The following is a 56,023-nucleotide window of genomic DNA, read 5'->3' as shown; positions in this document are numbered from 1 at the left end:
CTTGTTCATCGCGATCGGCCACGACCCGCGCACCGAGCTGTTCAGGGGCCAGCTTGAGCTGGACGAGGAGGGCTACCTCAAGGTCGACGCCCCCTCCACCCGCACCAACCTGACCGGTGTCTTCGGCGCCGGTGACGTGGTGGACCACACCTACCGCCAGGCAATCACCGCGGCCGGCACCGGCTGCGCCGCCGCCCTCGACGCCGAGCGCTTCCTCGCTGCCCTCGCCGACACCGAGCAGACCGCCGAGCCGGACAAAACCGCGGTCGAGGGCTGAGACCCCTGTCGCGCTTACCCGAACCTGCTCCCACCGCGAGGGCATTGACAGGACGAAATCAGCTCAACAAAAATTGACTCAATGAACGCTGAGTGGTCTGCATCGGTGGTGGCGCGAGCACAGCGGCACGCGGCACTGGGAGAACCCGCGCGCCTTGCAATCATCGACCGGCTGATGCTGGGCGACGCCTCACCCGGCGAACTCGGCGAAGCACTGGGCCTGCCCAGCAATCTCCTGGCCCACCACCTCAAGCTGCTCGACCAGGTCGGCCTGATCGAGCGATCCCGCTCCGAAGGAGACCGACGGCGCACCTACCTGCGCCTGCGCGTGCAAAACCTGGCCGGCCTCATGCCAACGGCCCTGCGCACAGCACCGCGCGTGGTGTTCGTCTGCACGCACAACTCCGCCCGCTCCCACCTCGCCGCGGCCCTGTGGAAGAGGCACAGCACGGTGCCGACCGCCTCGGCGGGAACCGACCCCGCGCGACGCGTCCACCCTCGCGCCGTCGCCACCGCACACAAACACGGCCTCTCCCTGACCCCCGCCCGCACCTCCCATATCGACGAGACGCTGCGCCCCGACGACTTGGTGGTCGCGGTCTGCGACAACGCTCACGAACAACTCGGCCCCCGCATCCCCGACCGCCTGCACTGGTCGGTCCCCGACCCCACCCGCACCGGCACCGACGACGCCTTCGCCGACGCCCTGAGCGATCTCGCCGACCGGATCGACCGGCTGGCTCCCGCCGTCCGCCCTCCTGGAGGCAGCGATGACTGAGACCGCGTCCTTCCCGCACCGCAACCTGAGCATCGACCAGCAGCTCGCCCTGCGCACCGCCGCCACCAACCTGCGCCGCGAGTTCGACGGCACCTTCGGCCAGGAGACCATCGAACGCTTCCTGACCTCCAGCTACGACCAGTTCGCCGCCCGCAGCACCATCCCCAACTACCTCCCGCTGCTCGCCGAACGATTCGCCCGCCAGCGCCTGCACGCCCTGGCCAAGGTCGAAGGCCACATCACCGACGGCAAGCCCGTCGTGCTCTTCCTCTGCGTCCACAACGCCGGACGCAGCCAGATGGCCATGGGCTTCTTCCAGCACCTGGCCGGCGAGGGCGCCGTCGCCTGGTCGGGCGGCTCCGAACCCGGACACGAGATCAACCCGGCCGCCATCGCCGCGATGAGCGAGCGCGGCATCGACATCTCCCGCGAATTCGCCAAGCCCTGGACCGACGAGATCGTCCGCGCCGCCGACGTCGTCGTCACCATGGGCTGCGGCGACGCCTGCCCCGTCTTCCCCGGCAAGCGCTACCTCGACTGGACCCTCGACGACCCCGCAGGCAGGACCGTCGACGACGTCCGGCCCATCCGCGAGGAAATCGAGCGCCGCGTCCGCCAACTCCTCGACGACCTCGGCGTCCCGGCACAGCACTGACCGTGCAGGGTGTATGACGCGCGTTCACAGGGGCGAAGACCATGGCCTGGTGCGGGCTGACTGCACCCCCTCATATATCGTCTGCCGATATCGAGGGCCGTAATACGGCCGCCGCGCCGCGAGGAGTGAACTGATGAGCGAGTCGTCGACCGCCGCCGGGATGCCGGACGAGCTGCACCGGCGGTTGGGGGTCTCGGACGCCGTAGTGATCGGCCTCGGGGCGATGATCGGTGCCGGGATTTTCGCCGCCCTCGCTCCAGCCGCGCACGCGGCCGGCTCCGGACTGCTGATCGGCTTGGCGCTGGCCGCGGTGGTCGCGTACTGCAATGCCACCTCCTCCGCCCGGCTCGCGGCCCGCTACCCGGCCTCCGGCGGCACCTATGTGTACGGCCGCGAACGGCTCGGCGACTTCTGGGGGTACCTCGCCGGGTGGAGCTTCGTGGTCGGCAAGACCGCCTCCTGCGCCGCGATGGCGCTCACGGTCGGCTTGTACGTCTGGCCCGGCCAGGCGCATGCGGTCGCGGTCGCCGCGGTGGTGGCACTGACCGCGGTGAACTACGCCGGGGTGCAGAAGTCCGCGCTGCTGACTCGGGTGATCGTGGCCGTGGTCCTGGCCGTGCTCGCCGCCGTGGTGGTCGCCGCCCTGACCTCCGACGCAGCGGACGCAGCCCGGCTGGATGTCGGTTCCGACGCCACCTTCGTCGGAGTGTTGCAGGCGGCGGGCCTGCTGTTCTTCGCGTTCGCCGGGTACGCGCGGATCGCCACCCTCGGCGAGGAGGTCCGTGACCCCGCGCGCACCATCCCCCGGGCCATCCCGCTGGCGCTCGGCATCACCTTGGTCGTCTACGCCGCGGTCGCCGTCGCCGTCCTGACGGTGCTCGGCCCGGAGCAGCTGGCGCAGGCCACGGCACCGCTGTCGGACGCGGTCCGGGCCGCCGGTGTCGACTGGCTCGCGCCGGTTGTCCGGGTCGGGGCGGCGGTGGCCGCGCTGGGCTCCCTGCTCGCGCTGATCCTCGGTGTCTCCCGCACCACCCTTGCAATGGCCCGCGACCGGCACCTGCCGCACGCCTTCGCGGCCGTGCACCCGACGTTCAAGGTGCCTCACCGCGCCGAGCTGCTCGTGGGCGCCGTGGTGGCGGTGCTCGCCGGGACGGCGGATCTGCGCGGCGCGATCGGCTTCTCCTCCTTCGGTGTCCTCGCGTACTACGCCGTCGCCAACGCTTCCGCCTGGACCCTCACCAAGGACGAGGGCCGCCCGCACCCCCTGATCCCCGTGGTGGGGCTGGTCGGCTGCCTTGTCCTGGCGTTCGCCCTGCCACTGCCCTCGGTCATCTCCGGCGCCGCGGTCCTGGCTGTCGGCGCCGCCGCCTACGGCGTACGGCGCGCTCTGGCCGCGCGCACGCCGTGACACAGCCCAGTCAGCGGCAGGGTCAGGCGTCGTCGCCGAGGACCTCGCGGGCCAGTTCTCTGAGGGCCTTGCGGTCCTCGGCGAGTGCCTTCTTCCCGGCCGCGGTGGCCTTGTAGACGCGGCGGGTGCGGCCGTCGACAATCTGCTGTTCGGAGACCAGCAGCCCGTCTGCCTCCAGCCGGTGCAGCGTGGGATACAGGGTGCCGGGACTGATGTCGTAGCCGTGTTCGGCCAGTTCTTTGGTCATCCACGCGCCATGGATCTCTCCCTCGGCCGCGTGGTGCAGGATGTGCAACCGCACCGCCCCCCGCTGGAACTCCCGCACCGCAGTCCACCTCCCCGCCGACAGTTGCGAATCCGATATCGGTTTCGCAAGTGTACGGGTCGAGCGGCGCCCTCAGCCGGTGCGGCGGGAGCGGGACAGAGCCAGCCCGCCGAGGGCCGTGCCGATCAGTCCGACCAGCAGGGCCACGTAGGCTCCGCCCAGCCCGTTGCCGGTGCCGAGCCCACCGTCCGCGGTGGCAGCGACCAGCGCACCGAGAGCCATGCTCATCAGCCCGGCCGCCATGGCCACCATGGCCCCGAGTGACCCGTTGGCAGTGCCGAGACGGCCGGCGGGGCGAGCCAGCGCCAGCCAGGCGATGACCACCCCGGCCAGCCCCACCAGCGCGCCAGTGGTGGAACCGAGCCGTCCGAGGCTGAAGTCGTAGAAACCGGCGGCGGCAAGCAGGGGACGAACGGACATATGGCGCTCCTTCTCTTCTTTCGTCTTCTCACGACGTCTTCATGCGTCTTCTCACGACCTGTCGTTGCCCGATCATGTCGGCCGGACCCACCGCCGGTCGTCCAGCGGGCGCAGGCAATGCGCGCTGCCGCCGATGCCGCACCCGGCTGCCGCACGCGTGGCAGGCGCCGCGAACGTACTGCCTGTGCGGTAGTCGGCCGCTCGTCCGCGAGCGGGACTCGCCCGCTGCGGTGCCCGGCCAGGGTGCGCGCATGCGCAAGGAACGGTGGGGTGTTCGGGCCGGTGTCATGGACTGGATGATCGCCGTTGGCGTGGCGGCGACGCTTGTGGTCACCGGGCTCTCCGGGCAGCACTCCGCCACGGACCTCGACCTGCTGGGCTACGCGTTGCTGGCGGCCGGCGGCCTGGTGCTGGCGGCGCGCCGCCGGGCGCCGGTTCCCGTCCTGGTCGTCACCGGGCTGTGCGCGGTGGGGTACCAGGCGGCCGGTTTCGACGTGCCTGCCGTCGCCTACCTGTTCGCGGTGTACGCCGCCGTGCGGGCGGGACACCGCACCGTCACGGTGGCGGCGAGCGTCACCATGCTGGCCGTTCTCCCCCTCGCGGCCCTGGCCTCGGGCCTGCACGAGGTGGGCGAGGCGTTCGCACAGGCCCGGGGCGCCCTCGAACTGGCCTGGCTGATCGCGGCCGGCGCCGCGGGTGAGGCGCTGCGGCAGGCCGAGCGGCGGGCGGACGAGGCCGAGCGGACCCGGGAGGAGACCGCGCGCCGCCGCGCCGACGAGGAGCGGCTGCGCATCGCGCGGGAGTTGCACGATTCGCTCACCCACCAGATCTCGGTGATCAAGGTGCAGGCGGAGGTCGCCGTGCACGTGGCACGCAGGCGTGGCGAGGAGGTGTCGGAGGCGCTCCTGGCGATCCAGGAGGCCGGACGTGAGGCGGCCAGGGAGCTGCGGGCGACGCTGGAGGCGCTGCGCGACGACGACACGACCCCGCCGCGCGGGCTCGACGACGTTCCGGAACTGGTGGAACGGGCCCGGGCCATGGGCCTGGACGCGACGCTCACGATCGAGGGACGACAGCATGACGTACCGGCCGCGGTGGACCGGACCGTCTACCGGATCGTGCAGGAGTCGCTCACCAACATCGCCCGTCACGCGGACGCTGCCACGGCGTCGGTCCGGATCGACTGCCGTCCTGACGCCCTCGCGATACGCGTCGACGACGACGGCAAGGCCACACCGGAACGCGCCCCGGCTCCCGGCGTCGGGCTGCTCGGGATGCGCGAACGGGTCACCGCCCTCGGCGGCCGGCTGCGCGCCGAACCGCGCGGCGAAGGCGGCTTCACCGTCCAGGCCGAACTCCCCGTGGAGCAGACCTCATGATCCGTGTCCTGCTGGTCGACGACCAACCGCTCATCCGCAGCGGATTCCGCGCACTTCTCGACCTCGAAGACGACATCGAGGTGGTGGCCGAGGCAGCCGACGGTAAGGCGGGCCTGGAGCTGGCCAGGAAACATCTGCCCGACGTCGCGCTCATCGACATCCAGATGCCGGGCGTCGACGGCATCGAGGCGACCCGGCGCATCGCCGCGGACCCGGCCCTGACCGGGGTCCACGTCGTCATCCTGACCAACTACGGCCTGGACGAATACGTCTTCGACGCGCTGCGCGCGGGCGCCGCCGGATTCCTCGTCAAGGACATCGTGCCGGACGACTTTCTGCACGCCGTACGTGTCGCCGCGCGCGGCGACGCCCTGCTCGCCCCCTCGATCACCCGCAAGCTCATCCACCGGTACGTCACCCAGCCGCTGCCCAGCCGCACGGGCCCGGGGCTCGACCAACTGACCAACCGCGAACGCGAGGCCGTCACCCTGGCCGCGCAGGGCCTGTCCAACGACGAGATCGCCGACCAGATGGTGATCAGCCCGACGACCGCGAAGACCCACATCAACCGGGCCATGACCAAGCTCCACGCCCGTGACCGCGCTCAATTGGTCGTCATGGCCTACGAATCAGGCTTGGTCGCTCCGCGCAGCACCTGACGTCTCCTGCTGACGTTGGCGAATCACTGGCGGCATACCCCTAGGGGGTATAGGGTATGTGGGTGTGGGGCTCAGGCACGGGCCACACTGGATGAGATCGGATGGGGAGACACGTCATGGATCACTCCGCTCACCACACCGACGCCGCTCACCACCACGCCGCTCATGAGGGCCACCCCGCTCCCGGCGAGCGCGCCACCCACGCAGGGCATGCGGCCGGGGCCTCCTGGTCGACGGCGGCGAAGGCGACGCTGCACTGCCTGACCGGGTGTGCCATCGGCGAGATCCTCGGCATGGTGATCGGCACCGCGCTGCTGTGGGGCAATGTGCCCACCATGGTCCTGGCGATCGCGCTGGCGTTCCTCTTCGGCTACTCGTTCACCCTGTTCGCGGTCCTGCGGGCCGGACTGGACCTCAAGTCCGCCATCAAGATCGCGCTCGCCGCCGACACCGTCTCCATCGCCGTGATGGAGTTCGTCGACAACGCCATCATCGCCCTGACCCCAGGCGCGATGGACGCCCACCTGTCCGACGGGCTGTTCTGGTCGGCGCTGCTGGGCGGCTTCGCCGTGGCGTTCCTGATCACCACGCCGGTCAACAAGTGGATGATCGGCCGCGGCAAGGGCCACGCCGTCGTCCACGCCTACCACTGACCAACGGGTCGCACAGGCCCACGCGGTCGGGCACCTCTGGCGGACCAGGGGTGCCCGACCGCGTTTGTGTCGCCCGACCACGGCCAACCCGGCAGGGGCCGGAAGGGGAAGAGGCGCGGCCGCCCCGGCCCGCCACCCCTCCGGCACCGAACCGAAGGAGGCGACCGGTGATGACCACGGTCAAGGACATGCTCGCCACCTACCCGGCCGATCTGGGCCAGGTCGACCGCGACAAGCTCACCCGCTGCATCGAGGAATGCATCGCCTGCGCCCAGGCGTGTACGGCCTGTGCGGACGCCTGCCTGTCCGAGGGCATGGTCGGCGAGCTCACCAAGTGCATCCGCACCGACATGGACTGCGCCGACATCTGCAACGCCACCGCGTCCGTGCTGTCCCGGCACACCGGCTACGACGCCAACATCACCCGGGCGATCCTCACCGCGTGCGCCACCGCCTGCAAAGCCTGCGCCGACGAATGCTCCGCGCACGCCGATGCGCACGAGCACTGCCGCCTGTGCGCCGAAGCCTGCCGCTCCTGCGAGCAGGCGTGCAACGACCTCATCCAGGCCCTCGGCTGACCTGCCGGGCTACGGCGCCGGCCAACGATGTGCCCCTGCTCAGGGACGTGCTACTGGGCAGCTTGGACGACTCCTTGGATGGCCCGCCTGATGCGGTCTGCGGCGTGGTCGGGGTCGGGTTGGCCGGTGTCGAGCCAGGTGATGACGGCTTCGAGGGTGAGGGCTGGTACCAGTTGCGCCGCCCAGGTCCGCCAGGGGCTGTCGGGGATGGCATCGGCGAGGTGGCGGCCGGCGATCTCCATCGAGGCGGACCGGATGCCGTCGATGACGTCACGGAACTCGGGTTCGCGGGCGGCATGACGGAACAGCAGCCGGAATCCGTCGGGGTCCGCCGCGGCAGCCCTCAGCAGTGCGGCGACGCTGTGCTCGTCGTAGTCGTCGGTACCGACGCCCGCGGCGAGTCTCGTGCAGGCGCGGTCGAGCACGGCCCGGTAGAGGTCGCTCTTCGAGGCGAAGTGCCGGTAGAGGATCACGTGGGTCACGCCGGCTTCCGCGGCCACGTCGTCCAGGCCGGTGGCGGTGAAGCCGGTGCGGGCGAAGGCGCGGGTGGCCGCGTCGAGGATCTGCTCACGCCGCTCGGCTCGGGGCATCCGCCGGGCACGCTCGGGCTGACGTGCCGACGTCTCACGAGCGGGCTGTCGGCCGGCTGCGGTCACACCAAACCTCCTCTTGTTTAGGTCAGCCTATACAAGTGCTTGTTTATGTGGTCTTATACAAAGGAGACTAAACATTACGGGAGGTCGCGATGGCCGTGGTGGCTCAGCTGCCGTTCGAACAGACAGATCCGTTGCAACCCGCGCCCCGCCTGCGCGAGTTGCAGTCCCAGGGCACGGTGCACCGGGTCCTCACGGCGGTGGGAGATGAGGCGTGGCTGGTCACCGGCCACGCACAGGTGCGGCAACTACTGAACGACGATCGCCTCGGCCGGGCCCATCCGGCCCCGGAGACGGCGGCGCGCACCGGGGAGTCGGCGCTGTTCGGCGGGCCGCTGGGCAACTTCGCCACCGAGGCGGCCGACCACGCACGCATGCGGTCGCTGCTGCAGCCGCACTTCTCGCCCAAGCACCTTCGGAGCCTGCGCCCGCGCGTCGAGACCCTGACGGCCCGGCTGCTGGACGAGCTGACCGCGCAGGGGCCACCGGCGGACCTGCACGCCGCGGTGGCGGTGCCGCTGCCGATCCTGGTGATCTGCGAGCTGCTCGGTGTGCCGTACGAGGACCGCGAGCAGTTCCGCGCCTGGACCGCCGACGCCGCCAACATTCGCGACCGCGCCCGTTCCGAGCGGGGATTGGCCGAGCTGTTCGGCTACGGGCAGAAGCTGGTGGCGCGCAAGCGGGCCGCGCCCGGTGACGATGTGATCTCCCGGCTGTGCGCGACCGAGGGCGTCACGGACGACGAAGCCGCCGGACTGTCGATGGTGTTGCTGTTCGCCGGTCACGAGACCACGGTGGTCCAGATCGACCTGGGCGCACTGCTGTTGCTGACTCACCGCGACCAGTGGCAGGCCCTGGTGGATGACCCCGGGCTGGTCCCGAACGCGGTCGAGGAGACGCTGCGCGCGCCGGGCAAGGGCGGCGGCGGAATCCCCCGCTACGCACGAACCGACCTGGAGATCGACGGAGTCACCATCCGCGCCGGCGAGCTGGTACTGCTGGACAACGGCGCCGCCAACCACGACGCGGCCGTCTTCGCCGACCCCGACCGGGTGGACGTCACCCGCTCTGCCACGGCCCATCTCACCTTCGGGCACGGCGCCCGCTACTGCCTCGGCGCACCCTTGGCCCGCATCGAACTACAGGCGGTGCTCACCCAACTGGTCGTACGCCTGCCCACGCTGCGCCTTGCCGTCGGCGTCGAGGAGCTGACCATGCGGCGCGACATGCTCACCGGCGGCCTGGCCGCCCTTCCGGTGCGGTGGTGACCGGGATGCGACACGGCACCCGTGTGCACGACCGACCACTGGCAGCCCCTGCTCGCCCCGTTCATGAGCCGAGACGGCTGGAACAGTGAGCGCCCTTACTGAGCCGTACCGTCGCTCGCGCATAGCGTTCCGGAGATGGAGATGGGGAACCCACCCCGCGCACGAGGAGGAGCCCAGCAATGCTGCGCGCAGTATGGAACGGCGCGGTGATCGCGGAAGCCCCGCGCACCGTGGTCGTCGAGGGCAACCACTACTTCCCGCCGGAGGCACTGCACCGCGAGTACTTCACCGAGACCCGCAGCCGGTCGCTGTGCTTCTGGAAGGGGCTCGCCCGCTACTACACCGTCACGGTCGACGGGCGGACCAACCGGAACGCGGCCTGGTACTACCCGCACCCGAGCCCGCTCGCCCGCCGGATCAAGAACCACGTCGCGTTCTGGCAGGGCGTGACGGTCGAGGGCGAGCCCGAGGGTACGTCGTGAGCGGCCGCCGCCTGGTCCGGACTGTGGCGTGGACGGCGACCGCGGCTGCCATGGCCGTCGGCGGATACGCCGGGCTGGTCAGCGGGGCACTCCCCGTCGACCTGGGCGTGGGCCGACGCGTCAGACCCCTAGGACCGCAGACCCTGGACATCGCGGCGCCCCGGGACGTCCTCTTCGACGTGATCGCCCAGCCGTACATGGGACGCGCCACCCGGGCCATGCGCGAGAAGGTGCGGGTTCTGGAGCGCGGCAGTGACATGGTGCTGGCCGCCCACTTCACGCCGGTGGGTGGCCGGTGGAAGGCGGTCACGGTCGAGACCGTACGGTTCAGCCGCCCCGACCGCGTCGACTTCCGCCTCGTGCGCGGTCCGGTCCCGTACGTCGTCGAGTCCTTCACCCTGACCGAACTCCCCACGGGTACCCGCCTGTTGTACGAAGGGGAGATGGGCACCGACCTGTGGCGGGCCGGAGCCTGGTGGGGCGAGAAGGTGGCCGCCCGTTGGGAGGGGACCGTCGCCGCATCGCTCGCCACGGTCAAGGAGGAGGCGGAGCGCAGGGCCAGGCGCTGACCGGCGGCGGACGTCAGGCTGCCGCCGGGCCACCGAGCGAGGCGAGGGCCGCGGTCACTGTTCTGCTCAGGTCGCGTGCGTCCGCGCCGGCGCGGGAGCGGAGATTGACGCCGTACGCGAGCAGCGCCAGCACGTCGGCGGCGGCTCTGGGATCGCAGCCCGGGACGAGCTGCCCCTGAGCCCGCGCGGTGACGAGCGCCGCGTGCATCGCGTCCCGCAGCTCCTCGTGATGCCGGTCCAGGACGGCGCGCACCTCGGGATCACTGTTGTCCGCTCCGGCGTGCGCGTTGGAGACCATGCAGCCCCAGCCCGCGTACTCCCCCGAGCAGCGCGCATCGATCAGCCCGGCGAAGAACTCTGCGATGGCGGGGAGTCCCCGCTCGTCCTCCGCGAGGCGCCGGAACACCGGCCGAGACCTCTGCTCCACATAGCGGCGCAGCGCGGCGAGGTAGAGCTCCTGCTTGCCGCCGAACGTGGCGTACAGGCTGGATCGGTTGAGCCCGGTCGCGGTGACGACGTCCTGGATGCCGGTCGAGGCCACGCCCTGCCGCCAGAACAGGCGGACCACCGTCTCCAGTGCCGCGTCCGGGTCGAAGTGCTTGATGTCCGGCATGCCTCACCCACCGACTTGAAACGAGGGTTCCAGGATACGTCCACCCCAGCTATCTTGGAACGGTCGTTCCCAGTTGCATCATGACCAGGAGGCCATCCCCATGCCCCTCAACGCCGAGCTCCGCGCCTTCTACGAAGCCCGTCAGCAGCAGATCCCCGCAGAGATCCGGGAGATCATGCGCCGGGCGGGACAGGAACTGGCCGACTCCGGCCAGGCGGACCGCGCGCTGACCGTCGGCGCGCGGGCCCCGCACTTCACCCTCCCCACGGCCACCGGACAGACCCTGGCCCTGGACGACCTGCTCGCCGACGGCCCGGTCGTCCTCACCTTCTACCGCGGCGCCTGGTGCCCGTACTGCAACATCGCCCTGCGCGCCCTCCAGCAGCACCACGACGCCATCACCGCACGCGGCGCCCGCCTGGTGGCCGTCTCCCCTCAGATCCCCGACGAGTCCCTCTCCCTCACCGAGAAGCACGACCTCGCCTTCGACGTCCTCAGCGACATCGGCTCCGACACCGCCAAGCAGTACGGCCTGGCCTTCGACCTCCCCGACGACCTCGCCGCCGTCTACGACAAGCTCGGCTTCGACCTCCAGCGCGTCAACGACGGCCACCCGCGCACCCTCCCGCTGCCCGCCACCTACGTCATCGACCGCGAGGGCCTGATCCGCTGGGCCTTCGTCGACACCGACTACACCACCCGCGCCGAACCGGCCGACATCCTCGCCGCCCTCGACTCCCTGAACTGATCCACCAGCGCGGCGGCCGGCAGCGCGGCGGGTGCCTGTTCGGTGAGCGCGCTTACAGTTTCCGGACGCGTTCCGGCCGTAGCGTGCGGGCATGGTGTTGCGGATCGTGCTGGGCGGGCTGTTCGTCGCGATGGCTGCCGGGCAGCTTGTCTCCTTCCGGCAGATGCCCGGCATTCTGGCCGCGTACGGGCTGATCTCCGGGGCGGGCGCGATCGCGCTCGCCGTGGCACTGATCGCGGGCGAGTTGGTGTGCGGGGTGTGGTTTCTGGCCCGCCCGCGATCCCGCGCGAGGGTGCCGGTGTGGGTGTTCACCGGCGTTGCGGTGGTGTGGGCCCTGCTGGCGGCGCAGGCGTACGCACGCGGGCTCACCGTGGCCAACTGCGGCTGCTTCGGCCGCTATCTGCCCCAGCGGCTGAGCTGGTTCGTGCTCGTCCAGGACGCACTTCTGCTGCTCTACGCCGGTCTGCTGCTGCGCGGCAGCGCGGCTGCGCCTGTCGGCGCGGGTAGTACTCGCACCCGGGACGGGCTGCGCGCCCTGCGCTGCCGCGCAGGTGTCCAGGCCGAACCGCCGACCCCGTCTCGACGGAGTGAGGAGTACCGATGACGCAGGCATCCGCGCCACGGCGCAAGGTGGACCGCGACGAGGTGTTCGTGGAGTTCACCAAGTCGATCTGCCCGCTGTGCAAGACGCCCGTCGACGCCCAGGTCAACATCCGTGACAACAAGGTGTACTTGCGTAAACGCTGCCGGGATCATGGCCAGTTCGAAGCACTCGTGTACGGGGACGCGGAGGAATACCTGACCTCGGCCCGCTTCAACAAGCCGGGCACGATCCCGCTGACCTTCCAGACCGAGGTGAAGGACGGCTGCCCCAGCGACTGCGGACTGTGCCCCGAGCACAAGCAACACGCCTGCCTCGGCATCATCGAGGTCAACACCGGCTGCAACCTGGACTGCCCGATCTGCTTCGCCGACTCCGGGCACCAGGCGGATGGGTACTCGATCACGCACGAGCAGTGCGAGCTGATGCTCGACGCCTTCGTCGCCTCGGAGGGGGAGGCCGAGGTGGTGATGTTCTCCGGCGGGGAACCCACCATCCACAAACACATCCTGGACTTCATCGATCTCGCCCAGGCCCGCCCCATCAAGAACGTCAATCTGAACACCAACGGCATCCGCCTGGCCACCGACCGCACCTTCGTCGCCGAGCTCGGCAAACGCAACCAGGTGCCGGGTCGGTCGGTGAACATCTACCTCCAGTTCGACGGCTTCGAGGAACGCACCCACCTGGAGATCCGCGGCCGGGACCTGCGTACGTTCAAGCAGCGGGCCCTGGACAACTGCGCCGAGGCCGGGCTGACCGTCACCCTCGTCGCGGCCGTCGAACGCGGACTGAACGAACACGAGCTGGGGGCGATCATCGAGTACGGCATCGACCACCCCGCCGTGCGCTCCGTGGCCTTCCAGCCGGTCACCCACTCAGGTCGCCACGTGGAGTTCGACCCGCTGAACCGGCTCACCAACCCCGACGTCATCCGGCTCATCAACACCCAGCGCCCTCAGTGGTTCCAGAAGGGCGACTTCTTCCCCGTACCCTGCTGCTTCCCGACCTGCCGCTCCATCACCTACCTCCTCGTGGACGGGGACCCCGGCAACCGCACCGTCGTGCCGATCCCGCGGCTGCTGAACGTGGAGGACTACCTCGACTACGTCACCAACCGGGTCATGCCCGAGGCCGGAATCCGCGAGCCTCTCGAAAAGCTGTGGTCGGCCTCCGCGTTCATGGGCACCGCCACGACCGAGGAGCAGCTGCGGGCGACAGCCGAGGCGCTGGACTGCGCGGACGCCTGTGGTATCGACCTGCCGCAGGCCGTGAAGGACCTGAACGACAAGGCGTTCATGATCGTGGTGCAGGACTTCCAGGACCCCTACACCCTCAACGTCAAGCAGCTGATGAAGTGCTGCGTCGAGGAGATCACCCCCGACGGCCGGCTCATCCCGTTCTGCGCCTACAACTCCGTCGGCTACCGCGAACAGGTCCGCGAGCAGATGTCCGGCGTGCCCATCGCCCCGGTCGTACCCAACGCCCTGCCGCTCGCCGACCGCCTCACCACGACACCGTACGGATCGAAGACCGTCCATGCCGAAGAGGGGGAGTCCTCGTCGTGAACCAGCACCCCACGGGGGAGCGGATGAAGGCGTGCTGCGCCGCCGCGTACTCCTCCGACGTCGTCTCCCTGCTGCTCGGCGACTCCTATCACCCCGGCGGCACCGCCCTGACCCGCCGCCTCGCCGACGCTCTCGCCCTCACCCCGGCCGCGCGGGTCCTCGACGTCGCCTGCGGACGCGGAACGACCGCGCTGCTGCTCGCCGACGCGTACGGCGCCGAGGTGGACGGGCTCGACTACTCCCCCGGCAACATCGCCCTGGCCCAAGGCGCGGCCCAGGCAGCGGGGCTCCCCGGCAGGGCCCGCTTCACCACCGGGGATGCCGAGCGCCTGCCCTACCCCGACGCCGTCTTCGACGCCGTGGTGTGCGAGTGCGCGCTGTGCACCTTCCCGGACAAGGCGCGGGCCGCAGCGGAGTTCGCCCGCGTCCTGCGGCCCGGCGGCCGACTCGGCATCACGGACGTCACCATCGACCCATCCCGGCTCCCGCCCGAACTCACCGGGCTCGGCGCCCGCATCGCCTGCATCGCCGACGCCCGGCCGCTTCCGGAGTACGGCGAGATCCTGGCCTCCGCGGGCCTGCGCACCGTACACACCGAGCGCCACGACCAGGCGATGCTGCGGATGATCGACCAGATCGAAGCACGGCTGAATCTGCTGCGCATGACTGCCCGGGACAAGCTCACCGCCGCCGGCGTCGACATCGACGCCGCCCCTGCCGCGTTCAGCGCGGCTCGCACGGCCGTGGCGGACGGCGTCCTCGGCTACGCCCTGCTGATCGCGGAGCGAACGGCCGGGTAGGCCGGGATGCGCGCGGCGGCGGCGCGTTCGTGACCCGCCTGCCCGCAACGGCCGGTGACCTACCCGCGCGTACGTAAGCGCGCTCACATACCCGCAACCGCCCGCCTCCTAGCGTCAGCCCCACTAGGGAAGTCGACGTCAGGAAGAGGCGATCACCATGACCACCACGTTGCGGGTCTCCCCCAGCACAGCCGTCATCCCGGTGCACGCGGTGTGGGGCGCCGCGGCCGGTCTGGTCGGCGGCGTGGGCTTCGGCATCTGGATGTCGGTATCGCGGCCGATGGCGGACACCGCGATGATCATTATGGTCGCCGGGCTGCTCGGTTCGACGAACGCCGTCGTCGGCTGGCTGGTCCACCTGTCCATCGCGGTGTTCGCCGGCATCGGCTTCGGCGTGCTGCTCGGGCAGTTCGCCCAGCGCCTCGCACCCGCCGCGGTCCTCGGCCTGGCCTACGGCGCGGTCTGGTGGACCGTCGGCGCCCTGTGGATCATGCCCGCCAACATGGGCATGCCGGTCTTCGAGTGGAACGCCGTCACCGCCTCCAGCCTCGGCGGCCACCTCGTCTTCGGCCTGCTGGCCGGCCTCACCTTCTCGCTGTTCGCCCGGACGGCGGGCAGGCACAACGGCCGAACCGCTGCATGACACCGATACCGCCATCGTCAACGCCTGGTCCCGGCTCGCCGCTCCGGGGTACCGAGCCTGTTCTGGGTGCCCCGGACGACTACTGTCTGGCCCACAGCGCGGGCGCGCTGGCCAGCCCGGCGTGGGGCGCCGCACCCCCGCCATGGGCACCGGGACGACGCGAGGAACCACACCGCATGAACCACACCGGCGACGAAGCCGAGAAGACCTGGTGCATCTCCGAGGTCGACATCTTCCGCGACCTGAGCGACGCGGAGATGAACGCCATCGCCGCCGCGGCCCCGATGAAGACCTACAGCGCCGGTGAACTGCTCTACTCGCCCTCCCAGCCCTCCGAGGTGCTGTTCATCCTCAAGCGGGGCCGGGTGCGGATCTTCCGGGTCTCCGCCGACGGCCGCGCCCTGACGTGCGCGATCATCAGCCCGGGCACCATCTTCGGCGAGATGGTGTTGCTGGGTCAGCGGATGTACGACAACTTCGCCGAGGCCCTCGACGACGTCACCGTCTGCGTGATGAGCCGCGCCGACGTCCACCGCTTCCTGCTCTCCGATGCCCGTATCTCCGCGCGCATCACCGAGATCCTCGGTCGGCGCCTGACCGACCTCGAACAGCGACTGTCCGACAGCGTCTTCAAGTCCGTACCCCAGCGCATCGCCACCACCCTGCTGACCCTCGCGGCCGAGACCCGGCCCCGCGTGCTCGGGGCCCGCAGCCCGCAGATCGCGCTCACCCACCAGCAGATCGCCGCCCTGGCCGGCACGTCCCGCGAAACGTGCACCAAGGTGCTGCGCGACTTCGCCGAACAGCACCTGATCCGCCTGGCCCGGGGCCGCATCACCGTCCTCGACCCACAGCGGCTCGCCGACCATGCGGGCTGACGTCACCGAACCGTAAGACCACCGCCCTACGCCCGGTGCGCCCAGCGGCCCTACAGTCACAGCCGATCCCGACCCACAGGAGTCCAGCCATGCGCGCCCGCACTCTCCTCCCAGCCGTCCTCGCCGCCGCCCTGCTCACCGCAACCGGGTGCGGCTCCGACAGCGGCAACGACTCCGGCGGCGATGCCCAGGCCGCACCGTCGAAGACGGCGCCTGCCTCCTCGGGCGAGGGAGAGGACGGGGGCGACAGCGGGACTCAGGTCCCCGAGTCCCTGAACTTCACCGGCACCACGGTGGACGGCGAGCCGTTCGACGCGAAGACCCTCGCGGGCAAGCCCACCGTGCTGTGGTTCTGGGCCCCGTGGTGCCCGAAGTGCCGCGCCCAGGCCACAGAGACAGCCAAGGTCGCCGCCGACTACGCGGGCAAGGCCCACGTCCTCGGCGTCGCCGGCCTCGACAACAACGCCGCCATGAAGGACTTCGTCTCCGAGACCGGCACCGGCTCCTTCTCCCACCTCTCCGACGAAGCGGGCGAGGTCTGGAAGCGGTTCGAGGTCACCGAGCAGAGCCGCTACGTCATCCTCGACAAGGACGGCAAGACCGTCTACGAGGGCGTACTGCCCGGTGGCCAGGGACTGGCCGAGAAGGTCGCCGGGCTCACCGGCTGAACCCACCATGGCCGACCTGCCCCTGGCCCTCGCGCTGAGCGCGGGCATGCTCGCCGCCGTCAACCCGTGCGGCTTCGCCCTGCTCCCCGCCTACCTGTCCCTGCTCGTCCTCGGCGACGACTCCCCCAGCCGTGCGGTCGCGGTCGGCCGGGCACTGACCGCCACCGCGGCGATGACGGTCGGGTTCGCCGCGCTCTTCGGCGTGTTCGGCCTGGCCGTCCAACCCGTCGCAGGGCAGGTGCAGGAGCAACTGCCCTGGTTCACCATCGCCTTCGGGCTCCTCATGGCGGTGGCCGGTACCTGGCTGCTCGCCGGGCGTCAACTTCCCACACTGGCCCCGAAACTGCGCCGTGCGCCGACCGTGACCCGCTCGCTGCCCTCGATGGCGCTCTTCGGAATGGCGTACGCAACCGCCTCCCTGGGCTGCACCATCGCCCCGTTCCTGGCCATCGTCGTCTCCGCCTTCCGCAGCGGCTCCACCGGCGAGGGCATCGCCCTCTTCGCCGCGTACGCCGCCGGGATGGGCCTGATCGTCGGCGCCGCCTCGCTGACCGTCGCCCTCACCCGCACCACCGCCGTCACCCGGCTGCGCCGCCTCGGCGCGATCGCACCCCGGCTCGGCGGCGCACTACTCCTGTGTGTGGGCGCATACGTCGCGTACTACGGCTGGTACGAGATACGCGTCCAGCGCGACCCCACCACTCAGGACCCGGTCATCGACGCGGCCGGAGCCGTCCAGCGCGGCATCGCCGAGACGCTGGACGCCACCGGCCCCACGACGATCGCTCTCGTCTTCGCCGCCCTGCTCATCACCGCCGTGGCACTCATCCGCTTGCGGCGTGCCCGAGAGGTCGGACGGTCATGGTCGCGCCGGCGAAGCGGCTGAGCCGCTTGACGGGACCCGAACGTCGAGCCTACGCGCGGTGTGACAACCGCCCGGTTTCGCGCCGTACCGCAGTGGTCGTGAAGGCCGCCGCAGCGCCCGCGGTGAGTGCCAGCAGCACGTATCCCCATGTGTAGTCGTCAGTAACGCCGTAGACGACACCCATGACCAGGGGCGGAAAGAAGCCGCCCAGACCTCCGGCAGCGCCGACGACACCGGTCACCGAGCCGACCCGATCGGGGGGCACCAGGCGGGCGACGAGCGCGAACACGGCACCGGATCCCGCGGCCCAGGGCGGCCGCCATGCCGAGGAAGGCGAGCGTTCCGAGCGGGATCAGCGGCAGCTCGAAGGCGGCGAGGAGAGCGAGAGCCGCGATGACGGCGTAGGTGACGACGAGCACGGGCACGGGATGCAGCCGGTCGGAGAGCCATCCGCCGACCGGGCGCATGGCGACAGCGAGGACGACGAAGCCCGCAGTGCGCAGGGCGGCGTCGGACCGTCCGAGGTCGTGGGCGGTGGTGAGGTAGGTGGGCAGGTAGACGCTGAAGGCGACGAATCCGCCGAAGGCCACGGCGTAGAGGAAGGACAGCTGCACGGTGGCGTGCATGCGAAGGGTCGCCGTGGTGCGCGCGAGCAGTGAGCCGGGCGGTACGGCGCGGTCGGGCTTGTCGCGCAGGAGGAGACGTGCCGCCACGGCGTAGACGACGAGGAGGGCTGCGACCAGGTCGAACGGGAACGCATACCCCACGGCGTCGGCCAGTTGGACGGTGGTGAAGGACGACAGGGCGGTGCCGCCGGTACCGATGCCGAAGATCCCCAGCGCAAGTCCGCGCCGCTCGGGCGGATACCAGGCGTTGACGAACGGCACGCCGATCGCGAAGGTCGTGCCGCCCAGGCCGAGGAAGAAGCCACCCGTCAGCACTTCGGCGAGGGAGTCGGCGAAGTGGCCGAGGTAGAGGACCGGCAGAACGGTGAGGGCGGCGACAAGGGGGAACATACGACGCGCCCCGACGCGGTCGGTGAGGGCGCCCACGGGGATCCGGCCGAGCGAGCCGACAATCACGGGTACCGCCACCGCGAGGGACTGCTGGAACGCGGTGAGGTCCAAGTCCTCGCGGAGCGTCGAGCCGAGCGGAGCCAGCAGCGCCCATGCCCAGAAGCAGAGCGTGAATCCGACGGTGGCCAGGGCAAGCATCCGCGGCGGCTGCGCGGCTGCCGCCGTTCCGCGGGTCCGCGGCGTCGAGGTGCGGTTCAATGCGCGCTTGCGGTGAGAGGTTCCCGCACCGGCATGGTCCGCACGCCGGTCTTCGCCGCCGGCACCGGCATCGTGATGGTCAGGACGCCGTGCTGGTACTCAGCCGTGGCCGCGTCGCTCTTGGCCGAGGCCGGCAGCGGAGTGGAGTGACCGTAGTGGTATTCCGCGCGGCCCTGCTGGGCAGTCTCGTCGCTGCGCTTGGCACGGAGGGTCAGGCACCCTTCCGCGACGGTGATCTCAATATCCTCGGCGTCGATTCCCGGAAGCTCGGCCCGCAGCACGTACCTTCCGTCCGCCAGGCTTTCTTCGACGTGGATACCGTGCCTCGCCGGAATGTCGTCCAGCACGGGGAATCCCGCCTCCGCCCAGTCGGACAGGTCGGACAGTGCGGACCGCCCGGGAAGTCGCTCGGTCATAGTGCTCATGACTAGCTCCTCTTTTCCCCATTTCCCCCGTTTCCAGAGTCCCCGCCCGTACTCGGAGACGCGTGGGCCGACCGGTCCCCGTGCACGGTCCTGTCGGCCCTGTCAGCCAGACCTCCGGCTGTCCCTTTCCGTGTCCGCGTCCCGGTTCACTGGGCCCGCCCGTGGTCGGCGGCGTAGGCCGCGAAAACGTCCGTAGGTGCCGCGCCCGTGTGGAGGAAGCGCTGGTCAAGGATGGCGGCGAGATCCCTCAGCGCACCGGCGAGCAGGTCACCCGCCAGTCGTACCTCCGGCCGCCCCGCAGACTGTCCGCGTTCGGCGAGCGCGGCAGCGTAGCCGATCATGGCTGCCAACGACGAGTGGTCCTCCCCGTCATGGAAGTAGTACGCCTCCGCGTACTGGGTGAAGTCGAGGCGGACGCGTACGACCTCGGTGGCCAGGCTGTCCAGCAGCACCGCCCCCGCGGTGCAGTCGAGCTGCTGCTGCGTCGGATCCGAGTCGCGCAGCAGTGCCAGCCGGATGGCGAGGACCCTCCTGCGAGTCAGCGCCGGATAGATTTCCAGCACCCAGGAGACCGTGGCCGTCAGGAGGGCGAAACCCATGACGGCCTCCAACGGCGAGACCAGGCGAAGCCAGCCCTCGCCAGGCGCGATGTCCCCCAGCCCCAGGGTGGCCACCGTGACGAGCGACAGGTACACGGAGTCGACCAGTGCGGGTTCCTGCGCCGCCTCGGAGCCGGGCGAAAAGGTGAACGACCCTGGCATGTGGGGCCAGTAGACGATCGCCCAGCCAAGGACGATGAAGGAGGCCCACATGCACACGACGGTGACCATGGCGAGCGGTCCGACCAGCCCGACCACACGCCTGCGGGCACGGAAGCGCCGGGCCAGTCTCCACAGCGCCGTCATGACGAGGCGGCTGAGCCCGCCGTGGCGGGTGGGGTGCCAGAGTGTGTGAAACAGGTCCCGCAGGGTGACCATGACGAGTCCCGCGCCCATCAGCGAGACCAACCACTCCATGCGCGTCTCCCACGGCCTTGTTCCCCGAAGCGGAACCTCCGCTCTCGGAGCGTAGGCCGACGCCCACACCAGCGCAGGGCGGAATCGCCGTGCTCCCGGGCCACGTCGCATCGGATCGAGCAAACGCCCCACTTTGCTGCCATTTGCCCATAATGGGTAAAGTTAGCCTAGCCTAAGCAGCGCCTCGGGAGACGAGCGGGGAGTGGGCCATGCGTTCGAGCCGTTCGAGAATCGTCGCCACGGTAGCCGTGGCCGGTCTGCTGCCTCTCGGCCTTGCGGCCTGTGGCGGCACGAACCAGGAAGCGCAGCCCGTCGGACAGAATTCCGACAAGAGGGTCACCGTGTACAGCGGACGGAGCGAGTCCCTGGTCAAGCCGGTGCTGGACGATTTCGAGAAGGCCAGCGGCATCACCGTCGAGGTGCGCTACGGGGATACGGCCGCGATGGCGGCGCAGTTGCAGGAAGAGGGCGGCCGAACACCCGCGGACGTCTTCCTCGCGCAGGATGCCGGGACTCTGGGGGCGGTGGCCGGGCAGGATCTCTTCGCCACGCTGCCGGACGAGGTGCTGGACAAGGTAGCGCCCGCCTATCAGGACGAGGACGGGCAGTGGGTAGGAGTGACCGGCCGTTCGCGCACGATGGTCTACAACGCCGATCAGGTGGCCGAGGGTGACCTGCCGGAGTCGGTGTTCGAGCTCACCGAGCCCGAGTGGAAGGGGAAGGTGGGCATCGCGCCGACCAACGGCTCCTTCCAGGCATTCATCACCGCGATGCGGGTGGAGCACGGCGACGAGCGGACCCAGGACTTCCTGAACGGGCTGAAGGCCAACGACGCACAGATCAGGCAGGGCAACGCGCCCATCGTCGCCGACGTCGACAGGGGCAGTCTCGCCACGGGGCTGGTCAACCACTACTACGTGTACGAACTCGCCAAGGAGAAGGGCACCACCGTCGACGCCCTCAAGGCGAAGAACCACTTCTTCCCGAACGGCGACATCGGCGCCCTGGTCAACGTCTCCGGCGTCGGCATCGTGGAGGGGGCCGGTGACGATCCCGACGCCCGAGCGTTCGTCGACCACCTGCTCGGCAGGCAGGCGCAGACCCACTTCGCCCAGGAGACGTACGAGTATCCGCTGGCTGCCGGAGTGGCCGGCGCGTCCGGGCTGCCGAAGCTGTCCTCGCTGAACACCCCGGACATCGACCTCAACGACCTGGACGACCTGCGGACCACGGTGGAGATGATCAGGGAATCGGGGCTGGCTTGACCATGGCGTCGGCGGCCGTCGTACGCCGCCGGGTGCGGCGGCTGGTGCCACGCCCGGTGCTGGCGACTGCCGCGGTGGCCGGGGTCTGCGTGGCGCTGATCCCGCTGGCCTATCTGGCGGTACGGGTCGGTGACGCCGGCTGGGCCCGTATCAGCGAGGAACTGTTCACGGTGCGGACCGGGGAACTCGCGGCCCGGAGCCTGGCGCTGGCCGGGGCCGTGACGGTGGCGTGCACGGTGCTCGGTGTCGCCACGGCGTTCCTCGTCACGCGCACCGACCTGCCGGCACGTCGGCTGTTCGGGGTCCTCGCCGCGCTGCCGCTGGCGGTGCCCAGCTATGCGGCGGCCTTCGCCTGGGTCTCCACGGTGGCGGGGTTCGAAGGATTCTGGGCGGCCGCGCTGGTCCTGACGCTGGTGTCGTACCCGTACGTCTTCCTCCCCGTCGCCGCCGCGCTGGCGAGCGCCGACCCGGCACAGGAGGAGGTGGCCCGGTCGCTGGGGAGCGGCCCGTGGCGCACCCTCCTCACGGTGACGCTGCGTCAGGTCCGGCCTGCCGTGGGAGCGGGGGCGCTGCTGGTGGCGCTCTATGTGTTGTCCGACTTCGGTGCGGTCTCCGTCCTGCGGGCGGACGTCCTCACCCGGGCCATCTTCACCTCCATCAGCCTCGGTTTCGACCCCACCGGCGCACTCGTACTCGCCACCGTGCTGGTGGTGCTCACCGTCCTCATCGTCTCTGGCGAGCAGCTGACTCGGCGTCAGGCCGCCCGGTACGCGCGCCTCGGCGGTGTCGGCCGCCCACCGGTACGGCGGCGCCTGGGACGCCTGCGGTGGATTGCCGTATCCGCTCTCATCGGCACCGGGGCGCTGGCGCTCGGCGTCCCGGCGGCGAGTCTCGCGCGATGGTTCGGCGAGGGCGTCTCCCGGCCCGGGTCACTGACCGGCCTGGCCACGGCGGCCGGGAACTCGCTCACCGTCTCCGCCGCCGGTGCCGGGCTGACCATGCTGCTCGCCCTGCCGCTGGGACTGCTGGGCGCCCGCGCACCCGGCCCCGTCGCCGTCGCCCTGGACCGCCTGGCCTACCTCTCACACGCGCTGCCCGGCCTGGTCATCGGCCTCTCGCTGGTGTTCTTCGGAATCAACGTGGCCTACCCGCTCTACCAGAGCGTGTGGCTGCTCGCGCTGGCCTACGCGGCGCTGTTCCTCCCACTCGCCGTCGCCGCGGTCGGCGCCGCCGCGCTGCAGACCCCGCCGGCGCTGGAGGAGGTGGCCCGCTCGCTCGGACGTCGCAGAACATACGTACTGCGCACAGTCACCGTGCCACTGGCCGCACCCGGCATCGCCGCCGGTGCGGCCCTGGTCTTCCTCACCTGCATGAAAGAGCTGCCCGCCACCCTGCTGCTGCGCCCGACCGGCATGGACACACTCGCCACCGAGCTGTGGAGCCGGACATCAGTCTCCGCCTACGCGGCCGCCGCGCCGTACGCCGCGCTGCTGGTGCTGCTGGCCGCGGTACCGACCTGGTGGCTGTCGGCCCGTACCGGCGTCCTCAGTCAGGGAGTCCAGGGAGGAGGAGCCTGACATGGCCGAGCTGCGCGTCACCGCGGTGCACAAGTCCTTCGGGTCGGTGCGGGCGCTGCGCGGCGTGGACCTCACGGTCCGCTCCGGAACGCTGACGGCGGTCCTCGGGCCCTCCGGCAGCGGCAAGACCACGCTGCTGCGCTGCATCGCCGGATTCGAAACCGTGGATGCCGGGGAGATCCGCCTCGACGGCCACCGGATCGCCGCCCCCGGCCGCACCGTGCCGCCGGAACGGCGGCGGATCGCGGTCGTCCCGCAGGAAGGCGCGCTCTTCCCGCACCTACCGGTGCGCGGCAACATCGCCTACGGACTCGACAGGCGCACCCGATGGACCGGGCGGATCGAATCCGTGCTGGCGCTGGTGGGCCTCGCCGGATTCGAGCACCGGATGCCGCACCACCTCTCCGGCGGTCAGCAGCAACGCGTCGCCGTCGCCCGCGCCCTCGCCCCGCACCCGCCGGCCGTCCTGCTCGACGAGCCGTTCAGCGCCCTGGACGCCGCCCTGCGCGCCGAGGTGCGCCAGGACGTACGCTCCGCCCTGCGCAGCGACGGCGCCACAGCCGTCCTCGTCACCCACGACCAGGCCGAGGCCCTGTCGATCGCGGACGAGGTCGCCGTCCTGCACGACGGCCGGATCGTGCAGAGCGGACCGCCGGACCTCGTCTACCACTCCCCCGCCACACCCTGGGTTGCCGACATCGTGGGCGAAACCGTCTGGCTGCCCGCCGAGATGACCGGCGGCCGGGCCCGTACACCGCTCGGTCCGGTACCGGTCGTCACGTCGGACGGCCGTCCGCCGTCCGCCCCCGGACGTGTGCTGCTGCGCCCCGAACAGATCGAGGTCGTCCCAGCCGGCACTCCGGCAGCGAACACCGCGACGGTCGTACGCCGGGACTTCCAGGGCCACGACACCCTGCTCGCCCTGCGCCTGACGGACGGAACCCCGGTGCTCGCCCGGATCTTCGCCCCGGCCTCGGTCCCCCATGCCATCGGCGGTGAGGTCGGCCTACGCGTCCGCGGCGCCGCCCGGGCCTTTCCCACGCCGTCCGGGGCAACTGATGTCAGCCGAAGGTAGGGCGCCCGAACACAGGTGATGCTGGACCCGGGTGCGCAACCAGCAGTTACGTTGAAGTCATCGACGTAGACCATCGGGCGATGGAGGGGCGGCATGGCCGGCAAGAAGGCGGCGAAGGTGCCGCGCGCGGTATACGAACGGGAACTGCTGCGCCTGCAGACGGAGCTGGTGAAACTGCAGGAGTGGGTGCGCGCCGAGGGCGCCAGGCTGGTCGTGATCTTCGAGGGCCGGGACGCGGCCGGAAAGGGCGGCACGATCAAGCGGGTCGCCGAACACCTCAACCCGCGGGTCGCGCGCATCGCGGCGCTGCCGATGCCGACCGAGCGCCAGCGCACCCAGTGGTACTTCCAGCGGTACATAGAGCATCTTCCGGCCGCAGGGGAGATCGTGCTGTTCGACCGGTCCTGGTACAACCGGGCCGGCGTCGAGCACGTCATGGGCTTTTGTACCAAGGAGGAGCACCAGCTCTTCCTGCGGCAGTGCCCCATCTTCGAGCGGATGCTGGTGGAGGACGGGATCCTGCTGCGCAAGTACTGGTTCTCAGTGAGCGACACCGAGCAGCAGAAGCGCTTCCAGCGCCGGTTGGAGGACCCCCTGCGGCGCTGGAAGCTGTCCCCGATGGACCTGGAGTCGATCACCCGCTGGGAGGCATACTCACGGGCCAAGGACGAAATGCTGGTGCACACCGACATCGCCGAGGCGCCCTGGTACGTCGTCGAGAGCGACGACAAGCGCCGCGCCCGGCTGAACATGATCGCCCACCTGCTGGACTCCCTGCCGTACCACCAAGTGCCGCCGCCGGTCCTCGATCTGCCGCCCAGGCCACCCTCGACCGGCTACGAGCGCCCGCCGCGCGATCTGCAGACCTACGTCCCCGATCACGCGGCGAGCCTCTGAGACACCGGTCACCCGAATACGCGTTTGGAGTACTTGGGTCGCTGTTCTTGAGAGCCGTCCACTCGCCCCGGCATCCAGTGAAGGCGGCGGCCGTCATTGCCGTGCTGCGGGTTCGGAGGAGTGACGTGACGCGCGGTAGTCGCTAGGTCACGGTAGCGTGCCAAACGCTGGCCGAGAGAACGTGCAGCGGCGGAGCCGACCGGACAGCAGGCCCACAACCAGAGCAGCCGGACGAGAGTCTGGGAGGACCAGATGGCCGTAGAAATCCAGCCCCTCCTCAAGCCCTCGCGGCTCAGGCGCCGGGGGGGTCTGTTGGGTGAATGCCTCGCGGAGTTCCTGGGGACCTTCGTTCTCATCGCCTTCGGCTGCGGTGTGGTGGCGATGGCGGTCGCGGGCCTGCCGGGTTCGGGCCGCACCTCGGGGCCCACCACGTTCTTCCTGGGTGCCGGAGACTGGCTGTTGATCACCTGGGGCTGGTGCATGGGGGTGGTCTTCGGGGTGTACGTGGCCGGCGGGGTCAGCGGGGCCCATATCAACCCGGCGGTGACACTGGCGTTCGCGGTACGCCGGAAGTTCGCCTGGGCCAAGGTCCTTCCGTATATGGGGTCACAGTTGCTTGGAGCGTTCGCCGGCGCCGCTCTGGTGTACGGGGTGTACCACGACGCGATCAACACGTTCGACGCCGCCGCGGAAGGCCCGAAGACGAATGGTCACACGCTCGCGTCCTTCTCCATCTTCGCCACATTCCCAGCGCCGTACTTCCACGGTGGCATCTGGGGACCGCTGATCGACCAGATCGTCGGCACGGCGTTCCTACTGATGTTCGTCGTTGCTGTCATCGACCTGCGCAATACCGGCGTGAAAGCCAACCTCGGTCCACTGATCATCGGATTCGCTGTCGCAGCGATCGGCATGTCCTACGGTGCGAACGCGGGCTACGCCATCAACCCCGCACGTGACCTCGGCCCGCGTCTGTTCACCTGGGCCGCCGGGTGGCAGGATCTGGCGATGCCAGGGAGTGTGTCCGGTGCCTTCAGTAGCTATTTCTGGATCCCCATCGTGGGTCCGCTTATCGGCGGCGTCATCGGAGTGCTGGTATACGACCTGTTCATCGGTGACATCCTGCACTTGCGTGCCGGCGCTCCACCGGAGCCCGGCCGGACGCGGCCCACGACTGGGGACGAGGAGTAACCGGAGCCTGAACGGCTGTCTCGTCGCTGGTCGCGCGGCTCCCTGATTCCGCGGGCGCTTTTCACTACTCGGTGAACGGGGACTCCCACCGGGTGGATATGACCAGGAGGTCACCGTGGAGTTCAACGTGACAGTGGAAATCCCGCAGGGATCCCGCAACAAGTACGAGATGGACCACAAACTGCACCGCATCCGCCTGGACCGGCTGCTGTTCACCTCCACCCAGTACCCGGCCGACTACGGCTACATCGACGGCACCCTCGGCCGCGACGGCGACCCCCTCGACGCCCTGGTCATCGTCGGCGAACCCACGTTTCCCGGCTGCACCATCGAGTGCCGGGCCGTCGGTATGTTCGTCATGAAGGACGAGCGCGGCCCGGACGAGAAGGTGCTGTGCGTGCCCGCCCACGACCCGCGCTACGCGCATGTGCAGGACATCGGCGACATCCCCGACTTCGACCGGCTGGAGATCACCCACTTCTTCGAGGTCTACAAGGACCTCGAGCCCGGCAAGTCCGTCGAGGGCTCCCACTGGGAGGGCCGCGACCAGGCGTACGCCGAGATCGACGCTTCACGCAGACGGGCGACGGAGGCGTCGGACGGGGAGCCTTCGTGACCGTACCGGGCACGCTGGTCCTGCTGCGGCACGGGCAGAGCACGACCAACGCCGCCGGCCGCTTCACCGGCTGGCTGGACGTCCCGCTCACCACCGACGGCGAACGTCAGGCCGCGGCGGCCGGCGCACTGCTGGCCCGGCACGCACTGCTGCCGGACATCGTCCACACGTCGATCATGGCCCGCTCGATCCGCAGCGCCGACCTCGTCCTCAACACGCTGGACCGATCGTGGATCCCCGTGCACCGCACCTGGCGGCTCAACGAACGCCAGTACGGCGCCCTGACCGGCCGCTGCAAGAAGGAAGTCCGCGCGGAAGCGGGCCCCACGCTGTACCACCACTGGCGCCGCTCGCTGCACGGCAAGCCCGCCCCGCTGCCTGCCCAGCAGCTCACCCGCCTGCGCGCGGATCCCCGCTACGCAACCCTGCGTCCCGACGCGCTGCCCGCCGTGGAGAGCCTGGCCGACATGACAGCCCGCATCGCCCCGTACTGGGCGGACGTACTCGCCCCTCAACTGCTCACCGGAGCCACCGTGTTGGTGGTCGCCCACGGGAACTCCGTGCGCGCCCTGGCCACCGTCCTGGACCAACTCTGCGAAGACGAGGTCCTTGGCCTCAACATCCCCACCGGTCAACCGCTGCGCTACGACTTCGACCACGCGATGCGCCCGCGCGTGCGCGGCGGGACGTACCTCAACCCGGATGCCGCCCTGACCCAGGCCGAATTGGTCGCCGCCGAAGGCCACACATGATCGTCCACGCCAATCCCCGCGAGCAAGAGACTCCCATGACTTTGCAGATCACGAACCTCCACGCCGTCGAGATCCTCGACTCCCGCGCCCGCCCCACCCTCGCGGTGACCCTGGAGACCGCCGGCAGCATGCGCGTCAGCGCCGGTGTCCCCTCCGGCGCTTCGACCGGCACCCGCGAGGCCGTCGAACTCCGCGACGGCGACAGGGCCCGTTACAACGGCCAGGGCGTGCTGACGGCCGTCGGCCATGTCAACGGCGAGATCGCCCAGGCCCTCACCGGCCGCACCTTCGCCACCGCGGCCGAGATCGACCGCGCACTCATCGAGTTGGACGGCACCGATACCAAGTCCCGCCTGGGCGCCAACGCCATCATCGGCGTCTCCCTGGCCGCGTGCCGCGCCGAAGCCGCCCTTGCCGGACGGGAGTTGTGGCAACACCTCGCCCAGATCGCGGGCACCACCCCGCGGTTGCCGGTGCCGCACTTCAACGTCGTCAACGGCGGCGCCCACGCCGCCAACAACCTCGACTTCCAGGAGTTCATGCTCGCCCCGCTCGGCGCGCCCAGCCTGCCCGAGGCCGTCCGTGCCGGGGCCGAGGTGTACGCCCGTCTCAAGGCCCGCCTGTCGGCCGAAGGCCACGCCACGGGCCTCGGCGACGAGGGCGGCTTCGCCCCCGCGATCGACCGCCCCGAAGACGTCTTGCAGCTGCTCGTCGATGCGATCACGGACGCCGGATACACCCCGGGCCGGGACGGCGTGGCAATCGCCCTGGACCCGGCGGCCAGCGAGTTCCGCGGCCATGACGGTCTGTACCACATCGCAGGCACGGCGGTGACCAGCGATCAGCTCATCGACCGCTACGAGGCGATCACCGACCGGTTCCCCGTGTGGTCGATCGAGGACGGCCTCGCCGAGGACGACTGGGACGGCTGGGTCCGGTTGACCGAACGCCTCGGTGACCGCGTCCAGTTGATGGGCGACGATATCTTCGTCACCAACCCCGCCATCATCACCGACGCGATCAGCAAGAAGATCGGCAACTCCGCCTTGATCAAGGTCAACCAGATCGGCACGGTCACCGAGACCCTCGACGCCATGCGCATCTGCCGCGAGGCCGGCTACACCCAGATGGTCTCCCACCGCTCCGGCGAAACACCGGACGCCTTCATCGCCGACCTCGTCGTCGGCACCGGCGGCGGCCAACTCAAGTCCGGCGCCCCCGCCCGCGGCGAACGCATCGCCAAGTACAACCGCCTCATCGAAATCGCCGACACGAACACCGCACTCCCCTTCGGCCTCGCCACCGTCTGACCCACCGGTCCGCCGACCCCGGCGACGGTAGGCCATGCTCATTGCAACGTCCTCGCCAGTGACGGCATCCGCGAGCTGTACAGGTCTCGCCTCGGCGCGAACCGCCTCCAGTCGCACGCGTGGGTGTTCAAGGGACTGCCCAACGAGTAGATTCGCGATAACGACAATCGTTTTAATGATTGGGGGGTCCGGTGCCCGCACAACAGGCCGCCATCGGCGAGGTGTTCAGCGCAGGTGCCGAGGAATTCCACCGCTGGTCGCCCCTACTGTGGGACCCGGTCGGGCAGGCCACGGTGGAGGTGTCGGCCCCGGCCCTCGGTGAACGGGTGCTCGATGCCTGCTGCGGGGCGGGAGCGTCGGCGCTGCCCGCGGCCCGGGCCGTCGGCTCCGATGGACTGGTCGACGCGGTGGATCTGGCCGGGGGTCTCGTGGCGCTCGGTGAGCGGCGTGCGCGCCAGGACGAGCTGTCGAACCTCCGGTTCCACGAACACGACGTGACGGCCTGGGTGGCACCCGACGGCGGCTACGACCTGGTGCAGTGCTCCCTGGGCGTGTTCTTCTTCCCCGACATGGAGCGCGACACCGCGAAGCTCGCGGCCCTGCTGCGGCCAGGCGGGCGGCTTGCGGTGACCGTGTGGGAGAAGGGCGCGCTCGGCGGCTGGGGGCAGGCGTTCAAGGGGGCGGTCGAGACAGAGCGTGCCTGGCCGGGGTCGTCGCAGTCGGAGCAACTCGCCCGCATCGACACCGCCGACGCGCTCGCCGCCTGGCTGGAGGGCCTCGGACTGAGCAGCCCTCGGGTCGTACGGCGGGAGCTCGCCGTACCGCTGACCCCCGCGACCGCGTGGGACCTGGCCGTCGGCAGCGGCACCCGCGCCCTGCTCCACGGTCTGGCGCCCGACGCGGTGGACCGCGTCCGCGCGCGCTTCACCGCCGCGCTGGAGGCGGCCGCGGTCACGGACCTCGACGTCCGGATCCTCACCGCGACGGCCGTCGCATGACCCGTCGGCAGCAACGCACCGCCCGGCAGGCCGCCGAGGGGTTCACGGCCGCGGTCTGCCGCTCCGAGGACGGCTGCGGTGCGGCAGACGACCGCGACCTTGAAGCGCTGCGTGCCGCGACCCGCAAGGTGCCACTGGGGCTGCTGGTCGCCACCGGCTGCCTGGGCCGGCATCTGTACTGTCCGCACCACGAGGGCAATCAGGTTGCGCGCGCGGGCCATCGCGTGGTGGTCCAGCCGTGCACCCGGGACCGTACGCCGCTCGGCCCCGCCCTCGCCTTCGGCCCGTTCACCGATCCGGCACAGGCCGAAGCCCTGGCCGCCTGGCTGGCAGAAGGCATGGGCCGAGGACGCCGCCCTCCCCGACATCTGCTGGCCGTACGTCCGTCGCACAGCACGGAGTAGCAGCGTCGTTCCGGCTTCCCCTCGGGTCTCACATGGATCCCACGTAACCCATTGCCTCCCGCTTTTGAAAATGATTACCATGTGAGTTGTCTGCGCACCTTCAAGCAGGTGCGCCTTCTGATCCGGGGGGATCATCTTGCCTACCCTTGCCCGCACCCTGACCATTTCCGGCTCCGTCGCCGCCGCCCTCGCGCTCGGCGGCCTCGCCGCCACCCCGGCCGTCGCCGCCACCACGCTCAGCAGCGGCCACGTCGACGTCCTCGACGCCGAGTGGGACGGCACCGACCTGCATCTGCACGTCCACGACGAGGAGAACGCCACCGAGTACGAGCCGGCCGACGTCACGCTGTCCGTGCCGGCCGCCGCGAGAGTCGCCAACCCCGGTTACGGCTTCCTCGGCAGCGGCAGCCAGATATGGCTGCTGCCGGACACCGAGGCCGAGGCCGACGCGGCCGGCGTGCTCTTCCCGGGCATCTCCACCGAGCACCTGACCACCGGCGTCTTCGCCAACAACGCGGTGACCTACCGGCTCGTCAGCGCCACCCGGAACGGTGCCGCCACCAATGACTTCAGCATCTACGAGGGCGCCGGCACCCGCTGGTACGACAGCAACCCCGCCACCACCGGCTTCAAGTCGAAGTCCTTCGCCGTCAGCTCGCACAACCACGCCAACTGGGCCTTCGAGGAGGCCGGCACGTACGAGCTGACCTTCTCCGTCCAGGGCACGGTCGACGGCGTCACCGAGTCCGCCACCGAGACGTACACCGTGGTCGTCAGCTCGTGATGAGAGCCCTGACGCGCGGAAGACGCGCCTTCACGGCCGCTGCCCTCACCGCGGCGACCGCAGTGCTGCTGGGCGCGGCAGGGCTGGTCGTCGCCGGCGGCAGCGGGGATGCCCGCGCCGCCGGCGGTGCCGTCGTCCTCGACGAGGGCGAACTGGACTTCACGCCCAGGCTGGTCGACGGAAAGCTCCAGTTGCAGATCGACGACCGCAGCGGGGACACGACGGTCACGCGCGAGCCGTCGACCGTCGTCCTGCATGCCGTACAGGAATCCCTGCAGACCACCCTGAGCCCGGTCGCCAACGCGCTGGGCACCACCGACCTGGACACCTGGCAGCTCAACGGCTGGGAGGCGGCGGACATCTTCGCACCCGAGCCCGGCTGGAAGGGCACCGAGGCAGGCGGGGACACCGAGGTGACGCTCGCGGGGTACGACGGCCCCGGAGACTTCGGCATGGCCACGTACACCCGGGAGATGGACTTCTCGGACATCCCGGCGGAGGCCCATCTCGGCAGCACTGCCGCGGCTCCGCGGTCCTTCACCCTGTCCGGCAACCAGGAACGGATGCTGCCCACCTGGTTGTTCACGGCGGAGGGCGTCTACCGGCTCACCTTCACCGTGAGCAGCGGCGGCGCCACCGACACCGAGACCCTCGCCGTGGTCGTCGGCGACGACGTCGACCCGGCCGACGTACTGCCCGGCGACGGCTCCACCCCGACGGCCACCCCGACGAGTCCGGCGCCCACGAGCCCGTCGCCCACCACGCCCGCGGCGCGCGTCATTGCCGAGGGCCATCTCGACATGGCGGCCCGCCCGGTGGACGGCGACCTGGAGTTCCAGTTCAAGGAAGGCAGCGAGACCCAGTACGAGTGGCACGAGCCGAGCAAGGTCGTCCTCCATGTGCGGCCCGCCGCCAAACGGAAGATCCCGGAGGGGTACGACTTCCTCGGCACCCCGGGTGACGCGGTGTGGTGGCTGCCCTTGCAGCAGAAGGCCGGCCTCCTGTGGCCCGGCTGGAACACGCAGGAGTACGCCACGAAGGACCTCGACGGCAGGATCTCCTTCCGGCTCGACTCCGTGCAGGGGCCCGGAAACGTCGCGATGTTCTACGACGACGCACTGGGAGCCCCGGTCGTCACGCTCAACAGCGGTGACGGTTTGCCCGACGCGCACACCCTCAAGCCGGGCACCCACAGCCACTTCAACTGGGCCTTCACCACGGAGGGCGTCTACCGCACCACGTTCACGGTCAGCGCCACACTCGCCGACGGTACGAAGGTCAGCGACACGGAGACCTTCGCGTGGGTGGTCGGGGACGACGTGGACCCGGGAACCGTGACGCCGGGCGCGGGTGACGAGCCGACCGCGACACCGACGACCACCCCCTCGGCGACACCGACGGCCACGGCATCCGCCTCGCCGTCCCCGTCGTCCTCTTCGGGCGGACCGTCCGCATCACCGACCGCGCAGCCGTCCGACTCGGCCTCGGGCGGCGGGTCGACGGGTGGCGGTTCCAACGGCACAGGCGGAAGCGGCGGTTCGGCACTGGGCGCCACGCCGACCGGCGGACTGGCCTCCACCGGAACGGGCGCCGCAGTGCTCGCCGGTGTCGCCGTGGCCGCGTTGCTCGCGGGCGGCGGGGCCGTGTTCGCCGTACGCCGTCGGCGTACCGCCCGGTAAGAGCTGCGCGTACGGCGGACTGGAACCAGGCAGCGACTGGTCCGCCGTACGCGGCTTCGTCATGTTCCCCGAACGGGGGCGCCAGCGAACAGAGAAGGGGGAGCCCCATGCGGGGCCACGCCAAAGGCAGCACCAGGGCCGCGCTCGCCGTAGGCTGCGCGCTGCTCGCCACGGCGGCGACCGGGTGCAGCGGGATCCGGTCCGGATCGTCCGACGCCGCCCTGACGGTGTCGACGACCACCGCGATCATCGCCGACCTGGTCAAACAAGTGGGCGGTGAGCGCGTCGACGTCAACTCGATCGTGCCGCTCCACGGCGATCCACACTCCTACGAGCCCAGCCCCGGCGACGCCGCCAAGGTCGCCAGGGCCGACGTCGTGTTCAGCAACGGGCTGCTCCTCGAAGAGCCCGGGATCATGAAGATGGTCCACAACAACGCCCCCAAGTCCACGCCGAAGATCGAAATCGCCGAGAAGCTGGAGCAGTACGGCGGCACGGTCATGAAACTGGAGGAGGACCTCGGGCTCGACGTCCTCTGGCTCGGCTGGGCCGTCGAGGGCCGGGTCGCCGGTGACGGCTCCCAAGTCCGCACGACCGCGACGAAGCTGGAGGGCCCGGGCGAGCTGCGCGTGTATCTCACCGACACGCTCGGCAGGCCCAAGGTGTACGTCGACTCCGCCGACGGCCTCGACGCCGAGGACTCCTTCACCCTGCCGCCCGAGGCGCACACTCACGTCAACTGGGCCTTCAGCAAGCCCGGTACGTACAAGCTCACCGTCGAGGGCAGGACCGAGACCCTCAATGGGAACGCGGAGACGTTTGGCAGCGGGACCTTCACCTTCACCGTCGGCGATGCGGCCGAGGCCCCTAAGGGTGCGACCGTCCTCGACGGCGGGCACGCCGATGTCGCTCTCAACGCGGAGACCGGCAAGGTGTACGTCCGCGCCGACGAGGAGAAGAGCGGCGAGCGCACCCGGCACCCCGCCTCGGACGTGGTGCTCAATGTGCCGGACCGGGCGAAGGAGTCCGTGCCGAAGGAGCAGCCGTACGCCTTCCTCGGCAAGCCCGGTGCGGACCTGTGGGTACTCCCCCAGGCCGTCATCGGCAAGCACGTGCACGGCGACCTGGACCCGCACGCCTGGGAGGACGTCGCCAACGCGGAGGCCTACGTCCGCCGCATCGAGGCCGAGCTGATCAAGGCCGACCCGGACGGGAAGGCGACCTACGAGAAGAACGCCGCGGCGTACCTGAAGACGCTCGGCGCGCTCGACCAGGAAGTGGCGCGCAAACTCGCGACCATCCCCGAGGAGAACCGCGAGCTGATCACCACGCACGACGCGTTCGGTTATCTCGCCAAGGCGTACGGCATGCAGGTCGCCGGTTTCGTCGTGCCGGTCCCCAACCGGGAGCCGAGCGCGGCCGAGGTGGAACAGCTCGGCAACACCATCCGCGAGAAGCAGGTCCCGTCGGTGTTCCTGGAGCCAAACCTCGCCGCACGCGCCGACGTGCTCAAACGCGTCGCCCAGGACCAGGGCGTCGCAGTCTGCACGATCTACGGCGGCTCGTTCGGCGACAAGATCCACGACTACGTATCGATGATGCGGCACAACGCGAACGAGCTCGCGAAGTGCCTTGGAAAGGACGCCTGATGACGGCCATGGGCAAGGCAAACAGGGAGCGTGTCGCCGTGGCGGTCGTGCTCGCGGCCACGCTCGCGGGAGGCGGTGTCGCGGTCGCGGGCGAGGGCGGCACGGGGTCCGGACTCGGCCGGATCGCCTATGCGGACGGGGTGTTGACCCTCGATGCCTCGGAGGTGGCCGAGGCTCCCGTGATCGAGATTCCCGACGCTCGGCTGGGGACCGCACCGGCACCCGGCTGGGACACCACCGGCGTACCCGCGGACACCGTGGACCAGGACACCCTGCGGTGGTCGCTCACCGGGCTCGACGGGCCGGGCGATCTGCGGGTGTACGCGGCCGACGGCGAAGGCGAGGAGGGTGCGCCGCTGTTCGACAGCGCGGACGGCCTGCCCGACGGATACGAAGTGCTCGCGGGGCAGCAGGGCTCCACCCGATGGGTGTTCACCGCGGAGGGGACGTACCGGGCCATCTTCACCGCCGAGGCCAGGACCGTCGACGGGCAGGAACTGTCCGTCGGAACCGTCTATACGGTGCTGGTCGGGGACGAGACCATCGCACGGGCAGCCGAAACCGAGGAGACCGAGGAGGAGGAGCCGGGCGGCGCGTCCGACGAGCCCGCTGCCACGAAGCCCGGCGCCGAGCCGACGCCTGAGGCGCGGAACCTCATCGCGGCGGCCGGGAAGGCGCCCGCCTCCGTCGGCAGCTCGGCCGCGGATGCCGATGTGGTCTCGACGCCTGTCGTCATCGACGAGGGCCACATCGACCTCGCCGCCCGAGTCGTCGACGAGAAGATGCAGATCCATGTCAAGGACGGCACGGTCTCCGGAAAGACGACCTGGCGCGAGCCCTCGTCCGTCGTCCTGCATGTCAAGCCCGCCGCCAAGAACACCCTCCCGGATGGGGACGACTTCGCCTTCCTCGGCAAGCCCGGAGACCCCGTCTGGCTGCTAGACCAAGTGCAGCAGGACGGACTGCTGTGGCCCGGCTGGTCCACCGACAACATCGAGGCGGGCGCCACCAAGGGCGGGGTGAAGTTCTCCCTCGACGACGTCAAGGGCCCCGGTACAGTCGCGCTCTACACCTACGACGCGATGTCCGGCGCGACCGTCCTGTTCAACAGCAAGGACGGAGTCCCGGACTCCTTCGACATCCCGGCGAACACGCACGCGCACGGCGGCTGGGCCTTCACGAAGGAGGGCACGTACCGGCTGACGTTCAAGATGAGCGGCACGCTCGCCGACGGCACGGCGGTCAGCGACACCGAGACCGTGGCCTTCGTGGTCGGCGACGAGAACCCGAACTCCGTCACACCCGGCGACGGATCGGGCAACGGCTCCTCTTCCGGCACGGGTGGAACCGGCACGGCGGGTGACGGCCCGTCGGGCACATCCGGTGACGACGGGTCCCCGGCGGGCGGTTCCTCGGACAGCGAGGGCAGCAAGGGCAGCGAGAGCAGCAAGGGCAGCGACGGCTCCATGGCCTCGACCGGTGCCGGGAACGCCGTACTCCTGGCCGGCACCGCGGCCGCGCTCGCCGCGCTCGGGACGGCCTTCGTCGCCGTGACCCGCAGGCGCCGGAGCCGTGCCGTCGGAAGGGCCTCCGCGTGAGCAACGCAGAGCCGCTTCTGCGGGCCCGGGACGTGAGCGTCGTCCTGGGCGGCAGGCCCGCCGTCCAGGACACTCACCTGACCGTGCACCGGGGCGACCTGCTGGGGCTGCTGGGCCCGAACGGCGCGGGCAAGACCACCCTGCTGCGCGCCGTGCTCGGCCTGGTCCCCCTCGCGGGCGGCGACGTGCTCATCGACGGCCTGCCCCCGGGCCGGGCCCGGCACCTCGTCGGATACGTGCCCCAACGCCACGAGTTCGCCTGGGACTTCCCCATCGACATCGCGGGAGCGGTGCTGTCCGGCCGTACCCGCTCCATCGGCTGGCTGCGCCGTGCCGGGCGCGCGGACCGGGCGGCGGTCGAGGAGGCGCTGGAGCTGGTCGGCCTCGCCGATCTGCGCCGGCGCCCGATCGGGGAACTGTCCGGCGGGCAGCGCCAGCGCGTGCTCGTGGCCCGCGCCCTGGCGAGCAATCCGCAACTGCTGCTTCTGGACGAGCCGTTCACCGGCGTGGACGTGCCTACCCAGGAGCTGCTCAATGACCTCTTCGCCCGGCTGGCGGCCGACGGCAGGAGCCTGCTGATGACCACCCACGACCTGGCGGCCGCAGCCCGCACCTGCACCCGGGTGGCACTGCTCAACCGCACGGTCGTCGCCGAGGGCGGCCCCGAACTGCTCGCCGACCCGGAACAGATGCTGCGCGCCTTCGGCCTGGACACCGCGATCGGAGCCGCCGCGTGACCGTCGTGGAGTTTCTCACCGATCCGTGGCACCTGCCGTTCATGCAGCGGGCGTTCGCGGTTGCCGTGATCACCGGGCTGGTGTGCGGGGTCGTCGGCGTGTACGTCGTCCTGCGCGGCATGGCGTTCATCGGCGAGGCCGTGTCGCACTCGGCGTTCCCGGGCGTCGCCCTCGCCTACGCCTTCCAGGGCAACCTGCTCCTCGGCGGAGCGATCGCCGGACTGACCACCTCGCTCCTGATCGCCCTCATCTCGCAGAACCGCCGCCTGAAGGAGGACACCGTCATCGGCGTGTTCTTCTCCTGCGCGTTCGGGCTCGGCATCGTACTGGTGTCCACGCAGGACAGCTGGTCCACCGACCTGTCCTCGTTCCTGTTCGGGCAGGTCCTCGCGGTCGGCCCGGAAGACGTGTGGACGGCGGCGGGCGTCGGTGCGGTCCTGGTGGCGGTGGTGCTGCTGCTGAGCAAGGAACTGGTCGCCGTCAGCCTCGACCGCGAGACGGCCCGGGCCGCCGGGCTCCCCGTGATGCGGCTCGACCTGATCCTCTACACGGTCGTGACCGCCACGATCGTGATGTCCCTGGAGGCGGTCGGCAACATCCTCGTGTTGTCCCTGCTCATCACTCCGGCCGCGGCGGCCCGGATGCTCACCGAACGGCTGTGGACGATGACTCTGCTGGCGTCGCTGTTCGGCGGCACGGGCGCGCTGGCGGGACTGTACGTGTCGTACGCCTACGACCTGGCCGCCGGCGGCTCCATCGTCTGCGTCCTGACCGCCTTGTTCGCCCTCACCTGGTGTCTTGCACCCCGGCACGGTCTGCTGGCCCGGGCCCGCCGGCGCAGGGGCGAGACGCGGCGCCCGGTCACCGAGCAGGCGGTCGGGGCGTGACAGCCTCCTTACAACGGCAAGCCCCGCGCTCCATGAGGAGAGGGGGGCCGGCGGTGGCGGGTAACCCCCTTGTCCATCCTTGCCCATGGCCTTGCGTACGCAGTCACGCTTCGTCACAGTGTCTTGCGCCGCCAGGCGGACGACGAGCTCAGCCAGGAGGTGACCCGGCTGATGTCCGAGGACGTGACGATGCCGACCAGTCGGCCGCCTTCCAGCACGAGGGCACGATGGGCGGAACTGGCCTGCAACTCGGGCACGAGCTCCGCCAGGGGGTCGTCGGGGTTCGGCGTCGGCAGGTCGTCGGCCGACCGAATCCGGGACGAGAAGGACATCGATACCAGCGATCACGCCCACGCCGTGCACGACCGGGAAAGCCGTTCTGACCGAAACGGGGCTCAAGAAGGGCACCGTGATCGACGTCGAGTTCGACGAGCGGTCAGGAGGCATCGTTCACCTGCTGACCGCGGAGGAGCGGATCCCGGGAGACGAACTCCTGGGAGTCGGCAGCTACGCGGTAGTCGTCACCACCCCACGGTGACTTCTGGAGTCTCCTGGCGGCATTCCCGAGATGCACGCGCTCGTTGGTCAGCGCCGCATGGCGACGGTCCCCGCCTGCATATGACCTCCCCTTCCCCGGCCCTCGCCCTCACCGCCCCGCTGGCTCCTCCGAGTGGTCCAAGAGCTGACATGCGGCAGCCGTAGGCGTGGGATGCCTGAGTGCGGCGACGTGCCACCAGGAGTTCCGGGAGCGATGGAATGAAGATGAGACCGAGGGCAGCGAGTCCGTGGCGCAGGCCAGTCGCGTTCGCCGTGGTGGGCTGTCTCGCGGCGGTCTGGGGCGCGACGGGATGCGGCAACGACAACGAGTACAACCCGCCGGGCGCCAACGCCCGTGTCGGGCCGGTCCTGATCCGGTACGCCCACCTCGCCGAACCCCCCGACGGCCCCTGGGAGACCGGGGACGACGTCCCCTTCTACGCCTGGTTGTTCAACCAGGGACAGCGCTCCGACAGGCTGCTCGGGGCGAAGACGACCGTCGCGCCCTCCGTCGACATCGTGACCGCCGACGGCGCGGTACGAGGCCCGGTGGCACTGCCCACCGGCAAGCTGGTCGAGCTGGAGGAGGGGCGCGTCCACCTGCAGCTCAGAGGCCTGCGCCAGCAGATCCGGGGCGGTGAGTTCGTGTGGATCACCCTGCGCTTCGAACGCGCCGGCGAGATCGCCTTGCAGGTGCACTCCCAGATCCCCACCTACGTCGACGACGACGCCACCGACGTACCGGGACTGACCTCCCCCTCACCGCAATAGCGAGCAAGTGAGGTGACCGCGCGAGCCAGTCGACGTCATTCCTGCTGCGGAACCACCGCCACCGGACACTCCGAGTGGTGCAGCACCGTGTGCCCCACCAGGCCGAGCTGCGGTCCGAGGTGGCCGCGACGCCGATGGGCCCCGATGACCAGGAGGTCGGCCGCCGACGACCGGGCCACCAGCGCATGGCGGGCGGAGCCCTCGACAGGCGCGCGGTGCACGATCACGCCGGGACACTCCTTGGCCACGCCGTCCAATGCCTCGCCGAGCACGGCCAGGGCGTGCGCCTCCTCCGCATGGGCGGCGTCCCCGGTCAGCAGCGGATGTGGTGCGGGCCTGTGCGCCGGGCGACGCCAGGCCCGTACGGCCTCCACCTCGCACCCACGCACCGCGCCCTCCTGGACGGCATACCGGACCGCTGCCGGGGCTGTGGCACCGCCGACGCCCACGACGATGCGGCCGTTGGCCGTTTGTCTGTTCTCCGCCCGGCCGCGTACGACGACGACCGGACAGGGAGCCCGGGCGGCCAGGGAGAGACTGACCGAGCCGAGCAGGAGCTCCTTGATCGGACCCCTGCCTCGCACCCCGGTCACGACGGCTCCGGCGAGGCGCGCCTCGCCCAACAGCGCCGACACGGGATCCTCCGGCACCACGCCGGTGCTGATCTCCAGCGCCGGCGCGCGCTGCCGGGCACGATGGGCCGCTCGTGCCACGACGCTCTCGGCGAGGTCGTGCTCGGTCACCACGTCCGGGACGGCCCCGGGGGTGTCCGCCAGGGCCGCGTCCTCGTACCGCTCCCACAGGGAGGCGTGGACGATTCTCAGCGGGAGACCGTGGCGGACCGCTTCGTCCACGGCCCAGTCGACGGCGTGGAGGCTGGGCTCCGAGCCGTCGACACCCACGACCAAGGGCAGCACCATGGTTCTCACCGCCTTCAGCGCGCCGGGATGCCCTCTCATTCTCCCTCCGCCCGGCCGGGCGGGCTGCTGATCGTTCGCTCAGCGGAGACCTCAATCCGGATAACGGTCTGGTCACGCCTGCTGAGACTTTCCCTTGTTACTCACCGTTATGTGATCTGCCTCACTAAAGGATCTGTAAAGGGTGTGCTAGAACTACGCAACCCCGCACGGGCTCCACCCATGCTCCTCTGCGGAGTGCCGGCACGCGTCGGCAGTACAACCAAGGTGATCACGGTCCGAGTCCGCAGCCGTGCCACCGCGGTTCGCCGATCGGACAACGGCGTTCGCTCATAGACCGCACACTCACCGGCGCAGCATCCCCGGGCGCCGGTCCCCCTGCGCCACCGAGGTAGCCATAGTGTCTCTCGACGCATTCACCGATTCCGTCGACAAAGCTGTCAGCTCGTTCTTCGAACCCATAGCCACCTGGCTCGGCGAAGTCGTCTTCTACGCCGTCCCCGTCGGTGGGACGGATCTGCCCCTCATCGTCGCCTGGCTCGTCGTCGCCGGTCTGGTCTTCACCGGCTGGTTCGGGTTCGTGCAGATACGCAAGTTCCGGCTCGCCGTCGACGTGGTGAGAGGCAAGTACGACGAGAAGGGGTCGGCCGGCGAGGTCAACCACTTCCAGGCCCTGACCGCGGCCGTCTCCGGCACCGTCGGACTCGGCAACATCGCGGGTGTCGCCGTCGCCGTCTCCATCGGTGGCCCCGGTGCCACCTTCTGGATGATCCTCTGCGGTCTGCTCGGCATGGCCACCAAGTTCGTCGAGGTCACGCTCGGCGTGAAGTACCGCGAGGTGCACGCCGACGGCACCGTCTCCGGCGGCCCGATGCACTACCTGCCCAAGGGCCTCGCCGACCGCTTCGGCAAGAACGGCAAGACCCTCGGCAAGGTCCTCGCGGTCCTCGCCTCCTTCATGATCCTGTTCTTCGGCCTCTTCGGTGGCAACCTCTTCCAGGTCAACCAGAGCTACGCGCAGCTGGTCTCCGTCGCCGGCGGTGAGGACGGCGCGATCGGCTCCTCGACCGGCGCCCTGTTCTTCGGCATCCTGATCGCCGCGCTCGTCGGCATCGTCCTGCTCGGCGGCATCCGCTCCATCGCCAACGTCACCAGCAAGCTGGTCCCGGCCATGGCCGGCATCTACATCGCCGCCTGCCTGGTCGTCATCCTGGTGAACGTCACGGCCGTGCCGGACGCCGTGGTCACGATCGTCGATGGCGCCTTCGACCCCGAGGGTGTCGCCGGTGGTGTCCTCGGCGCGCTGATCATCGGCTTCAAGCGGGCCGCGTTCTCCAACGAGGCCGGCCTCGGCTCCGCGCCGATCGCGCACTCCGCGGTCAAGACCAAGCACCCCGCCAGCGAGGGCCTGGTCGCCCTGCTGGAGCCGTTCATCGACACCGTGATCATCTGCACGATGACCGCCCTGACGATCGTGATCGCCAACCCGGCCAGCTGGGCCGAGGCGCGTGCGGGCGAGTCCATCGGCGGCGTCACCATCACCTCGGACGCCTTCGAGACGGTGCTGCCCTGGTTCCCGTACATCCTCACCATCGCGGTGATGCTGTTCGCCATCTCGACGGTGCTGACGTGGGGCTACTACTGCCTCAAGGCATGGACGCACCTGTTCGGCCGCAGCAGGGCCAGCGAGCTGACCTTCAAGGTCCTCTACACGCTGTTCGCCGTCGCGGGCTCCCTGCTCACGCTGCAGACCCTGATCGACATGGCTGATGCCGTGCTCTTCATGCTCGCCGTCATCAACATCATCGGCCTCTACCTCCTCGCCCCGGTCGTCAAGCGCGAGCTGAACTCCTTCCTGGAGTACGTCCGCGCCCGCAAGGCCGGTGGAACCGACGGGGCCCACGAAGACCCGGAGCCGGTGAAGACGACCGTCTGACCGCCTCCCACGGTCCGGCTCCCGGGGGTGACCCCGGCCAACGGCCGGGTGAGGGTCCGCGTACGCCAGCGCCTTGCGTATGCGGACCCTCCCACCTCGCGAACCAGCAGGTGGGAAGCGGCTCCGGAGAGATCGGGGCCGCTCATATGGCGCGGCGAACGCCTCAAGGCGACGCATGGTGTGCCGGGAAGTCTGGTCGGCGATCGAGGGACACATCTGTCCGCCCCTTCGAAGCCCCGGAGATCCCATGTCGGACGCCCCGCGTCAGCGCCGCGCCTTCCTCGGCCTGCTGCCCCTGCCCGAGCGCACTGCCGTGGCCGAGGCCCTGCGGACCGAGACCGTGGGCGGCATGGTGCTCCTGGCGGCGACCCTGGTCGCGCTCGTCTGGGCGAACAGTCCATGGCGCGGCCTCTACGAGCAGGTCAGCCACTTCCACTTCGGGATATCCGCCCTCGGGCTGGATCTGTCGGTGCGGCACTGGACGGCGGACGGGCTGCTCACACTCTTCTTCCTGGTCGCCGGGATCGAACTCAAGCGTGAGCTGGTCGTGGGCGAGCTGAGGACTCCGGCGACCGCCGCGCTCCCTGTCGTCGCCGCCCTGAGCGGCATGGTGGTGCCTGCGCTCGTCTACGTGGCCATGAACGCGGCCGGCGCGGGCAGCCCCCACGGCTGGGCCGTTCCCATGGCAACCGACATCGCCTTCGCCCTCGCGGTCCTGGCGGTCCTGAGCACGCATCTGCCCGCCGCGCTCCGGGCCTTCCTGCTGACCCTCGCCGTCGTCGACGACCTCGGCGCCATCCTCGTCATCGCGGTCTTCTTCACCAGCGACCTCAACCTGCCGGCCCTCGCGGGCGCCTTCGCCGGACTGATCGTCTTCTACGCACTGCAGCGGCTCCGGGTGCGCGGCTGGTGGTGGTACGTCCCGCTCGGCGTCGCGATCTGGGCACTGATGTACAACGGCGGCGTCCACGCGACGGTCGCGGGCGTGGCGATGGGCCTGATCCTGCGGACCACCCGGGACAAGGGAGAAATCGCCTCCCCCGGCGAGCGCACCGCGCACCTGCTGCGGCCGGTCTCGGCGGGTGTCGCCGTCCCGCTCTTCGCCCTCTTCGCGGCCGGCGTGAGCATCTCGGCCGCAGCCCTCGGCGACGTCCTCACACACCCCGAACCGCTCGGCGTGGCGCTCGGTCTGGTCGTCGGCAAGACGATCGGCATCCTCGGCGGCACCTACCTCGCGGCCCGCTTCACCAAGGCCCGGCTCAACCCGGGCCTGGCCTGGGCCGATGTCTTCGCGCTCGCGGTCCTGGCGGGAATCGGCTTCACCGTCGCCCTCCTCATCGGCGAACTCGCCTTCCCCGACCCGGCCGACGCCGAACGCATCAAGGCCGCCGTCCTCGTGGGCTCGGTGACCGCGGCCGGCCTCGCCGCGTTGCTGGTCAAACGCCGCAACGGGATCTATCGCCGGCTGTACGAGGATGAGACCCGCGACGAAGACGCCGACGGGGTACCCGATGTCTACCAGCGCCGGGACCCGCAGATCGGGTCAGCGTCCACGCCGGACCATTCCGACGGTCACTGACCCGAGGCGGCGGGCGGGCGCGCTCCGGCGCACGTCCCTTCCACGGTGGCGAGACACCCGACCACTCGGCTCACGGACCCTTCCCGTGACCGTGGTACCGCAACAGCAGCATCGCGGCATCGTCGTGGGGCGGCCCGGCGGCATGCCGGACCAGGTCCTCGCGCAGGGCCTCCAGCGCGCTCCGGGCGTCGGTGTCCTTGAGCAGGTACGCCCGCTCGCCGAGCGGATAGAAGGCGCCGCCGGCATCCCGGGCCTCCGTAACGCCGTCGGTGTACAACAGCACCTGCTCCCCGGGTACGAACGCCACCCGATACGGCTTCGGCCCCTCGCCTCCGTGCGCGCCCAGCCCCAGCGGCAGCGCGTACGCGGGCGGCCGCGGGAAGTCGACCGTGCCGTCTCGGCGTACGACCATGGGGGCCGGGTGGCCGTAGTTGAGAAAGACCGCCTCATGGTCCCAACCGACCTCGGCGAGGATCGCCGTCACGAACTTCTCGCCCTCCAGCTCCCGGGCGACGCTGCGCTCCAGACGCTCGCCGACACCCACCAGATCGGGCTCGTCATGCGCGGCCTCCCGGAACGCGCCGAGCACCACGGCCGCCGTCTCCACCGCGGCCAGTCCCTTGCCCTGCACATCGCCCACGATGACCCGGATCCCGTGCGGCGAGGCGACCACCTCGTACAGGTCGCCGCCGATCCGGGCCTCGGCGACCGCCGACGTGTACGACACCGCGGCCTGCAGCGGCCCCGCGGTCAGCGGCACCGGCCGCAGCAGGACCCGCTGGGCCACCTCCGCGATCGAGCGCACGCTGGCCAGCTCGGCCTCCCGGCGGCCGCGCATCACGGCGGCGGCCACGCCCGCGCCCGTCACTCCGGCCACGGACGCCATCGCCGTATAGCCCCGGCGGCCGTCGAACAGCCCGTCGTACAGCCCGAGTCCGACACAGAGCACCAGCGCCACCAGACCGATCAGCGCCGTACGCCGCCACCCGCCGACCAGTCCGGCGAAAGCGGGCCCCAGCGACACCAGAGGCACAAAGCCGACCTCCGGTCCGGCGACGATGTCCACGACGGCCACCACCGCCATCACCACGATCGGCAACCATGTCAGCACCGCCGAACTTGCGTTCGGCTTCTCTGCGGCCATGCCTGCTCCAACGGTGTCGCAATCCTTGAGAGCCGCCCTACCCAGGCACCCCTCCCCACCTTCAGGCTATGCAACGACGCAGGTACGGGTGTGGTCGCCCACCGCGCCTTTACCCAATCGAGGCCCCGTCAGTTGCGCGCCTCGACATGGTCCTCCTGCTGCTGAGGGACAGTGCTCGGCTGCTTGTCCGGGATGCCGGCGAGGTCGTCGACGTCGAAGGCGCGGGCGATGGGCACGTCGGTGGAGCTGTGGGCGACGATCGAGAAGGCGATGCACACCGCGATCAGGGTGAACGCCTCCTCGGCCTGCGGGATGCCGGACTGCAGCACCAGGAGGCCGTAGACCACGGAAGCGAAGCCCTTGGGGCCGAACCAGGCCGCCACCAGCCGCTCCTTGCGGGAGAACGACGTGCCGACCAGGGAGAGCAGCAGAGAGGCCGGGCGGATCAGGACGATCGCCAGGACGACCGCCACATAACCGCCCAAGGACAGGTCACCGAACAGCTGCGGAGTCAGCAGGGCGCCGAAGACCAGCAGTGCCGCGAACTTCGCCAGCTCCGCCAGCGCCTCGCCCAGCGGCTCGAAGGCGGCCTTCGCCTCGGGCGAGACGTGCACGACGGTGGCGCCCGCCGAGAAGGCCGCCAGGTAGGGGTTGGCGTGGGTGAGGTGGCAGACCGCGTAGAGGATGATGCCCGTGGCCAGCGGCAGCAGGGGCTGCAGCTTCGGCTCCGCGCCCAGCAGCTTGAACCGCACCAGTCCGTTGACCAGCAGCGGCAGCGCGACGCCGAAGACGAGGCCGAGCAGCAGCTCCAGGGCGATCTTCCCCGGCGAGGCTTCGGCACTGTCGGCGGCCGGGCCCGCGGCGGCGATCAGGACGAGGACCACCGGCAGGGCGAGGCCGTCGTTGATGCCGCTCTCCACGTTCAGCAACTGCCGCAGCTTCGCCGGTACTTCCCTGCGGCCGACGATGGCCGAGGCGAACACCGGGTCGGTCGGCGCCAGCACCGCTCCGACCAGGAAGGACGTCGTCCAGTCCAGGCCGACCAGGTAGTGGGTCACCAGCGCCATGAACACGAACGCGAGCGGCATGCCCAGGCCCAGGGCGCGCGTGGGGTTGCGCCAGTTGGCGCGCAGCTTGGGCAGCGAGACGTGCATGCCGTCGGTGAACAGCACGGCGAAGAGCGCCAGATCCGCCGTCACGGACACCAGTTCGCTGTCCGGCGTGATGTGGATCAGGCCGAGGAATCCGTCGCTGACAAGCGCGCCGCCGACCAGGAAGAGGAACGAGGTGGACAGTACGGTCCGGGCCGCCAGGCCGGACAACAGCACCGCCACCAGCAGCGCGACACCAAAAACCGCCACCAGCACCATGACGGGAACCCCCCGATCGTGAAAGAGATCAATTTCTGCTCGCCGACCAGGCTTCCCGGCACACCGCTGGGAACCTTACATGTTCTTGACACGCCTTTGTCAGGCCGTTGACGCGCACTCCGGGGGGACCGTCATTGCCGGTTCCCGGCAAGAACAGCGCGGCTGATCGCCGACTCGACGGCGGCGACGCGGTCGGCCAGGAGGTCGAGGGCGGCCACGGCTCGGGCGAGCTGATCGTCCGCCATGCCTCCGAGCCTCTGGGTGCGGACGTATGCCGTCTTCAACTCGGTCCAGCGTGCGGCCTGTTCGCCGGTCAGCGTGCCCCGCAGTGCGGCCAGCTTGAGCAGGTTCGCCTCGGCGCCGGTGGTGAGGGTCTGGGCCTCGGCCCGGTAGTGGTCGTCGATGACGGCGGCGAGTTCGGCGTCGTTCATGACGGGCTGGATACGCTGGGCGATCTTGTTCATGTTGCGGTAGGAGCCCTGGAGCTGGAAGGGCGGCTCGGTGCGGGTCTCGTCGGTCCGGGCTGCCGAGGCGATGTACGCGGCGTTCACTGCGAGGACCGTTTCCCGTGCCGTGAGCAGGTGACGCAGGACAGCCAGGACCCGCTCCAGCTCCGCGGGGGCATACGGGTGCGTCAGCCGGTCGGCACGGGCCGTCGGGTCGCCCTCCGCGAGTCGGACTAGCAGATCGAGGTCGGTGCGGTCGCGGTCGGCGAGGGGCGCGAGGACCGGGTTCGCAGTGAGCGCGTTCTCGACGAAGCTGAGCGCGAAGACGTCCTCCTTGCCGGTGAGGACGTCGCCGAGGTTCCACACGTCGGCGCGGTTGGCGAGCATGTCGGGGACGCGGAAGCGGGTGCCGGACTCGGTGTAGGGGTTGCCGGCCATACAGACGGCGAACCGCTTGCCGCGCAGGTCGTATGTGCGCGGCTCGCCGTCCCACACGCCCTCGATACGGCGGGTGGTGTCACACAGCGGGATGAACTTCTGCAGCAGCTCGGACGAGGTGTGCTGGATGTCGTCGACGTACAGCAGAGTGTTGTTGCCCGCCGCCAGAGCGAAGTTGATCTTCTCGACCTCCTGGCGGGCGGTCGCGTTCGGGGCCTCGGCCGGGTCGAGCGAGTTCACCGCGTGGCCGAGGGCGGGGCCGTTGACCTTGACCAGCATCAGGCCGAGGCGGTCGGCCACGTACTCCATGAGCGTCGTCTTTCCGTACCCCGGCGGGGAGATGAGCAGCAGCAGGCCGCCGGTGTCGGTGCGCTTGGACTCGCCCGTGGTGCCGAGCTGCTTGGCGAGGCTGTCGCCGACCAGGGGCAGATAGACCTGGTCGATCAGCGTGTTGCGGACGAACGCCGACATCACCCGCGGCCGGTACTCGTCCAGCCGGATCCGGGTGCGCTCGGCTGTCATCCATGCCGTGCGGCGGTGCTGGTACGCCCGGTGGGCGGGGACCTCGTGGGCACGGAACTGCCGGGTGCGGGCCAGGAGTTCGTCGACGCGGACGGTGAGGGTGCGGCCGTGGATGCGCGGGTGGGTGCCGAGCAGCCCCTCGACTGTCTCGGTCAGTGGCGCGTCGCACTCGTAGCGGGCCAGGTCCGGGCAGAGTTCCGCGGCCACCGCTTCGGCCAGGTCGCCGGGGGCGAGGTCGGTGCCGGTCGAGGTGGTGTACGCCGTCAGCCACGCCTCGACGAGCTGTCTGCGGGCGGCCGGGTCATCGAGGGCACCGAGGTCGTCGTCGTACGCCGATGTGCCCACCGTACGGCGGAACTTGTCGAGCAGGGTGCGGGTGCCGCTGCTGATGACGAAGCCGTCGGGGCCGCTGGTCAGCTCGTCGAAGAGGTATGCGGCGGCTGCATGGGCGACCGGGCCGCCGATCGCCTGTGCCAGCTCCGCCTGGAGGTCGGCAATCGCGGGTGCCAGTCCGAAGGTGTCCCGGGCCCGGGCCAGGGACACCGCACGCCGGGTCCAGCTCTCGCGTGCGTCGGCCGTCGTTTCGTGGGCCCAGTACAGCTGTGCTGCGGCGCGGGCGGCCGGCTCGTGGCGCAGCGGGCCGGCGCGCTCGTGCAGGCGCAGGAGCGCCGTGAGGATCAGGGCCGTGTCGTGGTCGTGGACGCCGCGCTCGTACCCCTCGACGTATGCCGCCTCCGCCGCCTGCCGTACCAGGGCGGGCAGGTCGTCGGCGTCCGCGAGGGCCGCCGGGCCGTGCTCGTCGAGCAGCCGGGCCGCGAGGTGTTCGGCGCGGTAGACGTCCGGTGACTCCGACGGCAGCGGGCGGTCCCAGTACGGGCGGGTGGCGGCGAGGTCGGGGTCCGTCACCGGGGAGCGGTAGTCCGTGCCGGTGAGCGCGAAGGCGAGGCCCTCGCCGTGCGGGACCAGTGTCAGGTCCAGGGGCTGGGTGTTGACGGCGAAGCGGTGGGAGCCGAGGCGCAGGGTGCGGCCGTCGTCGGCGTACAGGTCGGTGCGGTCGCGCAGGGCCCGCTGGGCCTCCTGGCGAGCGGCCTTCAGACGGCCGTCGACCTCCTCCGCCCTGACCTGATCGCCTAGTTCGCGGAGTTCGTCGGCGATGCGCCGGACCTTCGCGGGCATCGGGTCGGAGGTGAAGTACGCGGCGACGGCGTCCGCGTCGGCGAGAGCGGCACCGCGACGGGCGATGGTCCGCAGGACGCGGGTCGCGGAGTCTGCAAGGCGCTCGGCGCGGCGGGCCCGGGCGTCGGTGAGGGTCTGCTTGCGGGCGGAGAACTCCTCGTGGATCTCCTCGCGCTTGTCCGCGAGGTCGCCCAGGAAGTCGTCGAACTCGGCGAACCGGGACTCCAGGTTCTCCACTTGAACGAGCATGCGGGCGAGTTGTTCGTCGCACGCCTCGGGGGTGTCGGCGACCGCGAGTGCGCCGGTGACGGACTGGCCGAGCAGGGCGAACTCGGCGGCGAACTCATCGCGTCCCTCTCGGTCACGGAGTTCGCGACGGCGACCGTCGAGGGTCGCGCGGGCCCGGTTGACGCCGCCGAGAACCTCGGCGATCCGTTCCAGGATGGACGTACGGACGGTGGCGTCGCCGATGTCGAGCCCGGCGACCACTTCGGTCACCGTGCGCAGACCGTCGGCGAGTTCGTCGAGGCGGGCCGCGAGGGGCGCGGCGTCGGCGACGGTGGCGATCGCCTCGGCGTCGGCGACGAGCCGGTCGATGTCCGAGCGGTACTCGGCGAAGGCGTCGTCGCGGGAGAGGTGGGCGACGGCCCGTCGGCCGAAGGAGGCGAGGTCGGCCTCGATGTCGGCGGCGAGTTCGTCGATGCGGTCGGTGTCCGCGTACCGCAGGTCCTTGAGGGCAAGCAAGTGACCTTGGGCGTACCGGAGTTCGGTGAGCCCGGCGACCCAGGCGGCGGCGCTGCGCGGGGCCTCGCCGCGCAGGCGTCGTACGACTCCGGCGACGCGGGCCGCGGCCTCGGCGAGGGCGTCGGCGGCCTGGCGGGTGAGGACCTGCACGGTCTCGAACTCGGCCAGGACCTGTTCCGCGGTGACCCGCACCTGCGTGAGTGGTTCGCGCAGGTCGCCGAGTTCGGGTTCGCCCAGCCAGTGGTACGCGTCGGCGGCCCGGACGCACGCGGCGGCCAGGGCCTCGTACACCGCGCTCGTCGGCGTGGTCTCGGCGACGGCGCGCGTGATGGACAGGCAGTCGGAGATGCCGCGGACGAGGTCGGCGTTGCCGACGCGGGCGAGCGGGCCGGTGCTGACGGGCCGGGCGGCGGCGTGGGTGTCGGAGACGTACGGGGAGTTCCACAGCTGGACGGGGTGCACGCGCTGCGGCTCGTCGCTGTCGGCGCGCAGGACGACGAGCGTGCCGTCGTCGAACAGCGCCCAGCCGTGGCAGGAGATCGGGTTGGCGATCTCCTTGCGGATCATGTTGTACGGCAGCAGCAGGGTGCGGCCCGTCACGCGCGCGTGGAAGGCGTACAGCACGTCCTCGCCGTTCGGTGAGCGCACCTCGCGCTCGAACTCCAATTCGTCCGTGTCGAGGTCGTACGTCTTGTGCGTGCCCGTGGCCAGGCAGTGGCCGCCGGGGAAGACGATGCCCTGGTCCTCGGGCAGGCGGCGGCACGCCTGCCCGATGCCGTCGAGGCGGACGACGGTCCTGGTGAGGGTGTTGAACACCAGGTGGCGGTCGGTGGCCTCCTTGTAGGGGCGGATCCGCAGCAGGACGAGGGCGCCCACCCGCGCGTGCGCGATGTCGGCGTCGGCGAGGGACTGGAGGGGCTCGGCGACGGGCTCGGTGTAGATGCCCTCGCCAGTCTCCGTGTTGTTCTCGATCTTGACGGTGAGGGTGCCGCCCACGGTGTCGACGAAGAACTCACCCTCGATGGAGACGTGCGGGTGGCGGCCGAGGACGTGGTCCTCGCGGGTCGTCGCGGCCCACTCGACGTCGTGGGAGGGCGGCAGGACGTGGTCCCGGTCGCCGCGCGCGTCGAGGAAGGCCGCCTGCCCGTCGTCGGTCAGCGCCCAGCGCAGGACGCGGATGTCGTCGGCCTTCTCGCCGGTGCGGAACACGGCCAGGAGTTTGCCCTCGACGCGGCGGAGCTGGAGGAGGTGTGCCTGGCGGTAGTAGCGGTAGAGGGCCGCGAACTCTCGCACGAAGGCGGGGTCGTCGAGCAGGCCGGGCACGGCGTCGTCGGGCAGCCGGTTCAGGTCGCGGTCGTGCAGGGCGAGGACGTCACCGACGGTTGTCTCCGGCCCTCGGTCGAGGAAGGCGTTGTGGCCGAACAGCAGCGTGTCGCCGACGGAGACGATGTCCCGGGGTACGCAGGCGTGGTCGGTGCGCAGCCGCTCGGTGCCGGCCAGTTCGAGCCGCGTCGAGCCGAACTCCTCGGCGCGGCGGGCGTTGAGCGTCTCGGCGCGGCGGGCGAGTTCGGCGGCCTGGGCGGCGAGGCGGTCGCGCAGTACCTCGTACGTGCCGGGGTCGAGTGCCTCCTGCGTGCCGGTTGGCATGGTCCAGCTTCCCTTCATGTTGCGTGGGATCAACAAGCGGGGGGTCCGGAGCTGCCGTCCCCCGTGCGGCAGCTCCGGACCAGTGCGAGGGCGGTCAGGCCCGTACACCGCCGCCCAGCTCGGCGAGCGGCAGATCCGCCAGGCCCAGTTCGCCCGCCCGCTCCATGAGCTGTTGCAGCCGGCCGGCGTCGGCGCCACCGGTCTTCATGAGCCTCATCAGCAGGGCGGAGACGGTCAGGTGCTGCACATCGGCCGTGGAGACGGAGCCGAGGACGCGGCTGAGGTCGTCGGTGAAGCTGGCGGTGCCGTCCAGCCAGGGCCCGGCGAGCGCCTGGGCGGTCTCGGAGTTCTGCATGAAGCCGTCGACGCTTCTGCCGAGCGAGATGGCGGACACCAGCCGGTCGAGGAAGACCGACTCGCCGCCGACGATGTTGATGTCGGCGTTCTCCAGTCCGGTGGCCAGCACCGTGGCCTGTGCCTCGGCGATCTGCCGCTGTACGTCGAGTCCGGCGAGCCGGATGTCCTTCTCGGCCTCCAGTCGCAGCCGGTACTCCTCGTGCATACGGGACGCCTCGTCCAGCGCGGCCATCGCCGCCGCCTTCTCGGTGAGACCGGCCGCCTCCGCCTTCAGCTTCTCGCCGATGGCCTCCGCTTCGGCGAGCGCCTTGGCCCGGGCGCCCTCGGCTTCGGCCCGCAGCCGGGCCTCGGTGGCCTCGGCCTCGGCGCGGCCGGCCTTCTCGATGACGTCCGCCTCCTTGTCGCGGACCTGGACGGTCGCGAGCCCTTCGGCCGCGCGCTCGGCCTGGATGCCCTCGGCGAGCCGCAGCTTGGCCCGGGCGTCGAGGTCGGCGCTCTTCAACCGGGCCTCGGCCAGGGTGAGTTCCTCGGCGGCGCGGTGCACGGCGGCCTGCTCGGCGGCCTCCGCGGCCTTGATGTCCTTGACCAGCTTCTCCTGCGCCGCGGCCTCGGCGGCGATGATCACGGCCTGCCGCTCCCGCTCCGCCTCCTCGACGGTGCGCAGCTTCTTGATGGACTCCTCCTGCTCGGCGACCGTACGGTCCACGGCGACCCGCTCGCGGATCACCTCGGCGATCTCCCGCTTCTCCGCCTCGACCTCCTTCGAGGCGGCGATCCGCGTCAGCTCCGTCTCCCGGTCCCGCGCGATGACCTCCAGCAGCCGGTCTTTCTCGATGCGCTCGCTTTCGATGGCGATGACCCGCTCGCGGTTCTTCGCGGCGACGGCGACCTCACGGGCCTGGTTCTCGCGCTGGACGCCGAGCTGCTCCTCCGTCTTGAGGAAGGCGCCTTGCGCACGGAGCCGTTCCTCCTCGACGACCCGGGCGGTCTCGGCCTCCTCCCTGGCCCGTACGGTCTCGATCTCCCGCCTCTGCTTGATCTCGGCGTCGGCCTGGCGCCGCTCCAGCTCCAGGATGGCCTCGCGGGCGTCGACGTTCTGCCGGGTGATCTCCTTCTCCTCGGTGCGCTGCGCCTCGTTGGTGCGTACGTGCTCCAGGGCCGTGAGTTCGGTGATCTTGCGGATGCCCTGGGCGTCGAGGACGTTGGCCGGGTCCAGCTGGGTGAGCGGCGTCTGCTCCAGGTAGTCGATCGCCGCGTCCTCCAGGTGGTAGCCGTTGAGGTCGACGCCGATGACCTCGATGATCCGGTACCGCAGCTCTTCGCGCTTGGTGTACAGGTCGGTGAAGTCCAGTTGCTTGCCGACGGTCTTCAGCGCTTCGGAGAACTTCGCGTGGAACAGCTCCTGCAGCGTGTCCCGGTCACTCGCCCGTGCGGTGCCGACGGCCTGGGCGACCTTGATGACGTCCTCGACGGTCTTGTTGACCTTCACGAAGAACGAGATCCGGATGTCGGCGCGGATGTTGTCCCGGCAGATCAGCCCGTCCCGCCCGGCCCGCGTGATCTCGATGGTCTTCACCGAGATGTCCATCACCTCGGCCTTGTGCAGCACCGGCAGCACGACCTGCCCGGTGAAGGTCACGTCAACCTTCCGCAGTTTGGAGACGATCAGCGCCTTGCCCTGCTCCACCTTGCGGAACAGTCGGGAGACGACGAGTACGGCGAGCAGGCAGGCGGCGGCGAGCACGCCGATGCCCACGGTCATGGCATCCATGGCATACGTCCTTCAGGAGTGAGGAAGGTGACGTGTGAGGAGGAGAGGGCGGAGGTGAGAGGCGGCGGCAGCGGCTCGACTCAGGCGGCGCGGCTGTGCGTACGCAACGCTCCGTCATGCGGCGCGTGTCGCACGGCATTCCGGCTTTCGTCGCCGACGCCCCGCGGCGCGGTGCGGTCGCTCACGCCCAGTGGGGAGGGCCCGGGTTCGTCGGGGCAGAGGCGATGCAGCGGCCGTACGAACAGGCAGGTCACCCGCCAGGCCACGAGCAGCGCCACGACCGGCACGGTCAGACGCAGCAGGCCTGTGACGGGACCCGGTGAGATGAACGCGGCCGGCACGATCGTCGCCCCGACGCTCAGGAGCCAGGCCAGGACCGTCAGCAGCGAGAGAGCGACGGCCACCGGGACTCCGCCCATGCCCCACGGACCAAGGTCCACGTCCGCGTCGAAGCTGTCGGGGGCGGCGACCCGTACGGCGACCAGCAGCCAGAAGCACACCAGCACCACGAGGGCGGCAGTGAGCACGATCGTGGGCGGGCCGGTGGCGGCCTCCAGAAACATCCGCATGCCCCCCGCCCCCCTTTCCGTCATCGCCCCACACGAGTCGTGATCAGTGATGCACCGCTCCCCGGTCTCCGGTGCCGGGCACCTGCCGGTGTCCGGCACCGGAACCATCCGCCGTGCTCCCCACGAGCCATGCTGCACGGACGGACCAGGCCCGCGCATTGCCGGTTCCCGGCAGCGTTTATTAGGGTCTGCATGCCGGTGGGCCGCTAAGAAACCGTCACCGGCGCGTCAAGAACGCGGGGGACGACGTGACGGACCGGGAGATACCCGAGCAGTATCTGGACGGCTATGCCCGGATCCTGGCCGAGGTCTCGGCCACCGGCAGGCGTCTCACCCGTGACGAGATCGTCTCCCGGCGCGCCCTGGGCGAACAGGCCGCGGACGCCGGCTACGGCCTGCGTGCCCTGATCAGCGCCCATCTGTCGGCGGCGCGTACGGCCTGGCCGGCCACCCCCGGCACCGCCGACGGCGCACTCGCCGCCGTGCAGCAGGTCGTCGACGCCTTCGCCGAGGGCTACGAGCGCGCACAGCGCCTGGCGGTGCGTCAGGAGGAGGCCGCGCGGCGGGAGTTCATCGACGACCTCCTCTACGGTCGTAGCGACCTGGGCCGCCTCGCCGAGCGCGCCGAACGCTTCGGCCTGCGGCTGTCCCAAGCGCACGCGGTCGCCGTCGCCCAGAGCCCGGCCTCCTACGACGAGGGCGACCCGGTACCCCGGCAGGTGGAACGCGCCCTCATCGCCCGCTTCGGCGACCGCAGCATATTGCTCACCACCAAGGACGGCCGGCTGCTGTGCATCGCCCCCGGCCACCAGGACGAGGTCCTCACCCACTTCGCCAAGCAGGCGCACGCCGCCACGGACGGCGGCCGGGTCGCCATCGGCCGACCCCAGCCCGGCCCCGGCGGCGTCGTCCAGTCCTACGAAGAGGCCCTCAACGCCCTCGAACTCGCCGAGCGCCTGGACCTGGGCGACCCGGTGCTGCGCGCCGCCGATCTGCTCGTCTACCCCGTGCTCACCCGCGACCGGCAAGCCATGGCCGACCTGGTGGTCGACACCCTCGGCCCGCTCACGACGGCCCGCGGCGGCGCCCAGCCCCTCCTCGACACCCTCACCGCCTACTTCGACTCCGGCTGCGTGGCCGCGGAGGCCGCACGCCGCCTCTCGCTCAGCGTGCGCGCCCTGACCTACCGCCTCGAACGCATCCACAAGCTCACCGGCGCCGACCCGTCCGACCCCGCGCACCGTTACATGCTGCAGACGGCAGTGATCGGCGCTCGTCTGCTTGATTGGCCCGCCAAGCAACTCTGAGGCTCAGTCCGGCGCGATGTGTGATCGTTACGGCGGCCGCACCGGCGTCCTCAAGCGGCCAAGGCACCGGGCGCACCGACGAGGCACAACACACCCCAGGCGTTCAGCCTCGTCGGCCTGGTCGACCAGTCAGGGCTCGTTCGTCTCCGAAGGCGTGTGTTCGGCGTGGAAACAGATCTCGCAGAGGAGATTCCGGGCCGGAGCGTCATGAGTGGTTTTGCCCATGTCCACCAGTTGCTGCACCTGTTGCGCTCCTCGCGCACATGCTCCGCAGCCGCTGTCGAAGTACGTGGTCAGGGTGTGCAGGAGCGGGCCCGGCCCGCCGCGGGCCCGCTCCGGACCCCCGAGCACCGTGGCCACCAGGTCCGTGATCGCCGCTCTGTCCCGGCCGAGCACCTGGAACACCAGCAGGTCCGACGCATGGATCACAGCGCGGGACACGGCAAGGCGGTGGGCGAGGTCCAGGGTCTCGCGGGCCTCGCGGGCCTCGCGGTACGAGCGGACGACACCGTTCGCCCCCGGCCGGGGCCGGCTGACCGCGATCTGAGGGTGCCGGGCCACCGAACGCTGAACCTGCTCGGCGAAGTGGACGGCAGCCGTCGTGCCGCTCCCGGCGCAGATGCAGACCAGCAACCCGTCCTTCGCGGCGACCAGACTCTCCCACGCCTCGTGCCCCGAGGCCATCGCCTCTTCGACGTACCGGGTGGCCGGGTCCGCCGCGCCGAAGGGCGCCCCGGCCCGTGCCACGGCCACACGGTGCGGACCGGCGAACCGGAACCCGATGCGGTGGGCCTGCTCCGCCATCCGCCCGAGATCGCCGGCACCGTGCAACAACTCGTCGAGGAAGGCCTGCCTGATCTCCTCTTCCCGCCGGATGGCCGCCCGGTGAGCGGCCTCGTACCCCTCGGTGAGGGTGACCGCGACGTCCCGGATGGGCCGTAGCACGTCCGCCGGGACCGGCGCCGAGACCGGGCCATCCTGCGCTGCCCGGGTCGCGGAGCGTGAGCAGGTACGGCACAGAGCACCCAGGTACGTGTCGATGAGTTCGCGCAGCGGGGTGCCGTCGTCGGCGGCGCGAGCCGCCGCTTCACGCAGCCGGGCACGATCCTCGGCGTCCAGACCGCCGGTCCGCACCAAAGCCCGGGCCAGCCACTCCTCATACGGCGCTCCG

The 56,023-nt window shown here is 70.6% G+C and carries 53 protein-coding genes and 2 pseudogenes; 40 read left to right on the top strand and 15 right to left on the bottom strand.

All coding sequences use genetic code 11. The features are described from left to right. The 4 genes from SSP24_RS33050 to SSP24_RS33035 form a co-directional block, all read left to right on the top strand. Positions 1 to 277 (top strand): FAD-dependent oxidoreductase (locus tag SSP24_RS33050; RefSeq protein ID WP_167529766.1); only part of this gene is annotated, 277 nt, incomplete at its 5' end. An 81-nt stretch (positions 278 to 358) separates the two neighbouring features. Then, complete coding sequence (locus SSP24_RS33045; RefSeq protein ID WP_141313648.1) at positions 359 to 1,054, top strand: arsenate reductase/protein-tyrosine-phosphatase family protein; 696 nt, start codon at positions 359 to 361, stop codon at positions 1,052 to 1,054. Beyond that, positions 1,047 to 1,709, top strand: a complete 663-nt coding sequence (locus SSP24_RS44470) for an arsenate reductase ArsC (protein WP_141313647.1) — start codon at positions 1,047 to 1,049, stop codon at positions 1,707 to 1,709. Before SSP24_RS33045 ends, SSP24_RS44470 begins: the two co-directional genes overlap by 8 nt. 133 nt (positions 1,710 to 1,842) lie before the next feature. Beyond that, positions 1,843 to 3,117: an APC family permease gene (locus SSP24_RS33035; protein WP_141313646.1), complete on the top strand. Its 1,275-nt coding sequence runs from the start codon at positions 1,843 to 1,845 to the stop codon at positions 3,115 to 3,117. A gap of 22 nt (positions 3,118 to 3,139) precedes the next feature. Here SSP24_RS33035 and SSP24_RS33030 read toward each other — a convergent pair whose 3' ends face one another. Then, entirely contained in the window at positions 3,140 to 3,442 is a 303-nt protein-coding gene (locus SSP24_RS33030; RefSeq protein ID WP_141313645.1) for an Rv3488 family transcriptional regulator, read from the bottom strand. Between the two features lie 72 nt (positions 3,443 to 3,514). After that, entirely contained in the window at positions 3,515 to 3,862 is a 348-nt protein-coding gene (locus SSP24_RS33025; protein ID WP_141313644.1) for a DUF6223 family protein, read from the bottom strand. A gap of 251 nt (positions 3,863 to 4,113) precedes the next feature. On the opposite strand from SSP24_RS33025, the gene SSP24_RS33020 reads away from it, so the two are divergent. The 4 genes from SSP24_RS33020 to SSP24_RS33005 all read left to right on the top strand — a co-directional run bounded on the left by SSP24_RS33020 (position 4,114) and on the right by SSP24_RS33005 (position 7,131). Beyond that, a complete protein-coding gene (locus tag SSP24_RS33020) occupies positions 4,114 to 5,241 on the top strand; it encodes a sensor histidine kinase (protein WP_141313643.1) in 1,128 nt (375 codons plus the stop codon). After that, positions 5,238 to 5,900, top strand: a complete 663-nt coding sequence (locus SSP24_RS33015; RefSeq protein ID WP_141313642.1) for a response regulator — start codon at positions 5,238 to 5,240, stop codon at positions 5,898 to 5,900. The genes SSP24_RS33020 and SSP24_RS33015 overlap by 4 nt, the downstream gene beginning before the upstream one ends. Positions 5,901 to 6,016: 116 nt before the next feature. Then, positions 6,017 to 6,553 carry a DUF4396 domain-containing protein gene (locus SSP24_RS33010; protein WP_141313641.1) on the top strand — a complete coding sequence of 179 codons (537 nt, stop codon included), beginning with the start codon at positions 6,017 to 6,019 and terminating at the stop codon, positions 6,551 to 6,553. A gap of 170 nt (positions 6,554 to 6,723) precedes the next feature. After that, positions 6,724 to 7,131: a four-helix bundle copper-binding protein gene (locus SSP24_RS33005; protein WP_141313640.1), complete on the top strand. Its 408-nt coding sequence runs from the start codon at positions 6,724 to 6,726 to the stop codon at positions 7,129 to 7,131. Positions 7,132 to 7,181: 50 nt separating this feature from the next. On the opposite strand, the gene SSP24_RS33000 is transcribed toward SSP24_RS33005, so the two are convergent. Beyond that, a complete protein-coding gene (locus SSP24_RS33000) occupies positions 7,182 to 7,787 on the bottom strand; it encodes a TetR/AcrR family transcriptional regulator (RefSeq protein WP_218037118.1) in 606 nt (201 codons plus the stop codon). 89 nt (positions 7,788 to 7,876) lie between these two features. Between SSP24_RS33000 and SSP24_RS32995 the strand changes: the two genes are divergently transcribed. The 3 genes and pseudogenes from SSP24_RS32995 (at position 7,877) to SSP24_RS32985 (ending at position 10,103) form a co-directional block, all read left to right on the top strand. After that, on the top strand, positions 7,877 to 9,052 hold the full coding sequence (locus SSP24_RS32995) for a cytochrome P450 (protein ID WP_141313639.1): 1,176 nt from the start codon (positions 7,877 to 7,879) through the stop codon (positions 9,050 to 9,052). A 176-nt stretch (positions 9,053 to 9,228) separates the two neighbouring features. Then, positions 9,229 to 9,534, top strand: a pseudogene (locus SSP24_RS32990) (DUF427 domain-containing protein); the annotation flags it as partial. Continuing rightward, a complete protein-coding gene (locus tag SSP24_RS32985) occupies positions 9,531 to 10,103 on the top strand; it encodes an SRPBCC family protein (protein ID WP_229866298.1) in 573 nt (190 codons plus the stop codon). The pseudogene SSP24_RS32990 and the gene SSP24_RS32985, both read left to right, overlap by 4 nt. A 13-nt stretch (positions 10,104 to 10,116) precedes the next feature. Here the strand turns inward: SSP24_RS32985 and SSP24_RS32980 are convergent, their stop codons facing one another. Continuing rightward, positions 10,117 to 10,716: a TetR/AcrR family transcriptional regulator gene (locus SSP24_RS32980; RefSeq protein ID WP_141313637.1), complete on the bottom strand. Its 600-nt coding sequence runs from the start codon at positions 10,714 to 10,716 to the stop codon at positions 10,117 to 10,119. A gap of 100 nt (positions 10,717 to 10,816) precedes the next feature. On the opposite strand from SSP24_RS32980, the gene SSP24_RS32975 reads away from it, so the two are divergent. The 8 genes from SSP24_RS32975 (at position 10,817) to SSP24_RS32940 (ending at position 17,508) form a co-directional block, all read left to right on the top strand. After that, positions 10,817 to 11,464 (top strand): peroxiredoxin-like family protein, encoded by a 648-nt coding sequence (locus SSP24_RS32975; RefSeq protein ID WP_141313636.1) that lies wholly within the window; start codon positions 10,817 to 10,819, stop codon positions 11,462 to 11,464. A 91-nt stretch (positions 11,465 to 11,555) separates the two neighbouring features. Beyond that, positions 11,556 to 12,068, top strand: a complete 513-nt coding sequence (locus tag SSP24_RS32970; protein WP_167529765.1) for a MauE/DoxX family redox-associated membrane protein — start codon at positions 11,556 to 11,558, stop codon at positions 12,066 to 12,068. Beyond that, the gene (locus SSP24_RS32965) at positions 12,065 to 13,633 is read left to right on the top strand and encodes a radical SAM protein (protein ID WP_141313635.1); all 1,569 of its coding nucleotides are present in this window, start codon (positions 12,065 to 12,067) and stop codon (positions 13,631 to 13,633) included. Before SSP24_RS32970 ends, SSP24_RS32965 begins: the two co-directional genes overlap by 4 nt. Further along, positions 13,630 to 14,433 carry a class I SAM-dependent methyltransferase gene (locus SSP24_RS32960; protein ID WP_229866297.1) on the top strand — a complete coding sequence of 268 codons (804 nt, stop codon included), beginning with the start codon at positions 13,630 to 13,632 and terminating at the stop codon, positions 14,431 to 14,433. Before SSP24_RS32965 ends, SSP24_RS32960 begins: the two co-directional genes overlap by 4 nt. Positions 14,434 to 14,590: 157 nt before the next feature. Next, on the top strand, positions 14,591 to 15,076 hold the full coding sequence (locus SSP24_RS32955; RefSeq protein ID WP_141313634.1) for a hypothetical protein: 486 nt from the start codon (positions 14,591 to 14,593) through the stop codon (positions 15,074 to 15,076). 176 nt (positions 15,077 to 15,252) lie between these two features. After that, positions 15,253 to 15,954, top strand: coding sequence for a Crp/Fnr family transcriptional regulator (locus tag SSP24_RS32950; RefSeq protein ID WP_229866296.1), 702 nt, complete (start codon positions 15,253 to 15,255; stop codon positions 15,952 to 15,954). A gap of 89 nt (positions 15,955 to 16,043) precedes the next feature. Then, positions 16,044 to 16,622, top strand: coding sequence for a redoxin family protein (locus tag SSP24_RS32945; RefSeq protein WP_141313632.1), 579 nt, complete (start codon positions 16,044 to 16,046; stop codon positions 16,620 to 16,622). Positions 16,623 to 16,629: 7 nt separating this feature from the next. Then, on the top strand, positions 16,630 to 17,508 hold the full coding sequence (locus SSP24_RS32940; RefSeq protein WP_141313631.1) for a cytochrome c biogenesis CcdA family protein: 879 nt from the start codon (positions 16,630 to 16,632) through the stop codon (positions 17,506 to 17,508). 28 nt (positions 17,509 to 17,536) lie between these two features. On the opposite strand, the pseudogene SSP24_RS32935 reads toward SSP24_RS32940, so the two are convergent. The 3 genes and pseudogenes from SSP24_RS32935 to SSP24_RS32925 all read right to left on the bottom strand — a co-directional run bounded on the left by SSP24_RS32935 (position 17,537) and on the right by SSP24_RS32925 (position 20,202). Then, positions 17,537 to 18,701 (bottom strand): annotated as a pseudogene (locus SSP24_RS32935) (MFS transporter). 56 nt (positions 18,702 to 18,757) lie between these two features. Further along, the gene (locus SSP24_RS32930; protein WP_229866295.1) at positions 18,758 to 19,177 is read right to left on the bottom strand and encodes an Hsp20/alpha crystallin family protein; all 420 of its coding nucleotides are present in this window, start codon (positions 19,175 to 19,177) and stop codon (positions 18,758 to 18,760) included. A 155-nt stretch (positions 19,178 to 19,332) separates the two neighbouring features. Further along, complete coding sequence (locus SSP24_RS32925) at positions 19,333 to 20,202, bottom strand: potassium channel family protein (RefSeq protein ID WP_141313630.1); 870 nt, start codon at positions 20,200 to 20,202, stop codon at positions 19,333 to 19,335. A gap of 209 nt (positions 20,203 to 20,411) precedes the next feature. Here SSP24_RS32925 and SSP24_RS32920 point away from each other — a divergent pair, with 209 nt between their 5' ends. The 16 genes from SSP24_RS32920 (at position 20,412) to SSP24_RS32845 (ending at position 37,621) form a co-directional block, all read left to right on the top strand. Beyond that, positions 20,412 to 21,467, top strand: coding sequence for an iron ABC transporter substrate-binding protein (locus SSP24_RS32920; RefSeq protein WP_141313629.1), 1,056 nt, complete (start codon positions 20,412 to 20,414; stop codon positions 21,465 to 21,467). Positions 21,468 to 21,469: 2 nt separating this feature from the next. Continuing rightward, positions 21,470 to 23,044: an ABC transporter permease gene (locus tag SSP24_RS32915; RefSeq protein WP_218037121.1), complete on the top strand. Its 1,575-nt coding sequence runs from the start codon at positions 21,470 to 21,472 to the stop codon at positions 23,042 to 23,044. 1 nt (position 23,045) lies between these two features. Further along, positions 23,046 to 24,119 (top strand): ABC transporter ATP-binding protein, encoded by a 1,074-nt coding sequence (locus tag SSP24_RS32910; RefSeq protein WP_141313628.1) that lies wholly within the window; start codon positions 23,046 to 23,048, stop codon positions 24,117 to 24,119. A 93-nt stretch (positions 24,120 to 24,212) separates the two neighbouring features. After that, the gene (gene ppk2, locus SSP24_RS32905; protein WP_141313627.1) at positions 24,213 to 25,016 is read left to right on the top strand and encodes a polyphosphate kinase 2; all 804 of its coding nucleotides are present in this window, start codon (positions 24,213 to 24,215) and stop codon (positions 25,014 to 25,016) included. A 252-nt stretch (positions 25,017 to 25,268) separates the two neighbouring features. After that, on the top strand, positions 25,269 to 26,207 hold the full coding sequence (locus SSP24_RS32900) for an MIP/aquaporin family protein (protein ID WP_141313626.1): 939 nt from the start codon (positions 25,269 to 25,271) through the stop codon (positions 26,205 to 26,207). Positions 26,208 to 26,322: 115 nt separating this feature from the next. Then, complete coding sequence (locus tag SSP24_RS32895) at positions 26,323 to 26,823, top strand: inorganic diphosphatase (protein WP_141313625.1); 501 nt, start codon at positions 26,323 to 26,325, stop codon at positions 26,821 to 26,823. Beyond that, the gene (locus SSP24_RS32890) at positions 26,820 to 27,575 is read left to right on the top strand and encodes a 2,3-bisphosphoglycerate-dependent phosphoglycerate mutase (RefSeq protein WP_141313624.1); all 756 of its coding nucleotides are present in this window, start codon (positions 26,820 to 26,822) and stop codon (positions 27,573 to 27,575) included. Before SSP24_RS32895 ends, SSP24_RS32890 begins: the two co-directional genes overlap by 4 nt. A 35-nt stretch (positions 27,576 to 27,610) precedes the next feature. Further along, the gene (gene eno / locus SSP24_RS32885; RefSeq protein WP_141313623.1) at positions 27,611 to 28,885 is read left to right on the top strand and encodes a phosphopyruvate hydratase; all 1,275 of its coding nucleotides are present in this window, start codon (positions 27,611 to 27,613) and stop codon (positions 28,883 to 28,885) included. Positions 28,886 to 29,076: 191 nt separating this feature from the next. Continuing rightward, complete coding sequence (locus tag SSP24_RS32880; protein WP_141313622.1) at positions 29,077 to 29,883, top strand: class I SAM-dependent methyltransferase; 807 nt, start codon at positions 29,077 to 29,079, stop codon at positions 29,881 to 29,883. After that, positions 29,880 to 30,287, top strand: coding sequence for a hypothetical protein (locus tag SSP24_RS32875; RefSeq protein WP_141313621.1), 408 nt, complete (start codon positions 29,880 to 29,882; stop codon positions 30,285 to 30,287). The genes SSP24_RS32880 and SSP24_RS32875 overlap by 4 nt, the downstream gene beginning before the upstream one ends. A 136-nt stretch (positions 30,288 to 30,423) precedes the next feature. Further along, positions 30,424 to 31,071: a choice-of-anchor M domain-containing protein gene (locus SSP24_RS32870; protein WP_141313620.1), complete on the top strand. Its 648-nt coding sequence runs from the start codon at positions 30,424 to 30,426 to the stop codon at positions 31,069 to 31,071. Continuing rightward, on the top strand, positions 31,071 to 32,750 hold the full coding sequence (locus SSP24_RS32865) for a choice-of-anchor M domain-containing protein (RefSeq protein ID WP_141313619.1): 1,680 nt from the start codon (positions 31,071 to 31,073) through the stop codon (positions 32,748 to 32,750). Before SSP24_RS32870 ends, SSP24_RS32865 begins: the two co-directional genes overlap by 1 nt. Before the next feature lie 107 nt (positions 32,751 to 32,857). Beyond that, positions 32,858 to 34,399 carry an anchored repeat ABC transporter, substrate-binding protein gene (locus SSP24_RS32860; protein WP_141313618.1) on the top strand — a complete coding sequence of 514 codons (1,542 nt, stop codon included), beginning with the start codon at positions 32,858 to 32,860 and terminating at the stop codon, positions 34,397 to 34,399. A gap of 8 nt (positions 34,400 to 34,407) precedes the next feature. Then, entirely contained in the window at positions 34,408 to 35,997 is a 1,590-nt protein-coding gene (locus tag SSP24_RS32855; RefSeq protein ID WP_218037117.1) for a TIGR03773 family transporter-associated surface protein, read from the top strand. Then, positions 35,994 to 36,734: an anchored repeat-type ABC transporter ATP-binding subunit gene (locus SSP24_RS32850; RefSeq protein WP_141313616.1), complete on the top strand. Its 741-nt coding sequence runs from the start codon at positions 35,994 to 35,996 to the stop codon at positions 36,732 to 36,734. Before SSP24_RS32855 ends, SSP24_RS32850 begins: the two co-directional genes overlap by 4 nt. Next, on the top strand, positions 36,731 to 37,621 hold the full coding sequence (locus SSP24_RS32845) for an anchored repeat-type ABC transporter permease subunit (RefSeq protein ID WP_141313615.1): 891 nt from the start codon (positions 36,731 to 36,733) through the stop codon (positions 37,619 to 37,621). The genes SSP24_RS32850 and SSP24_RS32845 overlap by 4 nt, the downstream gene beginning before the upstream one ends. Positions 37,622 to 37,734: 113 nt before the next feature. On the opposite strand, the gene SSP24_RS32840 is transcribed toward SSP24_RS32845, so the two are convergent. Further along, positions 37,735 to 37,953 (bottom strand): CBS domain-containing protein, encoded by a 219-nt coding sequence (locus tag SSP24_RS32840; RefSeq protein WP_229866294.1) that lies wholly within the window; start codon positions 37,951 to 37,953, stop codon positions 37,735 to 37,737. A gap of 77 nt (positions 37,954 to 38,030) precedes the next feature. On the opposite strand from SSP24_RS32840, the gene SSP24_RS44990 reads away from it, so the two are divergent. Together SSP24_RS44990 and SSP24_RS32830 are read left to right on the top strand one after the other, a co-directional pair. Next, positions 38,031 to 38,159 carry a hypothetical protein gene (locus tag SSP24_RS44990; RefSeq protein ID WP_268255109.1) on the top strand — a complete coding sequence of 43 codons (129 nt, stop codon included), beginning with the start codon at positions 38,031 to 38,033 and terminating at the stop codon, positions 38,157 to 38,159. 224 nt (positions 38,160 to 38,383) lie between these two features. Further along, positions 38,384 to 38,929 (top strand): copper chaperone PCu(A)C, encoded by a 546-nt coding sequence (locus SSP24_RS32830; RefSeq protein WP_229866293.1) that lies wholly within the window; start codon positions 38,384 to 38,386, stop codon positions 38,927 to 38,929. Positions 38,930 to 38,964: 35 nt separating this feature from the next. On the opposite strand, the gene SSP24_RS32825 is transcribed toward SSP24_RS32830, so the two are convergent. After that, positions 38,965 to 39,888, bottom strand: a complete 924-nt coding sequence (locus SSP24_RS32825; protein WP_373306801.1) for a universal stress protein — start codon at positions 39,886 to 39,888, stop codon at positions 38,965 to 38,967. A 358-nt stretch (positions 39,889 to 40,246) separates the two neighbouring features. Between SSP24_RS32825 and SSP24_RS32820 the strand changes: the two genes are divergently transcribed. Both SSP24_RS32820 and nhaA read left to right on the top strand, forming a co-directional pair. Continuing rightward, positions 40,247 to 41,782 carry an alanine/glycine:cation symporter family protein gene (locus SSP24_RS32820; RefSeq protein WP_141313614.1) on the top strand — a complete coding sequence of 512 codons (1,536 nt, stop codon included), beginning with the start codon at positions 40,247 to 40,249 and terminating at the stop codon, positions 41,780 to 41,782. A 247-nt stretch (positions 41,783 to 42,029) separates the two neighbouring features. Further along, entirely contained in the window at positions 42,030 to 43,361 is a 1,332-nt protein-coding gene (gene nhaA / locus SSP24_RS32815; RefSeq protein WP_141313613.1) for a Na+/H+ antiporter NhaA, read from the top strand. A 70-nt stretch (positions 43,362 to 43,431) separates the two neighbouring features. Here the strand turns inward: nhaA and SSP24_RS32810 are convergent, their stop codons facing one another. From SSP24_RS32810 to SSP24_RS32790, 5 genes are all read right to left on the bottom strand, one after another. Next, positions 43,432 to 44,505 carry a PP2C family protein-serine/threonine phosphatase gene (locus tag SSP24_RS32810; protein ID WP_141313612.1) on the bottom strand — a complete coding sequence of 358 codons (1,074 nt, stop codon included), beginning with the start codon at positions 44,503 to 44,505 and terminating at the stop codon, positions 43,432 to 43,434. Positions 44,506 to 44,633: 128 nt separating this feature from the next. Then, a complete protein-coding gene (locus tag SSP24_RS32805; protein ID WP_141313611.1) occupies positions 44,634 to 45,875 on the bottom strand; it encodes a cation:proton antiporter in 1,242 nt (413 codons plus the stop codon). A 131-nt stretch (positions 45,876 to 46,006) separates the two neighbouring features. Beyond that, the gene (locus tag SSP24_RS32800; protein WP_141313610.1) at positions 46,007 to 50,848 is read right to left on the bottom strand and encodes a DNA repair ATPase; all 4,842 of its coding nucleotides are present in this window, start codon (positions 50,846 to 50,848) and stop codon (positions 46,007 to 46,009) included. A 94-nt stretch (positions 50,849 to 50,942) separates the two neighbouring features. After that, complete coding sequence (locus SSP24_RS32795) at positions 50,943 to 52,976, bottom strand: flotillin family protein (protein ID WP_167529763.1); 2,034 nt, start codon at positions 52,974 to 52,976, stop codon at positions 50,943 to 50,945. 80 nt (positions 52,977 to 53,056) lie between these two features. Then, positions 53,057 to 53,545 carry a hypothetical protein gene (locus tag SSP24_RS32790; RefSeq protein WP_174864764.1) on the bottom strand — a complete coding sequence of 163 codons (489 nt, stop codon included), beginning with the start codon at positions 53,543 to 53,545 and terminating at the stop codon, positions 53,057 to 53,059. Between the two features lie 248 nt (positions 53,546 to 53,793). Here SSP24_RS32790 and SSP24_RS32785 point away from each other — a divergent pair, with 248 nt between their 5' ends. After that, positions 53,794 to 54,852 carry a PucR family transcriptional regulator gene (locus SSP24_RS32785; RefSeq protein WP_141313609.1) on the top strand — a complete coding sequence of 353 codons (1,059 nt, stop codon included), beginning with the start codon at positions 53,794 to 53,796 and terminating at the stop codon, positions 54,850 to 54,852. 129 nt (positions 54,853 to 54,981) lie between these two features. Here SSP24_RS32785 and SSP24_RS43120 read toward each other — a convergent pair. Next, on the bottom strand, positions 54,982 to 56,023 hold a 1,042-nt coding region (locus SSP24_RS43120), incomplete at its 5' end, for a PucR family transcriptional regulator (RefSeq protein ID WP_167529762.1).

This window comes from Streptomyces spinoverrucosus (assembly GCF_006539505.1).
GTDB classification, from domain to species: Bacteria; Actinomycetota; Actinomycetes; order Streptomycetales; family Streptomycetaceae; genus Streptomyces; species Streptomyces spinoverrucosus.
This window is presented reverse-complemented; position numbering and strand designations above follow the sequence as displayed.

What these genes read in the sequence shown, in the direction of transcription:
- SSP24_RS33045 (WP_141313648.1), top strand. Translation starts at nt 359, where the DNA reads ATGAACGCTGAGTGGTCTGCATCGGTGGTGGCGCGAGCACAGCGGCAC.
- SSP24_RS44470 (WP_141313647.1), top strand. Translation starts at nt 1,047, where the DNA reads ATGACTGAGACCGCGTCCTTCCCGCACCGCAACCTGAGCATCGACCAG.
- SSP24_RS33035 (WP_141313646.1), top strand. Translation starts at nt 1,843, where the DNA reads ATGAGCGAGTCGTCGACCGCCGCCGGGATGCCGGACGAGCTGCACCGG.
- SSP24_RS33025 (WP_141313644.1), bottom strand. Translation starts at nt 3,862, where the DNA reads ATGTCCGTTCGTCCCCTGCTTGCCGCCGCCGGTTTCTACGACTTCAGC.
- SSP24_RS33020 (WP_141313643.1), top strand. Translation starts at nt 4,114, where the DNA reads ATGCGCAAGGAACGGTGGGGTGTTCGGGCCGGTGTCATGGACTGGATG.
- SSP24_RS33015 (WP_141313642.1), top strand. Translation starts at nt 5,238, where the DNA reads ATGATCCGTGTCCTGCTGGTCGACGACCAACCGCTCATCCGCAGCGGA.
- SSP24_RS33010 (WP_141313641.1), top strand. Translation starts at nt 6,017, where the DNA reads ATGGATCACTCCGCTCACCACACCGACGCCGCTCACCACCACGCCGCT.
- SSP24_RS33005 (WP_141313640.1), top strand. Translation starts at nt 6,724, where the DNA reads ATGACCACGGTCAAGGACATGCTCGCCACCTACCCGGCCGATCTGGGC.
- SSP24_RS32995 (WP_141313639.1), top strand. Translation starts at nt 7,877, where the DNA reads ATGGCCGTGGTGGCTCAGCTGCCGTTCGAACAGACAGATCCGTTGCAA.
- SSP24_RS32980 (WP_141313637.1), bottom strand. Translation starts at nt 10,716, where the DNA reads ATGCCGGACATCAAGCACTTCGACCCGGACGCGGCACTGGAGACGGTG.
- SSP24_RS32975 (WP_141313636.1), top strand. Translation starts at nt 10,817, where the DNA reads ATGCCCCTCAACGCCGAGCTCCGCGCCTTCTACGAAGCCCGTCAGCAG.
- SSP24_RS32970 (WP_167529765.1), top strand. Translation starts at nt 11,556, where the DNA reads ATGGTGTTGCGGATCGTGCTGGGCGGGCTGTTCGTCGCGATGGCTGCC.
- SSP24_RS32965 (WP_141313635.1), top strand. Translation starts at nt 12,065, where the DNA reads ATGACGCAGGCATCCGCGCCACGGCGCAAGGTGGACCGCGACGAGGTG.
- SSP24_RS32955 (WP_141313634.1), top strand. Translation starts at nt 14,591, where the DNA reads ATGACCACCACGTTGCGGGTCTCCCCCAGCACAGCCGTCATCCCGGTG.
- SSP24_RS32950 (WP_229866296.1), top strand. Translation starts at nt 15,253, where the DNA reads ATGAACCACACCGGCGACGAAGCCGAGAAGACCTGGTGCATCTCCGAG.
- SSP24_RS32945 (WP_141313632.1), top strand. Translation starts at nt 16,044, where the DNA reads ATGCGCGCCCGCACTCTCCTCCCAGCCGTCCTCGCCGCCGCCCTGCTC.
- SSP24_RS32940 (WP_141313631.1), top strand. Translation starts at nt 16,630, where the DNA reads ATGGCCGACCTGCCCCTGGCCCTCGCGCTGAGCGCGGGCATGCTCGCC.
- SSP24_RS32930 (WP_229866295.1), bottom strand. Translation starts at nt 19,177, where the DNA reads ATGACCGAGCGACTTCCCGGGCGGTCCGCACTGTCCGACCTGTCCGAC.
- SSP24_RS32925 (WP_141313630.1), bottom strand. Translation starts at nt 20,202, where the DNA reads ATGGAGTGGTTGGTCTCGCTGATGGGCGCGGGACTCGTCATGGTCACC.
- SSP24_RS32920 (WP_141313629.1), top strand. Translation starts at nt 20,412, where the DNA reads ATGCGTTCGAGCCGTTCGAGAATCGTCGCCACGGTAGCCGTGGCCGGT.
- SSP24_RS32915 (WP_218037121.1), top strand. Translation starts at nt 21,470, where the DNA reads ATGGCGTCGGCGGCCGTCGTACGCCGCCGGGTGCGGCGGCTGGTGCCA.
- SSP24_RS32910 (WP_141313628.1), top strand. Translation starts at nt 23,046, where the DNA reads ATGGCCGAGCTGCGCGTCACCGCGGTGCACAAGTCCTTCGGGTCGGTG.
- ppk2 (WP_141313627.1), top strand. Translation starts at nt 24,213, where the DNA reads ATGGCCGGCAAGAAGGCGGCGAAGGTGCCGCGCGCGGTATACGAACGG.
- SSP24_RS32900 (WP_141313626.1), top strand. Translation starts at nt 25,269, where the DNA reads ATGGCCGTAGAAATCCAGCCCCTCCTCAAGCCCTCGCGGCTCAGGCGC.
- eno (WP_141313623.1), top strand. Translation starts at nt 27,611, where the DNA reads ATGACTTTGCAGATCACGAACCTCCACGCCGTCGAGATCCTCGACTCC.
- SSP24_RS32875 (WP_141313621.1), top strand. Translation starts at nt 29,880, where the DNA reads ATGACCCGTCGGCAGCAACGCACCGCCCGGCAGGCCGCCGAGGGGTTC.
- SSP24_RS32865 (WP_141313619.1), top strand. Translation starts at nt 31,071, where the DNA reads ATGAGAGCCCTGACGCGCGGAAGACGCGCCTTCACGGCCGCTGCCCTC.
- SSP24_RS32860 (WP_141313618.1), top strand. Translation starts at nt 32,858, where the DNA reads ATGCGGGGCCACGCCAAAGGCAGCACCAGGGCCGCGCTCGCCGTAGGC.
- SSP24_RS32855 (WP_218037117.1), top strand. Translation starts at nt 34,408, where the DNA reads ATGGGCAAGGCAAACAGGGAGCGTGTCGCCGTGGCGGTCGTGCTCGCG.
- SSP24_RS32840 (WP_229866294.1), bottom strand. Translation starts at nt 37,953, where the DNA reads ATGTCCTTCTCGTCCCGGATTCGGTCGGCCGACGACCTGCCGACGCCG.
- SSP24_RS32830 (WP_229866293.1), top strand. Translation starts at nt 38,384, where the DNA reads ATGAGACCGAGGGCAGCGAGTCCGTGGCGCAGGCCAGTCGCGTTCGCC.
- SSP24_RS32825 (WP_373306801.1), bottom strand. Translation starts at nt 39,888, where the DNA reads ATGAGAGGGCATCCCGGCGCGCTGAAGGCGGTGAGAACCATGGTGCTG.
- nhaA (WP_141313613.1), top strand. Translation starts at nt 42,030, where the DNA reads ATGTCGGACGCCCCGCGTCAGCGCCGCGCCTTCCTCGGCCTGCTGCCC.
- SSP24_RS32810 (WP_141313612.1), bottom strand. Translation starts at nt 44,505, where the DNA reads ATGGCCGCAGAGAAGCCGAACGCAAGTTCGGCGGTGCTGACATGGTTG.
- SSP24_RS32805 (WP_141313611.1), bottom strand. Translation starts at nt 45,875, where the DNA reads ATGGTGCTGGTGGCGGTTTTTGGTGTCGCGCTGCTGGTGGCGGTGCTG.
- SSP24_RS32800 (WP_141313610.1), bottom strand. Translation starts at nt 50,848, where the DNA reads ATGCCAACCGGCACGCAGGAGGCACTCGACCCCGGCACGTACGAGGTA.
- SSP24_RS32795 (WP_167529763.1), bottom strand. Translation starts at nt 52,976, where the DNA reads ATGGATGCCATGACCGTGGGCATCGGCGTGCTCGCCGCCGCCTGCCTG.
- SSP24_RS32790 (WP_174864764.1), bottom strand. Translation starts at nt 53,545, where the DNA reads ATGCGGATGTTTCTGGAGGCCGCCACCGGCCCGCCCACGATCGTGCTC.